The organism is Myxococcus sp. MH1 (assembly GCF_059738865.1).
In genome coordinates, this window is the sequence record NZ_AP026947.1 from 7,683,554 (window position 1) to 7,739,797 (window position 56,244).

The 56,244-nt window shown below is 70.3% G+C and carries 48 protein-coding genes and 1 pseudogene (2 of these 49 only partly in view); 18 read left to right on the top strand and 31 right to left on the bottom strand.

Features of this window, described 5'->3' with window-relative positions:
* Positions 1 to 356 precede the first annotated feature (356 nt).
* The 3 genes from AC6JA9_RS30075 to AC6JA9_RS30085 all read right to left on the bottom strand — a co-directional run bounded on the left by AC6JA9_RS30075 (position 357) and on the right by AC6JA9_RS30085 (position 4,664).
* Entirely contained in the window at positions 357 to 1,250 is an 894-nt protein-coding gene (locus AC6JA9_RS30075; RefSeq protein WP_483578372.1) for a hypothetical protein, read from the bottom strand.
* 156 nt (positions 1,251 to 1,406) lie between these two features.
* The gene (locus tag AC6JA9_RS30080; RefSeq protein ID WP_046715176.1) at positions 1,407 to 1,664 is read right to left on the bottom strand and encodes a hypothetical protein; all 258 of its coding nucleotides are present in this window, start codon (positions 1,662 to 1,664) and stop codon (positions 1,407 to 1,409) included.
* 162 nt (positions 1,665 to 1,826) lie between these two features.
* The gene (locus AC6JA9_RS30085) at positions 1,827 to 4,664 is read right to left on the bottom strand and encodes a fused MFS/spermidine synthase (protein WP_223783987.1); all 2,838 of its coding nucleotides are present in this window, start codon (positions 4,662 to 4,664) and stop codon (positions 1,827 to 1,829) included.
* Between the two features lie 189 nt (positions 4,665 to 4,853).
* Between AC6JA9_RS30085 and AC6JA9_RS30090 the strand changes: the two genes are divergently transcribed.
* The 3 genes from AC6JA9_RS30090 to mrpC all read left to right on the top strand — a co-directional run bounded on the left by AC6JA9_RS30090 (position 4,854) and on the right by mrpC (position 8,190).
* Positions 4,854 to 5,717, top strand: coding sequence for a sensor histidine kinase (locus tag AC6JA9_RS30090; protein WP_483578373.1), 864 nt, complete (start codon positions 4,854 to 4,856; stop codon positions 5,715 to 5,717).
* 10 nt (positions 5,718 to 5,727) lie between these two features.
* Positions 5,728 to 7,179: a sigma-54-dependent transcriptional regulator gene (locus AC6JA9_RS30095; protein ID WP_223745514.1), complete on the top strand. Its 1,452-nt coding sequence runs from the start codon at positions 5,728 to 5,730 to the stop codon at positions 7,177 to 7,179.
* A gap of 264 nt (positions 7,180 to 7,443) precedes the next feature.
* On the top strand, positions 7,444 to 8,190 hold the full coding sequence (mrpC, locus tag AC6JA9_RS30100) for a Crp/Fnr family transcriptional regulator MrpC (protein WP_015351149.1): 747 nt from the start codon (positions 7,444 to 7,446) through the stop codon (positions 8,188 to 8,190).
* Between the two features lie 713 nt (positions 8,191 to 8,903).
* Here mrpC and AC6JA9_RS30105 read toward each other — a convergent pair.
* Together AC6JA9_RS30105 and AC6JA9_RS30110 are read right to left on the bottom strand one after the other, a co-directional pair.
* Positions 8,904 to 10,478, bottom strand: a complete 1,575-nt coding sequence (locus AC6JA9_RS30105; protein ID WP_483578374.1) for an aromatic amino acid hydroxylase — start codon at positions 10,476 to 10,478, stop codon at positions 8,904 to 8,906.
* A 107-nt stretch (positions 10,479 to 10,585) separates the two neighbouring features.
* Complete coding sequence (locus AC6JA9_RS30110; RefSeq protein WP_483578375.1) at positions 10,586 to 11,494, bottom strand: LysR family transcriptional regulator; 909 nt, start codon at positions 11,492 to 11,494, stop codon at positions 10,586 to 10,588.
* Between the two features lie 135 nt (positions 11,495 to 11,629).
* Between AC6JA9_RS30110 and AC6JA9_RS30115 the strand changes: the two genes are divergently transcribed.
* Positions 11,630 to 13,564 carry a sulfatase-like hydrolase/transferase gene (locus tag AC6JA9_RS30115; protein WP_483578376.1) on the top strand — a complete coding sequence of 645 codons (1,935 nt, stop codon included), beginning with the start codon at positions 11,630 to 11,632 and terminating at the stop codon, positions 13,562 to 13,564.
* A gap of 16 nt (positions 13,565 to 13,580) precedes the next feature.
* On the opposite strand, the gene AC6JA9_RS30120 is transcribed toward AC6JA9_RS30115, so the two are convergent.
* The 3 genes from AC6JA9_RS30120 to AC6JA9_RS30130 all read right to left on the bottom strand — a co-directional run bounded on the left by AC6JA9_RS30120 (position 13,581) and on the right by AC6JA9_RS30130 (position 16,219).
* Positions 13,581 to 14,198, bottom strand: a complete 618-nt coding sequence (locus AC6JA9_RS30120; RefSeq protein ID WP_497958219.1) for a hypothetical protein — start codon at positions 14,196 to 14,198, stop codon at positions 13,581 to 13,583.
* Entirely contained in the window at positions 14,198 to 14,971 is a 774-nt protein-coding gene (locus AC6JA9_RS30125) for a metallophosphoesterase family protein (protein ID WP_426745600.1), read from the bottom strand. The genes AC6JA9_RS30120 and AC6JA9_RS30125 overlap by 1 nt, the downstream gene beginning before the upstream one ends.
* Before the next feature lie 153 nt (positions 14,972 to 15,124).
* Positions 15,125 to 16,219: a vWA domain-containing protein gene (locus AC6JA9_RS30130; protein ID WP_497958220.1), complete on the bottom strand. Its 1,095-nt coding sequence runs from the start codon at positions 16,217 to 16,219 to the stop codon at positions 15,125 to 15,127.
* A gap of 186 nt (positions 16,220 to 16,405) precedes the next feature.
* Here AC6JA9_RS30130 and dgcN point away from each other — a divergent pair, with 186 nt between their 5' ends.
* From dgcN to AC6JA9_RS30150, 4 genes are all read left to right on the top strand, one after another.
* Complete coding sequence (gene dgcN, locus AC6JA9_RS30135) at positions 16,406 to 17,422, top strand: N-acetyltransferase DgcN (protein ID WP_497958221.1); 1,017 nt, start codon at positions 16,406 to 16,408, stop codon at positions 17,420 to 17,422.
* Positions 17,423 to 17,428: 6 nt separating this feature from the next.
* A complete protein-coding gene (dgcA, locus tag AC6JA9_RS30140; protein ID WP_223783982.1) occupies positions 17,429 to 18,415 on the top strand; it encodes an N-acetyl-D-Glu racemase DgcA in 987 nt (328 codons plus the stop codon).
* A gap of 91 nt (positions 18,416 to 18,506) precedes the next feature.
* Complete coding sequence (locus AC6JA9_RS30145; protein WP_497958222.1) at positions 18,507 to 20,354, top strand: MutS-related protein; 1,848 nt, start codon at positions 18,507 to 18,509, stop codon at positions 20,352 to 20,354.
* A gap of 221 nt (positions 20,355 to 20,575) precedes the next feature.
* Positions 20,576 to 21,112, top strand: coding sequence for a hypothetical protein (locus AC6JA9_RS30150; protein ID WP_141323680.1), 537 nt, complete (start codon positions 20,576 to 20,578; stop codon positions 21,110 to 21,112).
* Between the two features lie 71 nt (positions 21,113 to 21,183).
* Here AC6JA9_RS30150 and AC6JA9_RS30155 read toward each other — a convergent pair whose 3' ends face one another.
* A complete protein-coding gene (locus AC6JA9_RS30155; RefSeq protein ID WP_141323678.1) occupies positions 21,184 to 22,356 on the bottom strand; it encodes a thiolase family protein in 1,173 nt (390 codons plus the stop codon).
* Between the two features lie 77 nt (positions 22,357 to 22,433).
* Positions 22,434 to 24,824: a 3-hydroxyacyl-CoA dehydrogenase/enoyl-CoA hydratase family protein gene (locus AC6JA9_RS30160; RefSeq protein ID WP_248545974.1), complete on the bottom strand. Its 2,391-nt coding sequence runs from the start codon at positions 24,822 to 24,824 to the stop codon at positions 22,434 to 22,436.
* Between the two features lie 132 nt (positions 24,825 to 24,956).
* Here AC6JA9_RS30160 and AC6JA9_RS30165 point away from each other — a divergent pair, with 132 nt between their 5' ends.
* Positions 24,957 to 26,711: a M1 family metallopeptidase gene (locus AC6JA9_RS30165; RefSeq protein WP_223745502.1), complete on the top strand. Its 1,755-nt coding sequence runs from the start codon at positions 24,957 to 24,959 to the stop codon at positions 26,709 to 26,711.
* Between the two features lie 27 nt (positions 26,712 to 26,738).
* Here AC6JA9_RS30165 and AC6JA9_RS30170 read toward each other — a convergent pair whose 3' ends face one another.
* The 14 genes and pseudogenes from AC6JA9_RS30170 to AC6JA9_RS30235 form a co-directional block, all read right to left on the bottom strand.
* Positions 26,739 to 27,620, bottom strand: coding sequence for a DNA-methyltransferase (locus tag AC6JA9_RS30170; protein WP_497960779.1), 882 nt, complete (start codon positions 27,618 to 27,620; stop codon positions 26,739 to 26,741).
* A 219-nt stretch (positions 27,621 to 27,839) separates the two neighbouring features.
* The gene (gene rpmE, locus AC6JA9_RS30175) at positions 27,840 to 28,109 is read right to left on the bottom strand and encodes a 50S ribosomal protein L31 (protein WP_141323673.1); all 270 of its coding nucleotides are present in this window, start codon (positions 28,107 to 28,109) and stop codon (positions 27,840 to 27,842) included.
* Positions 28,110 to 28,218: 109 nt separating this feature from the next.
* On the bottom strand, positions 28,219 to 29,163 hold the full coding sequence (locus tag AC6JA9_RS30180) for a bifunctional UDP-sugar hydrolase/5'-nucleotidase (RefSeq protein WP_497958223.1): 945 nt from the start codon (positions 29,161 to 29,163) through the stop codon (positions 28,219 to 28,221).
* 66 nt (positions 29,164 to 29,229) lie between these two features.
* On the bottom strand, positions 29,230 to 29,361 hold the full coding sequence (locus AC6JA9_RS30185) for a hypothetical protein (RefSeq protein WP_255316141.1): 132 nt from the start codon (positions 29,359 to 29,361) through the stop codon (positions 29,230 to 29,232).
* A complete protein-coding gene (locus AC6JA9_RS30190) occupies positions 29,358 to 30,206 on the bottom strand; it encodes a tetratricopeptide repeat protein (protein WP_223745499.1) in 849 nt (282 codons plus the stop codon). The genes AC6JA9_RS30185 and AC6JA9_RS30190 overlap by 4 nt, the downstream gene beginning before the upstream one ends.
* A gap of 59 nt (positions 30,207 to 30,265) precedes the next feature.
* Positions 30,266 to 31,465 carry a CheR family methyltransferase gene (locus tag AC6JA9_RS30195; RefSeq protein WP_497960781.1) on the bottom strand — a complete coding sequence of 400 codons (1,200 nt, stop codon included), beginning with the start codon at positions 31,463 to 31,465 and terminating at the stop codon, positions 30,266 to 30,268.
* A gap of 67 nt (positions 31,466 to 31,532) precedes the next feature.
* A complete protein-coding gene (gene cheB / locus AC6JA9_RS30200) occupies positions 31,533 to 32,588 on the bottom strand; it encodes a chemotaxis-specific protein-glutamate methyltransferase CheB (RefSeq protein WP_141332148.1) in 1,056 nt (351 codons plus the stop codon).
* A 79-nt stretch (positions 32,589 to 32,667) separates the two neighbouring features.
* Complete coding sequence (locus tag AC6JA9_RS30205) at positions 32,668 to 34,350, bottom strand: hybrid sensor histidine kinase/response regulator (RefSeq protein WP_223745858.1); 1,683 nt, start codon at positions 34,348 to 34,350, stop codon at positions 32,668 to 32,670.
* 1,071 nt (positions 34,351 to 35,421) lie between these two features.
* Positions 35,422 to 35,640, bottom strand: a pseudogene (locus tag AC6JA9_RS30210) (Hpt domain-containing protein); the annotation flags it as partial.
* Positions 35,637 to 37,457: a methyl-accepting chemotaxis protein gene (locus tag AC6JA9_RS30215; RefSeq protein ID WP_497958224.1), complete on the bottom strand. Its 1,821-nt coding sequence runs from the start codon at positions 37,455 to 37,457 to the stop codon at positions 35,637 to 35,639. The gene AC6JA9_RS30215 and the pseudogene AC6JA9_RS30210, both read right to left, overlap by 4 nt.
* Positions 37,454 to 39,244 carry a methyl-accepting chemotaxis protein gene (locus AC6JA9_RS30220; protein WP_223745497.1) on the bottom strand — a complete coding sequence of 597 codons (1,791 nt, stop codon included), beginning with the start codon at positions 39,242 to 39,244 and terminating at the stop codon, positions 37,454 to 37,456. The genes AC6JA9_RS30215 and AC6JA9_RS30220 overlap by 4 nt, the downstream gene beginning before the upstream one ends.
* On the bottom strand, positions 39,241 to 39,612 hold the full coding sequence (locus AC6JA9_RS30225) for a protein CrdC (protein ID WP_497958225.1): 372 nt from the start codon (positions 39,610 to 39,612) through the stop codon (positions 39,241 to 39,243). The genes AC6JA9_RS30220 and AC6JA9_RS30225 overlap by 4 nt, the downstream gene beginning before the upstream one ends.
* A 3-nt stretch (positions 39,613 to 39,615) precedes the next feature.
* Positions 39,616 to 40,050, bottom strand: coding sequence for a chemotaxis protein CheW (locus AC6JA9_RS30230; RefSeq protein ID WP_046715198.1), 435 nt, complete (start codon positions 40,048 to 40,050; stop codon positions 39,616 to 39,618).
* Between the two features lie 27 nt (positions 40,051 to 40,077).
* Positions 40,078 to 40,830 carry an OmpA family protein gene (locus AC6JA9_RS30235; protein ID WP_141332153.1) on the bottom strand — a complete coding sequence of 251 codons (753 nt, stop codon included), beginning with the start codon at positions 40,828 to 40,830 and terminating at the stop codon, positions 40,078 to 40,080.
* A gap of 219 nt (positions 40,831 to 41,049) precedes the next feature.
* Between AC6JA9_RS30235 and AC6JA9_RS30240 the strand changes: the two genes are divergently transcribed.
* Positions 41,050 to 42,543 carry a sigma-54-dependent transcriptional regulator gene (locus tag AC6JA9_RS30240; protein WP_497958226.1) on the top strand — a complete coding sequence of 498 codons (1,494 nt, stop codon included), beginning with the start codon at positions 41,050 to 41,052 and terminating at the stop codon, positions 42,541 to 42,543.
* 65 nt (positions 42,544 to 42,608) lie between these two features.
* Here AC6JA9_RS30240 and AC6JA9_RS30245 read toward each other — a convergent pair whose 3' ends face one another.
* Positions 42,609 to 43,700, bottom strand: a complete 1,092-nt coding sequence (locus AC6JA9_RS30245; RefSeq protein WP_223745494.1) for a response regulator transcription factor — start codon at positions 43,698 to 43,700, stop codon at positions 42,609 to 42,611.
* A 240-nt stretch (positions 43,701 to 43,940) separates the two neighbouring features.
* Here AC6JA9_RS30245 and AC6JA9_RS30250 point away from each other — a divergent pair, with 240 nt between their 5' ends.
* The gene (locus AC6JA9_RS30250) at positions 43,941 to 44,558 is read left to right on the top strand and encodes a DUF6289 family protein (RefSeq protein WP_223745493.1); all 618 of its coding nucleotides are present in this window, start codon (positions 43,941 to 43,943) and stop codon (positions 44,556 to 44,558) included.
* Positions 44,559 to 44,562: 4 nt separating this feature from the next.
* Here the strand turns inward: AC6JA9_RS30250 and AC6JA9_RS30255 are convergent, their stop codons facing one another.
* From AC6JA9_RS30255 to AC6JA9_RS30265, 3 genes are all read right to left on the bottom strand, one after another.
* A complete protein-coding gene (locus AC6JA9_RS30255) occupies positions 44,563 to 45,957 on the bottom strand; it encodes a hypothetical protein (protein WP_426745591.1) in 1,395 nt (464 codons plus the stop codon).
* A gap of 222 nt (positions 45,958 to 46,179) precedes the next feature.
* Positions 46,180 to 46,488: an AzlD domain-containing protein gene (locus AC6JA9_RS30260; protein ID WP_141330903.1), complete on the bottom strand. Its 309-nt coding sequence runs from the start codon at positions 46,486 to 46,488 to the stop codon at positions 46,180 to 46,182.
* Entirely contained in the window at positions 46,485 to 47,177 is a 693-nt protein-coding gene (locus AC6JA9_RS30265; protein ID WP_223745490.1) for an AzlC family ABC transporter permease, read from the bottom strand. The genes AC6JA9_RS30260 and AC6JA9_RS30265 overlap by 4 nt, the downstream gene beginning before the upstream one ends.
* 47 nt (positions 47,178 to 47,224) lie before the next feature.
* On the opposite strand from AC6JA9_RS30265, the gene AC6JA9_RS30270 reads away from it, so the two are divergent.
* Both AC6JA9_RS30270 and AC6JA9_RS30275 read left to right on the top strand, forming a co-directional pair.
* A complete protein-coding gene (locus tag AC6JA9_RS30270; RefSeq protein WP_223782011.1) occupies positions 47,225 to 47,797 on the top strand; it encodes a helix-turn-helix domain-containing protein in 573 nt (190 codons plus the stop codon).
* A 77-nt stretch (positions 47,798 to 47,874) separates the two neighbouring features.
* Positions 47,875 to 49,389, top strand: coding sequence for an Hsp70 family protein (locus AC6JA9_RS30275; protein WP_497958227.1), 1,515 nt, complete (start codon positions 47,875 to 47,877; stop codon positions 49,387 to 49,389).
* 57 nt (positions 49,390 to 49,446) lie between these two features.
* On the opposite strand, the gene AC6JA9_RS30280 is transcribed toward AC6JA9_RS30275, so the two are convergent.
* The gene (locus tag AC6JA9_RS30280; protein WP_497958228.1) at positions 49,447 to 50,835 is read right to left on the bottom strand and encodes a neprosin family prolyl endopeptidase; all 1,389 of its coding nucleotides are present in this window, start codon (positions 50,833 to 50,835) and stop codon (positions 49,447 to 49,449) included.
* A 251-nt stretch (positions 50,836 to 51,086) separates the two neighbouring features.
* On the opposite strand from AC6JA9_RS30280, the gene AC6JA9_RS30285 reads away from it, so the two are divergent.
* Positions 51,087 to 51,629 carry a hypothetical protein gene (locus tag AC6JA9_RS30285; RefSeq protein ID WP_267700124.1) on the top strand — a complete coding sequence of 181 codons (543 nt, stop codon included), beginning with the start codon at positions 51,087 to 51,089 and terminating at the stop codon, positions 51,627 to 51,629.
* A gap of 57 nt (positions 51,630 to 51,686) precedes the next feature.
* Here the strand turns inward: AC6JA9_RS30285 and AC6JA9_RS30290 are convergent, their stop codons facing one another.
* Entirely contained in the window at positions 51,687 to 52,508 is an 822-nt protein-coding gene (locus AC6JA9_RS30290) for an alpha/beta fold hydrolase (protein WP_497958229.1), read from the bottom strand.
* 181 nt (positions 52,509 to 52,689) lie between these two features.
* Positions 52,690 to 53,364, bottom strand: coding sequence for an SOS response-associated peptidase (locus tag AC6JA9_RS30295; protein WP_074955898.1), 675 nt, complete (start codon positions 53,362 to 53,364; stop codon positions 52,690 to 52,692).
* 177 nt (positions 53,365 to 53,541) lie between these two features.
* Here AC6JA9_RS30295 and AC6JA9_RS30300 point away from each other — a divergent pair, with 177 nt between their 5' ends.
* Entirely contained in the window at positions 53,542 to 54,261 is a 720-nt protein-coding gene (locus tag AC6JA9_RS30300; RefSeq protein ID WP_497958230.1) for a hypothetical protein, read from the top strand.
* A 108-nt stretch (positions 54,262 to 54,369) separates the two neighbouring features.
* Positions 54,370 to 55,905, top strand: a complete 1,536-nt coding sequence (locus AC6JA9_RS30305) for an MBL fold metallo-hydrolase (protein WP_497958231.1) — start codon at positions 54,370 to 54,372, stop codon at positions 55,903 to 55,905.
* Positions 55,906 to 55,956: 51 nt separating this feature from the next.
* On the top strand, positions 55,957 to 56,244 hold the 5' portion of the coding sequence (locus AC6JA9_RS30310; RefSeq protein WP_426745587.1) for a hypothetical protein. It continues 39 nt past the right edge of the window; 288 of the gene's 327 nt are visible here — the first part of the coding sequence; its start codon is at positions 55,957 to 55,959; its stop codon lies off the right edge, out of view.
* On the top strand, positions 56,219 to 56,244 hold the 5' portion of the coding sequence (locus tag AC6JA9_RS30315; protein ID WP_497958232.1) for a hypothetical protein. 175 nt of this gene lie beyond the right edge of the window; 26 of the gene's 201 nt are visible here — the first part of the coding sequence; it begins with the start codon at positions 56,219 to 56,221; the stop codon falls past the right edge of the window. Before AC6JA9_RS30310 ends, AC6JA9_RS30315 begins: the two co-directional genes overlap by 65 nt.

Sequence of the window (56,244 nt, forward strand, 5' to 3'; positions counted from 1 at the left end):
TAAGGCCTCACGTCGCGTGAGGGTCAACCCCGGGCGTGCACGAAGCACACGGCTGCTCCTCCGCAAGCCACCGAGGCGGAGCGCGGCCCCGGGTCAGTCGAGGACGCGTCCATGAGCGGGCGGAAGACATCCGCATCAGCGCGTGCCCTCCGTCGCGCACCGAGGTGGCTCTCTCAGCGGTCCTGCTGGCGCGGGCGTCGCAGCCCTCGCCACGGGGACTCACAAGCCCCTGCTTCAGTCGCCGCGCGCCTCGCTCACCAGAATCTTCGCCAGAGGTCGAGAGGCAGTGATGCGCCCTCCACCGCGCCCCTCACGGCCGTCCCACCTCCCGCCGCGGGGACTCGCAAGCTCCTGCCTCAATCGCCGCGCGCCACGCTCGCGGGAGCGTCCATCGGCGGGCGGAAGACGTAGAGCATCAGCGGCGAGCCCTCCGTCACGCGCACCGAGGCGCCCCGACGCAGCACCCACAACTGCCCCACCTTCACGGGCTTCTCCTCGTCCGCGGTGAGGACACCCGAGCCCTCCGCCACGTAGACGATGACCGGCTCCGCCCGTGTCGCCTCCAGCGAATGCGCCCCCCGCGCGAGCACCACGCTGGACATCCGCCCCTCCAACGCGGGCAGCTTCACGATGGCCTCCTCCCCGCCCGCCTCGGCCAGTTCCGCGAGCGCCTGCAATGGAGTGAACGTGAAGGGCTCCGGCCCCCGCTGCATCCGCGCGTCCTCCGCGTCGATGTAGAGATTCCCATCGAAGCGCGGCGCGGCGAACACCAGGTTGCCCAGCATCTGGTCCTCCGCGCGGTTGAACCACGCGTGTCCGGTGAAAGGCTCGGAGGCAATCAAGTCCCCGGGCGGATGCGTCCCGCGTCGCTCCGTCAGCGCACCATCCTGCCCCCAGATCTGCTGCACCTCCGCCTGACCCGCGACGATGACCGTGGCCTCATGCGTGCGACGGTGGATGTGCAGCGGGCACGCCTGCCCTCGCCCCATGACGTGCAGGTGCACCGTCGCGCCGTCGGCGAAGAAGAACGTGTCCGAGATGTCCGCCGCGTCGGGGTTCTTCTTCGCCAGCGACTCGAAGACGGCGGGCACGTCGAAGACCTCGACCTCCGGGTCCTCGGGCACCGTCATCGCGCGCTTCACCGCGAACAGCACCGCCACCAGGAACACCGTCAGCACCAGCGACAGCGTCCGGTACAACACCACCCGACGTCGCAGCGTGGCGGACTCAACCGAGATGGGCTCGCTCAAGGAGGGCATCCTGGACGTCAGCGTCGTCAGGCCCCTCGCACCGCAGCCGAGCCTGAAGCGCACAAAGAAACATGGCGGGGCCCTCCGTGAGGAGGACACCCGCCACATGATTCGGAGGAAGCGCCGCGAGGCAACTCCTCACGAGACCCGAGGGACTCAGTAGGCGTTGTTCTTGCCGAAGTCCTTCATCGTCTTCTTGTTCAGCGCGACGTTGGACGACTGACCGTCGTTGTCCACGTCGGAGTTGCCGGCGAGGGCGGCCGCGGAGGCGCCGAACAGCTTGCGGATGTTGTCACCGAACAGCGTCACAACGCCGATGGCGGCGATCGCGATGAGGGCAACGATGATGATGTACTCGGTCATGCCCTGACCACGAGCCTTGCGGAGCTGGTTCTTCTTCGAGATCGCCTTCATGGAAGTCTCCTGGGGTTCAGACGGGAAAGACACCCTGTTACTCGGGGTTGAAACGCACCCTAAAGGAGATCCCACCTGCACCTCCATCCGTCATCGGGAGGATGGGGACAATCTCCTGTGATTCCGGGCGAATAGCTCACTTCTTGAGAATTGGAGGCCCGCTCAGGGGCCGACCGGGGCCGCAACGGGCGGAGAATCCCGGGTGCACGCGGAGGCAGGGAGAGCATCGCACAGGTTCCGCACCGCCCGTGACAGCTCCTCGTCCTGGGGGTGCTCGGCGGCGGCCTGCCGTCCCAGGGCGAGCGCCTCCCGGGCATCCACCGGCGTCCAGACCGTGCGCGTGGCCCAGGCCTGCTCGGCCACGAGCTTCAGGTACGCGGCGATCAGCTCCGGCTCACGCCCACCTTTTCGCACCTCGGGCTCCAGGAGGGAGGCGGCCAGCGACAAGTCCTTCTGCGCCAGGGCGGCGCGGGCCAGGGCCACGGCGGCCCCGCGGCTGTCGGGCGCCACCTGTCGCCACAGCGAGGCCACGCCCCGGACCAGGGGGTCATTCGCGGCGTGGTAGCGCTCCATGTTCCGGTAGAGCCGCTCCGCCTGCTCGGAGGTGGGCGGGTGCTGGCGCAGGTAGTCCTCGATGAACAGCCGTGAGCTTCCGTCCGGGGAGCGCCGCTCGTCCTTCACGCGCACATCCAGGTTCGCCACGAAGAAGGCGATGGGCGAGGCGTACTCGAGCAGGTTGTGGTCGTCCGTGTTGATGGGCCCCGGGCCCGCGAAGGCGAGCTGCCCCTCCTCGCTGTGCACCTGCTTGGACAGCAGCGAGAACACGTCCGTGAGCCCCACCCGCTCCAGGTCCTTGCGCACCTCGGGCAGCGCCATGCGCCGGGCCAGCCGCTCGACGTCGAGGGCCAGCGGCTTGCGGCTCGCGACCATGACCAGGTCCTGCGGCCCCAGCCACGTGGTGGCGTGCGGGAAGGTGTCGCGCATGGTGCGGACCACCAGCCGGATGAGCTCGTCGTTGCTCTCGTAGGTGTGGATCCACTGCACCAGCACGCCGTCGTCGGTGAGGTGCCGGTCCACCGTCTGGAAGAAGTCCCGCGTGAACAGGCCCGACACACCCGCCACCCACGGGTTGGAGGGCACGCTCACGACCAGGTCGTACTTGCGGTCCGCCAGCGCCATGAACGTCTTGGCGTCGTCGATGTGCACGCGCGTGCGCGGGTCATCCACCGCGTTGCGGTTGTCATCCTTGAACAGGCGCGCGGCGTCGATGACCGCCGGGGCGATCTCCACCATGTCCAGCCGCTCCACCGGATGCGCCAGCACGCTGCCCGCCGTAATCGCCGCGCCCGCGCCCACCAGGAGCACGTTCTTCGGCTCGCGCGCGTGGAGCAGCGCGCCCAGGTGGCCGGCCATCACCTGCGTCTCCACGTCGCTGCCGTTGGAGGCGTCAATCTTGCCGTTGAGCTTCATGAAGCGCAGGTGGTCCTTCGGGTAGTCGGCCACCAGCACCGTCGCGAAGGTGTCGTCCCGGTAGAACACGGGCTGGAAGTTCTTCTCCGTGTCCGCCACCAGCTTCGCGTAGCTGTCCGGCGGCTTCTGGTGCGAGCGGATGGAGGCGATGCCCGACAGCCGCACGGACCAGCCGCTCATGCTGCCCAGCACCACCACGGCCAACAGCGCCGCCGCGCCCACCGGCCACAGCGCGCGCACGGGGCTCTGCGGACGGCCCGACAGCGCGTGGAAGGCCAGCGCCGCGGCGGCGAGGTTCGCCACCACGCCCGCCACGAAGTTGCCCTCCATGCCCCACCACGGCATCAGCACCAGCCCGCCCAGTGCCGAGCCGGTGATGGTGCCCACCGTGTTCCACAGGTACACGCTCCCCAGCTCGCGCCCCACCTCGGACACCTTCGCCGTCGCCACACGCGCCGCCGCCGGGAAGGCCGCGCCCATGAAGAACGTGGGCACCAGGAGCACGAGGCAGCAGAAGCCGAACGTGAGCAACTGGAACAAGGGCCAGGTGTCCACCGAGCGCGTCATCATCCACTGCGCCGAGCGGAACAGGTGCGGCAGCCGCACGTACAGGGGCAGCGCGACGCAGAGGCTCGCCACCAGCGCGACCTGCGTGAAGCCGTACACGCGCAGCGAGTCCACCTTCTGTGCCCGCGTCATCAGCCAGAAGCTGCCCAGGCCGATGCCCAGGATGAACGCCGTCAGGATGAGCGTGAACGCGTACGTGGACGCGCCCAGGACGATGGACAAGAGGCGGATCCACGTCACCTGGTAGAGCATGGACGTGAAGCCCGACAGCAGCACGCCCACCAGCGCCGCGCGCACCGCCACGCGGGGATAGGCCACGTCCTGGGCCCCTTCAGCCACCGGCGCCGCCTGTCCGGGCGCGAGCGCCGGAGGGTGCCTGCGCGCGAGCAGCAGCGCCGCCACCGCCAACAGGATGTTCAGCCCTGCCGCCAGCTTGGCGGAGGCCGACAGCCCCAGCACCGGCACCAGCCTGGTGCCCGCGATGAACACGCCCAGCGCCGCGCCCAGGCTGTTGACCGCGTACAGCCGCGCCAGCTCCCGCTGCACCCCCGACAGACTGTCCGCGAAATGACGAACCAGCGCCGGCAGCGTGCCGCCCATCAGCAGCGTGGGCACCACCAGGGACAGCGCGGCCACCAGCAGCCGGGGCCCCACCCGCCACCCGTCCGGCACGCTGGGCGCCACCGCCAGCCACAGGGCCCCCAGGGCGTCGAGGACGTAGGGGAAGGCCAGCGCGTACAGCGCCACGCCCAGCTCCAGCACGCCGTAGAGGGCCAGCGGGCTCTTCACCCGGTCCGCTGTCCGCCCGAAGACAGATGCACCCAGCGCCAGGCCGCCCATGAAGGTGGCGAGCACCACGGCATGCGCCTGACCACTGTTGCCCAGGACGTTCCCGAGATACTTGGACCAGACCAGCTCGTAGACCAGCGCGGTGCCTCCCGACAGGAAGAGGAGGGCCGACACAAGGTTCTTCGGGAAACGCGCGATGAGGGACATAAGGGGACAGCGCGGAACCTTACTCGTTATGTTCGGGACCCACCAATGAACGCCCACCTCCTGCAAGCCGCATTGCTCGCCTGGTCTCCAGGCCTGCGGGTGACCCGCGCGCAGGGAGACTGCGCCGCCATACTCCACCACCCCGCCGAGTCACTCGTGGACCGCCCGCTCCACGTGGCCCTGGGCATCTCCCAGGAGCGCGCCCGCGAGTTGGACCGCGTCGCGCGTGAGGACCGCCGCGCCGTGGAGTTCGTCTCCGCGCACCTGGGCGGCGAGGACGCCACGCCCTTGAGGCTCACGCTGGGTCAGGAGGACGGCGAGGCCTGCGCGTGCGTCCAGGACCTCAACGTGCTGCTGGAGGGCGCGCCGCCGGTGCAGATCTCCCGGCTGTCCTCGTCGCTCAGCCATGAGATCCGCAACCCCCTGTCCTCGGTGAAGATGGCGGTGCAGACGCTCGCGCGGAACACCGCGCTGTCGGACCGGGACAAGCGGCGGCTGACCATCGCCAACCGGGAGATCCGCACCATGGAGCGCATGCTGTGGCTCCTGTCCGAGTACGGCCGCGACACCACGCCCAACCTGGACGCGCACGCGCTGCGCTCGGTGCTCCAGGAGGCCCAGGGCATGGTCGCGCTGGAATTGGCCGAGCGGCGCATCGAGGTGCGCGTGGACGAGGAGGCGGAGCTGCCGCGCGTGCGCGTGGACCCCAACCGGCTGCGGCCCGTGCTGGCGCAGGTGCTGCTCAACGTGGCCATGGGCCGCCCCGAGGACAGCCCGGTGGAGGTCGCCCTGAAGCGGGGCGGACCGGGCCGCGTGCTCATGGTGCTCAAGGACCCCGCCGCCGCCCTGCCTCCCGAGGAGAGCGGCACCCTGTTCGAGCCCTTCGGCTCGCGGCTGGCCCGAGGGGCGGGCCTGTCGCTGGCGGCCCTGCGCCGGGTGATGATGGGGCAAGGGGGAGACGTGGCCGCCGAGGGCAGCGCGGAGCCCGGCATGGTGTTCACGCTGACGTTCGCCACCTGAGAGGGACGCCATGGAGACCCTCCTCATCGTCGACGACGACGTGTCGCTCCTCGAGACCTTGAAGATGCACTTCGAGGAGATCGAGCACGACAACCAGCCGCGCTACCAGGTGGCCACCGCCACCAGCGCCGCGGCGGGCCTGCGCGCGGCCCAGGAGACCATGCCCAGCGTGGTCATCCTCGACATGATGCTCCCGGACCGCACGGGCCTGGAGATCATCGAGGAGATGAAGGGGCTGTGCGGCGATGCCCGCATCATCCTCGTCACCGCGTACCACGACATGGAGACGACCATCCGGGCCATGAAGGCCGGAGCGTTCGACTACATCCACAAGCCCTTCCCGGACCCGGCCGCGCTGGACCTCGTCGTCGAGCGCGCGCTGGAGTACCGCCAGCTGTCGCGCCGCGCGGACGAGGTCAACCGCGAGAACGCCGCGGTGCGCCTGGGCGACATCGTGGGCACCAGTCCCCTGATGCAGCAGCTGGTGAAGGAGATTGGCAAGGTGACGGGCAGCCACGCCACCGTGCTGATTACGGGCGAGAGCGGCACCGGCAAGGAGCTCATCGCCCGCGTCATCCACAACTACTCGTACGACGAGCCCCGGCCCTTCATCGGCATCAACTGCTCGGCCATTGTCGACACGCTCCTGGAGAGCGAGCTGTTCGGCCACGAGAAGGGCGCCTTCACCGGCGCCACCGCGGGCAAGCCCGGCAAGTTCGAGCTGGCCGAGGACGGCACCGTCTTCCTCGACGAGATTGGCGACATGTCGCTGATGCTCCAGGCGAAGCTGTTGCGCGTGCTGCAGGAGCGCGAGTTCGAGCGCGTGGGCGGCGTCAAGCGCATCAAGCTGCGCGCCCGCGTCATCGCCGCGACGCACCGCACGCTCGCCGAGGAGGTGGAGGCCACGCGCTTCCGCGAGGACCTCTACCAGCGCCTCAAGGTGATCACCCTCCTGATTCCCCCGCTGCGCGAGCGGCGCGAGGACATCCCGCTGCTCGTCAAGCACCTGCTCGAGCGCATCAACGAGAAGGTCCACAAGCGCGTCACGCGCGTGCCCACCGAGGTGATGGAGCGCCTCACCCGGCTGCCGTGGCGGGGCAACGTGCGCGAGCTGGAGAACGTGCTCACCCGCGCTGTCGTCCTCGCGCCAGGGGATGTGCTCCGCGGGGATGATCTCCCGTCACTCGACACCCAGCCCTCACCGGACAACGGACGGCCCCCGAGCAACAGCCTCATGTTCACCGCGCCCGCGGTGGACGACGCCAGCCAGATTCCGACGCTCGACGAAGCGGAGCGGATGCTGATCGCCCGTGCGATGGCCGTCACCAAGGGGCACAAGGGTCGCACCTGCCAGATTCTTGGAATCAGTCGCCCGACCCTCGAGCGCAAACTGCAGAAGTACAATCTTTCACAGGGACAGAACCCTTCAGGGCCGGGGTTCCCCGTGAAAGACGACCCGTGAACACTGTCCGGGCCGCGACAGAGGCCCTGGTGGATTTAACGTTTCGTTCAACTTGATCAGACTGTTTGAACGTTCTGTTTCAGGTTTTGGACACAGAAGGGTGGGTGCTACGGACCTCTAGCGCTAAGTACCCGGCATTCTTGGATGTGTTCCCCCTGGAGCACTTCATTCCCCGCTGGCACGTCTCTTGGAACTGGAAAGCCCCGTTGCCGCCGAAGCAGGCGGCCGCTTCTACCCCCGACTGCCTTCCACGGAGTGAATGCCATGCACGGTTTCAATCGCCCCCTCGGCCCTATCGGTTCCAACGTCGTGGCGCCGCTCCAGGCGACCAGCTCCGGGATGATGGTCACCGCGAACAAGCTCGTTCCGGGGCAGGAGGCCATCGACTTCAAGGGGTACTTCAAGGTCGAGTCCTTCCCGCACAACTCGACCATCTACCGCCCCGGCGACAACACGGACCGCGTCTATCTGCTCAAGTCCGGCCGCGTGCGCCTGATGCGCATCGGGAAGAACGGCACCCGCTCGGTGGTGTCCATCCTGCGCCCGGGCGACCTGTTCGGCGAGCTGTTCCGCCCCGAGGGGACGCCCATCGAGGAGATGGCCATCGCGGCGGGTGAGGCCGAGGTGTGGAGCATCGAGGGTCGTGACTTCCGCGCGCAGCTCGAGGCGCGTCCGGCCCTGGCGGTGGACGTGGTGCGCGCCTACGCCGAGCGCGTGCGTGCCCTGCGCAAGCGCGTGCTGGGCCTGACCTTCAAGGAGGTCCCGGCGCGTCTGGCGGACACCCTGCTGACGCTGGTGGAGGCGCACGGTGAGCGCTGCCCCCACGGCGGTGAGACGGACCTGCGCGGAATCACGCAGCAGGACCTGGCGGACCTGGTGGGCGCCTCGCGCTCGTTCGTGTCCACGCTCATCAACGAGATGAAGCGCGAGGGCGTACTGGGCAACGTCGGCCGCATCCTCTGCGTGCGCGACCAGAAGGCCCTGCGCAAGATCGCCTCGAAGGAGAAGTGAGCCACGGCCCGCGCTCGCGGGTGTGACGAAGCAGCGTTCAACGACGGGCCTGACCATGCGCTTCGCGTGTGGCCGGGCCCGCGTCGTTTTCTGGGGTGCCCTGGTTGATGCGCTCCGCGCGCTCGCCTGGCGTGGCCCTGCTCTCCGGTGCGGGCGACTTCATGCGCTCCCGGATGCGCGGATGATCAACTCGTTCAATCCGGAGGCCGGGTTGATCGAAAGTGGACGTCCGTGGCCATCAGACAAGCCGCGATGTGGGCGTGATTTCCACTGTCGTGGAACCCACGAAGCCCGCTCCGGTGCGGGGCTGAGGGAACGAACTCGACGAAACGCCCGGTGCCCACCGAACGCCGACGAGTGAACCTCTCCGTTCAACTCGTTCAATCCGTCCCGCGCCGCGCGAGATAGCGAACGCTCGACGGGATGAGCGCGGCCAGAAACTTGCCGCTCGCGCGAGTCGAGCCGTCTGTCCGCGCGGACCCACGGAACCGTCCGCCGACAGGGGACCTGCGGCGTGGGACTCGCGCCTGCCACGAGAGGCCACGTCACGCGAACCCCACGCGCGTGCTGGGGGTCCGTCGGGACCGCCTCTGCACCCGCGGCCCCGTCACGACTCAGACGCGGGCCTTCAGCTCCTCGACCTCGGCGCGCAGGAGCCATTCAGCCTGGAGGTTCCATCGAGACCGCCAGAACACCCGCGGCCCCGTTACGACTCAGGCGCGGGCCTTCAGCTCCTCGACCTCGGCGCGCAGGAGCCAGTCATCCTGGAAGTCCGTCGCGGCGGCGGCGATCTGCGCCAGACGCTCCGGCTTCGCGCGCCCCGACTCACGCAAGCCTCGCACCTCGCGGTAGAGCGCCGCGAGTGACGGATGCAGCGCCAGCGACTTGCGCTCGCGCGCCTTCGACTCGCCGTCGCCCTCCGCGAACGCCTCCAGCTCACCGAACCACCGGTCCCACGTCGCCGGGTCCGCGGGCCCACCCGCCACCGAGGGCAGGTGCGTGCTCACGAAGAGCTTCGTCACCGCGGGCACCTCCAACACCCGACCCGCGAGCCGCGCGCGCAGCGCCAGCACCTCGCCCCCACCGGCGGCGAAGCCCTCCAGCTCCAACCCGCTCGACAGCGACAGCTTGAACGGCCCGCGCTCCGGCAACCCGCCCGCGCCGAACGCCACCAGCGCCGAGCCATTCCACGGCCGCGTCCCGTCCGCCGCCTTGCCACCGCGCGAGACGATGATGGGCCCCTCCATCCGCACCAGCGCGGACGTGAGCCCGGGCGCCACCGGCCCCGGCGCGAGCACCGACTCCATCACCCGCCCCGTCACCTCGCGCCCGTCCGCCAGCACCAGGTGATTCACCGTGCGAGCCTCGCGCGCCACCTCCAGCCCGAAGTCCCCACCGCGCTTGAACGCCAGCGTCGACTCGAACTCCGCGAGCACCTCGAACAGGTGCGCGAAGTCGCGCGCCACGAAGAGCTGCGGCTGCATCCGCGTGATGTCGTATTCCGTGTCCGCGCACGCCACCGTGAGCGGCAGCTTGCGCACCGCCGGCGTCAGGCAATGCTCCGCCTCGCCGATGCTCGACAGGATGCCCGCGCCGTAGATTCGCGGCCGCTCCAGGTCCCCCACCAGGCCGTACTCCGCGGTCCACCAGTACAGCCGGCTGGCACGCGTGCTCTCGCTCACGTAGCGCCGGCTCGCGCTCGCCGCCGCCAGCCGCGCCTCCGCGTGCGCCACCTCGTCCTCGCTCGCGTCCGGGTCCTCCTTCACCACCGACAGGTTCCGGATGGCCTCGAACACCGCCTGGTCCTCCAGGCTCGCGATGGACTTGAACCCCACCAGGCCGCAGGCCTTGAGGTACTCCGAGTAGCGCCGGTTCGCGATGATGGGCGCATGCCCCGCGCTCTCGTGCACGATGTCCGGCGCGGGCGTGTAGCCGATGTGCTCGTGCGTGCGGATGTCCGACGCGATGGCCAGCACACCCATCGACTGGAGCTCCGTGAACACCGCCGGCGGGATGAACCCGCGCACGCCCACGCACGCCCAGCCCAGCCGCGACAGCCGCTCGTTCATCTCGTCGAGACTGGGAATCGCCTCCAGGTTGATGCCCGTCGCCGACAGGCCCTCCAGGTACACCGGATGCGCCCGCTCGGAGAGATGTCCGCGCAGCTTGCCCAGGATGTGCCGCCACACCGCGTGGTCCCTCGGCGTGTACGCGTCGTAGTCCTGGCTCACCACGTAGCGCCGCAGATGCGCGGGCAGGCGGGATATCGTCAGTTCCGTTGGCGTCATATCCGAGTACTCCTGGTGAAAACTTCCAATCAGGAGAGGATACTGACGGCAGTCGGCTCCGGAAAACCGACAGAATCCGACGCCTTCGTCGTTTTATCGACGAGAACTCACACGCGCTGACGCAGTCCGTCGAGGACGCTGGCGGCCCCGGGACTGAGGGAGCCGGAGGGCCAGAGGGCCACGACCTCCACGGCCTGGGGCTCCTCCTCCTTCAGGGGCCAGGCGTGGATGTCCTCTGGGAACGGGTGCATGGGGCGCAGGTCGGGGGTGATCGCGCAGGCGCGAAACGCGCGCAGCAGCTCGTAGAGGAGCAGGAAGCTCTCGACACGGGCGACCTCCTGCACCGCGACACCGTGCTCCGCGAAGCGCGCGCTGTTCGCGCCACCGTAGGGGTCGTCGCGCAGCCAGTCGACGAAGGGCTGGCCCGCCAGGTCCCTCACATGCAGCGTGCGCCGAGCCGTGGATGCTGTCGCGAGCGAACTCCCGGGGCCCGCGAGCACGACGAAGGGCATGCGCAGCAGCGACTCCGACTCCACGCCCTCGTGCGACGGCAGGGGCGTGAAGTCCAGGGCCAGGTCCAGCTGGCGCGTCTGCACCTGGCGCGTCAGCTCGTGCGGCCCGCCGAAGCTGAGCACCAGCTTGAGCCCCGTGGCCGCCGCGTTCTGGGCGACCTTGCCGAGCAGCGAGAGGGACAGCGTGGGATTGAGCCCCAGGCGCACCACGGGCTCGGCGCTGGCGAGGTCCTTCAGGCGCTTCATGTCGAGCTGGTGCAGGGGCGTCTGGGTGCCGGCGAAGAGCCGTTCCCCCCGCGCGGTGAGCTGGAGTCGACGCCCGGGGCCGCGCTCGAGCAGCGTGGCGCCGTCCGCCAGCGCCATCTCCAGCGCGCGGATGTGCTCGCTCACCACGGAGCGCGCCACGCCCAGGTGCTCGGCGGCGGACTCGATGCTGCCCGCCTCCACGGCGGCGGTGAAGGACTCCAGCCAGACGAGATGTCGCACCAGCTTGCGTGGCGGCATGCTCCCCATCCTGGCACCCCTCCCACACGCGGCACGAGGACTCTGGAGACGCCGGGCGCGCTTCCACTGCGAGGAAGCAGTCGGGCGCGCGTCGCTGCTTGAACATGCGCCGGGGGCGGGCTAGCAGAAGGCGCGATGTCCCGGACGCCTTCCGACACCCTCCCCGCCCAGGGGCTCCGCCAGCGTCTGGCCGGCGCCACGCCCCTGCTGGGCCCCGCGCTGCTGTGGTGCACGCTGCACGGGTTGCTCGCGCTGGCGTTCTTCGGTGCCCCCCTGCTTGCCTCCGTGGAGCGGCTGGCCGCCTCGCTGCGCCCCGTGCTGCTGGCGGGCGGCGTCATCCAGGCCCTGTTCCTGGGGCTGCTCACCTTCGTCGCCACGCTGCCGCTGATGCTGCTCGGGCGGCGCTACGCGGTGGCCCTGCCCATCGCCGTGGCGCTCGGCGTGGCGATGCTGGGCGTGGACGCGCTCGTGCTGTCCTCGCTGGGCTTCCACATCAACGGCCTGGTGCTCGCGGTGGCCATGCAGCCTCGCGCGCTCGCGGAGACGGGGCTCGCGCCGCACGAACTCGCGCTCCTCGCGGTCGGCACCCTGGCCGTGCTGTCGCTCGATGTCTGGGTGGGCGTCCAGTTCCTGCGCCGCGTCCATCGGCCCCGGCACGTGGCGAGGCTGGTCGCCGTCCTCGTGCTGACCACCGCGGTGGAGCGCCTGACGAGCGCGTGGCTCGTGTTCGCCCATGGTGGCGCGGTGCTGCACGCGGCCACCACCCTGCCCCTCCAGCCGCCCGTGCGGATGAACACGCTGCTGATGCGGCTGACGAGCCGGCCTCCCGCGTCGGGCCTGCGCCTGGGCGTGAGCCCCGAGGCCGGCGCGCCCGCGTCGACCATCGACCCCGCCGCCGTGCGCTTCACGCGCAAGCCCGACATCCTGCTCATCCTCGTCGAGAGCCTGCGCGACGACTTCTTCCGTCCGGACGTCATGCCCCACCTGTGGAAGCGCGCGGAGCACGGCACGCGCTTCCTGCACCACCACAGCGCGGCGAGCTCCACGGACTACTCGGTCTTCAGCCTCTTCTTCGGCCTGGAGGCCCAGCGCCGTGACGCGGTGGTGGGCGCGGGCCGCGCGCCCCTGCTCTTCCCCGCGCTGCGGGAGAACGGCTATCGCCAGGCCTTCTTCGCCGCGTCCTCGGTGGACTGGATGGGGCTGAAGGACACGGTGTTCCGCGACGTGCAGGGCGGCCTGCGCACGGACTACGAGGGCAAGAGCCACCTGCGCGACGCGGCCATGGTGAAGGACGCGCTGGACCTGGCGCGCTCCACGCCCGTGGACACGCCGCTGTTCACCTTCGTGTTCTTCGCGGGCACGCACTTCGACTACGACTACCCGCCGCGCTCGGCGGTGTTCTCGCCCGCGTGGGACGGCAAGGGCGGTCTCGCCACCGCGCGCGTGCCCGCCGAGCACCTCAAGGCCCGCGCGTGGAACTCCGCCTACGAGGTGGACACGAAGGTGGAGGAGCTGTTGTCCCAGTGGGAGGCCGTGCGCGGCACGCGCCCCCTGGTCGTCTTCACCGGAGACCATGGCGAGGAGTTCCGCGAGCACGGCCGCGTGGGCCACGCCAGCGACGTCACCGAGCTGCAACTGCATGTGCCCATGCTCGTCTTCGATGAGCGCCTGCCGCCCGGAAAGGTCGAAGCCGTCACCGGCCACATCGACCTGGTGCCCACGCTGTTCGACCTGCTGGGGGACACGCACGCGCCGGAGCAACTGGGCGATGGGATTCCGATGAGCCGTCCGGACCCTCGGCGCTACCTGCTCACCACCATCGGCTGGGAGCCTCGCTACGCGCTCATCGGACGTGAGCTGAAGGTGCGCTTCGGCGCGGGCCTGCCCGGCACCGAGCTGAGTGACTTGTGGGATCGCCCGCTGCCAGATGCGCAGGAGCGCTTCGCGGCCGAGGCGCCGCGAATCCTCCGCAGGCTGCGCGGCGGTGGCGCGCAGAGCGAAGCTTCCGAGCCCACGCCCCGGCCCGTCCCCACGGGGGCTCCCGCAACCGCGACCCAGCCGCCACGCTGAGGCACGCGTCCGTGACTCAGAAGCGGACGCGGGCGCCGAGCGCGAGCGAGAACAGGCCCAGCTTCACGGTGTCCGGGTTCCGGAGGAACTGGACGATGCGGTAGTCCGTGGCGACCAGCTCGTAGTACCCCTCGAGCCGCTCGAACCCGAGCACCTTCGCCGGCCGCCCCACGCCCCCTCCCAGCAGGAACGCCGGACGCAGCGCCGTCTTGAACCAGTAGTAGCCCGACTCGTACCGGTCCGGCAGCGTCAGGTAGAAGTCATCGCCGAACGTGTAGCTGAACGCCGCGCCCAGGGTGAGCGGACGGAGGTCCCACTCCCCATGGCGCACCCGGAACGGATGCCACTGCGCCTTGAGCGTCAGCGTGACGAAGTCCGAGCCCGCCACCGCCTGCGGCGCCCAGCCCACGAGCACCTCCAGGTCCACCTGCTCGTCCAGGAACGCCCACCCGGGCCCCGCCGCGAGCATCCCGATGGAGCCCGCGAACTGCACGGCCGCATGGTCCGGCACGTACCACGGCGCCCCCTTCGACTCGGAGACGTCCTCGAGCAGCTCCTGCTCCTCCGCGCGCGCCGAGGACGCCGCCAGGAGCAGCGACGCCAGCAGTCCTCCCGCGAGCCCGGAGCGCGACATCAGAAGAAGACCTGTTCGACATCCACCGACGGCCCCTCGACGGAGACCAGCAGGTAGCTGCGGATGTCGAGCGCGTCGGTGACGAAGTAGCGCACGCCCTGTCGCTCATCGCTCTGGAAGCGGTGGGCGTGGCCGTGGAAGGACACCGTCACGCCCCGCTCCGACTGGAGCTCCTCCAGGGGCCCGGTCAGCACCGGGTCGAAGTCCGGATGCCCGGGCGCCACATGCGAGAAGGTGAAGAGGTGGCCGTCCGGCGGAGCATCGGCGAGCGCCTGCCCGAGCCTGGCCAGGTCAGGCACGTCGCCGGGGAAGTCGTACTCGCGGGAGTTCGAGTCGAAGAGGACGAACCGGCTGCCGCCATGTTCGAAGGACAGGAACGTCGGACCGAAGCGGGCCAGGAACAGCTCCGTCCCCTTACCCACCATGTCGTGGTTGCCGATGACCGCCATCGTGGGGACCGACGCGTCGCTGAGCAGCTTCGACACCCACTTGTACTCGTCCGCCGAGCCGAACTCCGTCAGGTCCCCCATCTGCACGGCGAAGTCCACGTCCCGCCGCGCCAGGTCCCGCACCGCTGCTTCCGAGGAGCCCTGGAAGATGCCGATGTCCCCAATCACCGCGAAGCGGAAGGGCCCCGAGCTCATCCGCTGCTGGAGCCGCTCCACGGCCCGCGCATTCGAGTCCCGCTCGCCCCCGCGAACCTCGTACGGGTGCATCTCGAACGCGCCACAGCCCGAGAGGAGCAGCAGCAGCGATGGGAGCCAGGGTCTCACGACCCTCGGAACTAACGACCCGATGCCACCTCTTCAACCCTTGGATTCGCCCGGGCCGCCCCCAAGACACAATGGCTCATGTCGACCATCACCTGACCGACAGTCACCGACCTCGCAACACGCACTCCGGGCCGTTGCCCCTGTCGTCGGGACTCAGGCCGCGAGCGCCTTGGCGCCGTCCCAGTCCTCCACCTCGTAGAGGAAGCGCGAGCCCTTCACGAGCTTGCGGTTGGCGGAGGTGCTCTGCACGAAGACGACGTACTTCTCCAGGCTCGCGGGGCGGATGCGCACCGTCTCTCCCGGCGGCAGGCCCAGCATCTCCCGCGCCCGCTCTCCGCTGAAGAAGTCCCCCGTCTTGCGGTCCATGAGGACGACCTCCTTGTGGCCCTGGATGGTCTCCGTCTTGGTGAACTCGTAGAAGCCCCGGCCCGTCTTGAAGCCCAGGCCGTTCTCCTGGACGAAGGTCTTGATGGGCATGTCCGCGTCCACCTCCAGCGACTGGAAGCGGCCGGGAGGCACGGCGCGCAGGTCGGCCTCGCCGTAGACGGACGTGGGCGCGCGCCCGAGCATGGTGCTGAACAGGCCGCTCAGGCTCCGGCTCATGCGACCCTCGCGGGAGACCTCCGCCTCGTAGGCCTGGAGCTGGGCGTCCGACGCCTGCTTGTAGCAGACGGCCAGCAGCATGTCGGTGACGTGGGAGAACTGGTCCAGGCTCAGGTGGAAGCCGCCCGACTTCTGGGCAAGCTCCCGGTAGAACGGCGTCGCGTGGCGGCGCGCCAGGGCCTGGACCCCGTACACGGGGATGCCCAGCCTACCCAGCGCGTCCACCTCCTTGCGCCAGTCCAGCCGCTTCGGATTGTCCGAGGGCGCGTGCGGCACGTCATCACCAATCAACACGAAGGCGTGCTTGTAGCCCGCGGTCCATGAGAGGGATTGCGCCTCGTGCAGCACCAGCTCGTAGCACTCCGGCGCGTCGCCGCCGCCCGTCTGCCCCACCTTGTCCACGAACCGCACCACCGCGTTCACGTCGTCCGTGAGGTCCAGAATCTTCGTCACGTACGTCGAGCGCGCGTCGCAGTAGTCGCCGTGCGCGATGACGCCGATGCGGATGCCCGGAATCTCCTTCATCAGCCGGGACACCGTGCCGTGCAGCTTCTTTCGGACCTGCGCGAGACAGGGATACATGCTGCCGGTGGTATCGAAGCTGAAGACAATCTCGACGCGATTATCGACGACGGACTTGCTCATTTCTTGGCTCCCCTCGTGTGCCGTGACGAGAGGAAGAATACGGGGTGGGTCTGACATTTTTCGGGGCGCCGGGAGGGCCTACGTGAGGGGTGGTTTCGAGGCGCTTTCCGACAGTCCTTGCGGGCTTCGAGGGGCCGTGCTGAAAAGCGCGCCACAGCCCCTGCCTGGGGCCCGGGGAGGACCTTGGTGGAGATCCAGAAGCCCTACCTGTTGTTCCTGGGGGATGTCCCCGACCAGCTCGCGGCGAAGACGGCGCATGGCATCGTCGACTGGCGGCCGGACTGGTGCGTGGGGCAGCTGCGGCTGCCGGGCTGCAAGGCGGACTGTGGCCTCGAGGACCTGGACATCGCGCAGGCGAAGGCGAAGGGCGCCCGGACGCTCATCGTCGGCGTGGCCAACGCGGGCGGCGTGCTGCCGGGGCACTGGGTGAGCAAGCTGGTCGAGGCGCTGGACGCGGGGATGGACGTCGCCACGGGGCTGCACAAGAGGCTGTCCTCGTTCCCCGCCATCGCCGAGGCGGCCCGACGCAACGGCCGCGCGCTGCACGACGTGCGCATCCCCGACCAGGACTTCGCCACGGGCAAGGGCACCAAGCGTCAGGGATTGCGCCTGTTGACGGTGGGCACGGACTGCTCGGTGGGAAAGAAATACACCGTGCTCGCGCTGGAGAAGGAGATGCGGGCGCGTGGCCTGAAGGCGGACTTCCGGGCCACGGGACAGACGGGCATCTTCATCTCGGGTCGGGGCGTGGCCATCGACGCGGTGGTGTCCGACTTCGTCGCGGGCGCGGCCGAGTGGCTGTCCCCCGCCAACGACGCGGACCATTGGGATTTGGTGGAGGGGCAGGGTTCGCTGTTCCATCCCTCGTTCGCGGGCGTGACGCTGGGGCTGCTGCATGGCGCGCAGCCGGATGCCTTCATCGTCTGTCACGAGCCCACGCGCACCAAGATGCGTGGCGTCCAGCACGCGCTGCCCTCGATTCAAGCCGTCATCGAGCGCACCGTGCTCGAGGGACAGCTCACCAACCCCGCCATCCAGTGCACGGGGCTGGCCATCAACACCGAGCACCTGGACGAAGCCAAGGCCCTGGCGCTGCTGGAGCGCACCGGGCGCGAGCACGGGCTGCCCTGCGTGGACCCCATCCGCACCGGTGTCGGGCCGCTCGTCGACGAGCTCTCTCGCCGCTTCCCCGTCCGGAGCTGAAGGCCCATGCGCAAGCTCACCGTCCGACACGAGAGCTGGCCCATCGCCGGCAGCTTCACCATCTCCCGGGGCTCGAAGACGAGCGCCGAGGTGGTGGTCGTCACGCTGGAGGAAGGCGGCGCCGTGGGGCGCGGCGAGTGTGTGCCCTATGCCCGCTATGGCGAAACGGTGCCGGGTGTCCTGAAGGCGCTGGAGGCCGCGCGGGCGCGCATCGAGGGAGGGCTGTCCCGGGAGGAGGTTTCCGAGGTGCTCGAGCCCAAGGCCGCGCGCAACGCGCTGGACTGCGCCCTGTGGGACTTGGAGGCGAAGCGGACCGGCAGGCCCGTCTGGGCGCTGCTGGGGATGCCCGAGCCCCGGCCGCTCGTCACCGCGTACACGCTGAGCCTGGACACGGCGGATGCCATGGGCCGGGCCGCGGTGAAGTCCGCGCACCGACCGCTGCTCAAGGTGAAGCTGGGACGCGGGAGCACCGAGGACCTGGAGCGTCTGAGGGCCATCCGCGAGGGAGCCCCGACCAGCCGGCTCATCGTGGACGCCAACGAAGGCTGGAGCCCCGCGGAGCTGCCCGGCCTGCTGGATGCGTGCGCGAAGCTGGGGGTGGTGATGGTGGAGCAGCCCCTGCCCGCCTCGGACGACGAGGCCCTGCGGGGACTGGGGCGCCCGGTGGCCGTGTGCGCCGACGAGTCCGCGCATGACCGGCACGGGCTGGCGGCGCTCGTGGGCAAGTACGACGCGCTCAACATCAAGCTCGACAAGACGGGAGGGCTCACCGAGGCCCTGGCCCTGGCCCGGGACGCGCGAGGGCACGGGCTGCAGCTCATGGTGGGTTGCATGGTGGCCACGTCCCTCTCCATGGCCCCCGCGGCCCTGGTGGCCCAGGACGCGGAGGTGGTGGACCTGGACGGTCCCCTGCTGCTGGCGAAGGACCGCGAGCCGGGCCTGCTCTTCGAGGGCAACACCCTGTTCTGGCCGCCCCGGGAGTTGTGGGGCTGAAGGCCCGGGTGGGGCTTCGTCGTCCCGATGGCACCCGACGACAAGGGCCTCTTGCCCTGGGCGGGCCGGAAGCACAGCATGCGCGGCCACCGTGTCCGTGAACGCCACCCGCCCGAGTCCCCACCACACGTATACCGAGCGCCGCGCCGCCGCCCAGGCGGAGCTGTCCGTCCTGGACCGCATCAGCGCCCGCTACGCCAACCTGCGCACCGTGGCCGTCCTCGCCGCGGCCATCATCTCGGGCCTCATCCTCACCGGACGCCTGCCCAAGACGTGGTGGTGGGGCGCGCTCGGCTTCGTCGTCGTCTTCATCATCCTCGCCGTCATGCACCACCAGGTGTTCCGTCGCGAGGAGCGCCAGCGGCTCTATGTGACGCTCAACGAGCGGGGCCTGGCGCGCCTGGGGCACGGCTGGCACGAGTTCACCGAGCAGGGCGAGCGCTTCGCCTCCCCCTCCCACCTCTACACGCCGGACCTGGACGTCTTCGGCCAGGGCAGCCTGTTCCAGCTCCTCAACGAGACGGCCACCCGCGCCGGTGAGGAGCGGCTCGCCGCGTGGCTGTCGTCCCCTGCCTCACGGGAGGTCGTCGAGGCCCGACAGGGCGCCGCCCAGGAGCTGGCCCCGCGCGTGGACTTCCGCCAGGACCTCTGCGTGGACGCGCGCACGGTGGCCAAGGAGAAGGCGGACCCCGCGCTCTTCATCCAATGGGCGGAAGCCGGCTCCTCGCTCGACTCCATCCGCTGGTCCCGTCCGCTGGCGGTGGTGCTGCCCTTCGTGACGCTCGCGCTCTTCGTCCTGGGCGAGGTGGGCGTGATTCCCGGCGCATCCGTCTGGGCGGGCCTCATCGCACAGCTCGCGCTGGCCGCCGCCACCCGCAAGACGCTCAAGCGGATGGACGACAACGTGGAGAAGGGCGAGCGGGGCTTCGCGCGGTATGCCCCCCTCTTCGAGCGCATCGAGAGCCAGCGCTTCGAGCATCCCCTGCTGCGCCAGCTCCAGACGGGCCTCCAACAGCAGGGCGAGCCGCCGGTGTCCTCGCACTTCCGTCGCTTCAGCCAGCTCTTCTCGCTCATCGAGTTCAAGCGGCACCAGTTCCACTCCATCGTGCACTGGCTCACCCTCTGGGACATCCACGCGCTGTTCGCGCTGGAGAACTGGCGCGAGAAGCACGGCACCCGCGTGCGGCACTGGTTCGAGGCGCTCGCGGAACTGGAGGCCCTGTCCTGTGTCGCCGGGCTCGCGCATGACCGCCCCGCCTTCGCCTGGCCCACGCTGGTGAAGGAGGGCCCCATCGTCGAGGCGACGAAGCTGGGACACCCGCTGCTGGACGCGCCCGTGCCCAACGACGTGTCCCTCCCCGGCCCCGCGCACGCGTTGATCATCACCGGCTCCAACATGAGCGGGAAGACGACGCTGATGCGCGCTGTGGGCGCCAACGTGGTGCTGGCGCTCGCCGGAGCGCCCGTGTCCGCCGCGTCGTTCCGCCTGTCACCGCTGCATGTGCTCACCAGCATGCGGGTGAAGGACTCGCTGGAGCGCGGCGTCTCGTACTTCTACGCGGAGGTGCAGCGCATCAAGGCCGTGCTGGACGCGGCGCGCGCAGCGAACGGCCAGGCCCTGTTCCTGCTCGACGAAATCCTGCTGGGCACCAACACGCGAGAGCGCCAGCTCGCCTCGCGCGAGGTGCTGCGCCTGCTGCTCGCCACGGGCGCCAGCGGCGCGGTGACGACGCATGACCTGTCGCTCACCTCGCTCGCCGAGGAGACCACGAACGCGAAGGTCCGCAACGTCCACTTCAGGGACCACCTGGAGGAGGGACAGATGGTGTTCGACTACACGCTGCGGGAAGGCGTGGTGGACACCACCAACGCGCTGCGCGTGCTGCGACTCGCCGGTGTCCCCGTGGACGACCCCGAGGCGCCCGAGCGTCGGAAGTAGGCCCGCTCCACCCCGCCGCCCGTTCTCCGGGCGCGCAGCCCCTGCTCGCCATCACCGCCTGCCCTGCGTCCGGCCCCTGTCTTCGAGTCCAATCCCTTCGTGAGGTGCTGAGCACCCGCTGGCGCGAATCATGTCGGACGAGCTCCGCCTCCGCGTGCCCATCGCACGACCGCTCCCGCGCCCGACCATCATCGGCTCACGTGGCGCTCGAGCCACGGTCCATGGAGGAACTGATGATGAACCACGCGCTCCACGCGGTCCTGTCCACCCTGTTCATGGCGACCCTCTTGCTGGCCCCGGCCAGCCGTGCGCAGCCCGTGGCCCTCACCTGCCCGGGCACCTTGAGGGTCAACTACGCGCCCGGGCTCTCGAACACCCCTCGGCTCATCACCGTCGACTCGAAGGCGCTCTACGGCCCCTGCACGGGGCTCCCCCTGGGGCTCGTGTCCGCGAGTCTCGATACGTTCGCGCAGACCCCACTTTCGTGTGGCCTGCTCGAGAACGGAAACCTGTCCCTCACACTGAAGTGGAACGACGGGACCTACAGCACGGGGCAGGGTCGAGCCCTCCTGCGCGCCGCGCCCCTGGGAGAGGTTGTCATCGCAACGGAGTCCACGGTGACCGAGGGCCGCTTCGTGGGCGCCACGGTGGTCGTCACCTCCACCCTGCTCCAGACGGACTTTCTCGCATGCTCGACGCCCCAGGGCGTCACCTCCGTGGCGGGCCCCTCCGTCCTCGTCATCACCCGCCTCTTCTGAGGTCTCCGAACGAAAACGGGCCCCGGGAAGCGCTTCCCCGGGGCCCGTGAACTTTCAGGAGCGTGCGGCGATTACTTCGCCAGCTCGATGAGCGCCGCGGCGCCCATGCCGCCACCGATGCACATGGTGACGACGCCGTAGCGGCCGTTGCGGCGCTTGAGCTCGCGCAGAATCGTCGCGACCAGCCGCGCACCGGACACGCCCAGCGGGTGACCCAGGGCGATGGCGCCCCCGTTCGGGTTCACCTTGTCCTCCGGGATGCCCAGCTCACGGATGCAGTACAGCGCCTGCGGAGCGAAGGCCTCGTTCAGCTCGAAGACGTCGATGTCCTTCACCTCGAGCTTGTTCTTCGCCAGGAGCTTGCGCACCGCGGGCACGGGGCCGATGCCCATGACCTCCGGAGGCACGCCCGCGACGGCGAAGTCCACGAAGTAGCCCAGCGGCTTGACGCCCAGCTCCTTCGCCTTCTCCTCGCTCATCACCACCGCCGCCGCCGCGCCGTCCGTCAGCGGCGACGCGTTGCCGGCCGTCACCACGCCCTTGGCGTTGAACGCCGGGCGCAGCTTGCCCAGGCCCTCGGCCGTCGTCTCCGGACGCAGGATGGTGTCCACCGACACCGTCACCGTCTGCGCGTTGCCCTCCTCGTCGTAGACGGTGGTGGTGACCGGGACGATCTCCTCCTTGAACTTCCCCGTCTCCCGAGCCGTCGCCGCGCGGCGCTGGCTCTCGGCGGCGAACTTGTCGGAGTCCGCACGCGACACGTTGTGCCGCGAGGCGATGTTCTCCGCCGTCACACCCATGGAGCTGTAGATCTCCGGGTGGTTCGCCATGATGTCCGGGTTGGCGCTGACCTTGTTGCCGCCCATGGGCACCATCGTCATGGACTCGGTGCCACCACCGATGCCCACCTGGATGTGGCCCGCCTGGATGGCCGCCGCAATCTGCGCGATGGCCTGCGTCCCGGACGAACAGAAGCGGTTGATGGTCATCGCCGGGACGTCAACCGGCAGACCCGCCAGCAGCGTGGCCTGACGCGCCACGTTCATGCCCTGCTCGGCCTCCGGCATGGCACAGCCCAGGACGACGTCCTCGACGTCCGACGGCTTCAGGCCGGGGACCTGCGCCACGGCCTCCTTGATGGCGACGGCCGCCAGGGTATCCGGCCGCGTGTCCTTGAACTCTCCCTTGTGCGCGCGGGTGAACGGCGTGCGGACCGCGCTGGCAATCACGACTCGACCAGGCATCTTGATGTCTCCTTGCCCGGGTAACACCCGGGCATGCAGCGAAATTTATGTCGTCGCCAATGAGTACCGGCCGGCCGTCAATTCCGCAGCGGCTTGCCCTTTTCGATCATGTGCGTCAGGCGGTCCTGGGTCTTCTCCTCGCCGCACAGGCTCAGGAAGGCCTCGGCCTCCAGTTCGAGCAGCTTCTCCTCGGTGACCAGCGCCGAGGTGCTGGTGTCGCCGCCGGTGAGCACGCGCGCCAGCTTCTGGCCGATCTTGCGGTCGTGCGCGCTGACCTGCCCGTTCATCTCCATGTCGTACAGCATCATGTCGATGGTGGCGTAGCCGCTGGGGCCGCCCAGCCGGAAGCGCGAGGGACGCGGCGCGCGGAAGCCCGCGTCCGCCATGCCCAGCACGCGCGCCTTCGCGTCCGACAGGAGGAAGTCGCGGTTGGCGCTGATGCCGTCCGCCTGCGTGAGGAAGCCCGCCTCGCGCGCCTCCTCGGCGCTGGTGGCGACCTTCGCCGTGCCGATGGACAGGAACACCTTCTTGAGGAAGGGGAACGGATCGAAGTCCTTGTCCGTGGAGTATGCGCCGTAGACGTTGCGCAAGAGCTGCATGTTGCCGCCGCCGCCGGGGATGAGGCCCACGCCCACCTCGACGAGGCCCATGTACAGCTCGGCGCTCGCCTGCACCGCGTTGCCGCCCATGGTCACCTCGGCGCCGCCGCCGAGCGTGAGGTTGAAGGGCGCCGTCACCACCGGCACCGGGCTGTAGCGCATGCGCTGGTTGGCCGCCTGGAACGACGTCACCAGCTTGCGGATGTCCTCGTACTGGCCGCTCTTCGCCGCCCACACCAGCGCGACGATGTTCGCGCCCGCGGAGAAGTTGGCGCCGTCGTTGCCGATGACGAGGCCCTTGAAGTTCTTCTCCGTCTCGTCCAGCGCCGTGTGCATCATCTCGATGATCTGGTCATCGATGGAGTTCATCTTCGTGTGGAACTCCAGCAGCGTGGCGCCGTCGCCCAGGTCCCACAGGGTGGCGGAGTCGTTGCCGGCGACCTTCTTGTTGCCGCGCTTGAGGTACTCCACGCGCTGGGTGCGCGCGTTCTCCGGCACCACCTTCACGGACTTCGTGGGGATGTCCCAGTACGTGTCCTTGCCGCCCTCCACGCCGTAGAAGGACTCGCGGCCCGTGGCCAGCATGTCCTCCACCCACTTCGCCGGCTTGAGGCCCAGCTCCTTCATCCGCGCGACGCCCTTCTTCACGCCGTACGCGTCCCAGACCTCGAAGGGGCCCAGGTCCCACCCGAAGCCCCAGCGCACGCCGCGGTCCACGTTGACCACGTCGTCGGCAATCTCGGGGATGCGGCGGCTGGTGTACGCCAGCACGTCCAGCGTCACCTGCTCGGCGAACTTCGCGGCCTTGTCCGTGCCGTTCATGACGACGGCGACGCGCTCCTTGACGTTCTCCACCTCGCGGGCGGCGCCCAGCGACTCGAAGCGCACCTTGCCCTGCGGGCGGTACTCGAGCGTCTTCAGGTCGAGCGCCAGGATTTCCTTCCCGCCGGAGCTCTTGTCCTTCTTGTAGAAGCCGCCGCCGCTCTTGTCGCCCAGCATCCCCTTCTCCACCATCTTCTGGAGGAAGCCGGGGATGGCGAAGACCTCACGCTCCTCGTCCTGCGTCAGCGTGTCGTAACAGTTCTTCGACACGTGGACGAAGGTGTCCAGACCGACGATGTCCGCGGTGCGGAACACGGCCGACTTGGGGCGCCCCATGGCCGGGCCGAAGATCTTGTCCACCTCCTCGATGGACAGCTCCGCGGGGCCCATGGCCGCGATGGTGCGCATCATCCCGTACACGCCGATGCGGTTCGCGATGAAGTTGGTGGTGTCCTTGCCGTAGACGATGCCCTTGCCGAGCACCTCTTCGCCAAAGCGGTGGATGGCCTTCATCACCGCCGGGTCCGTGTCCTTGCCGGCCACGAGCTCCAGGAGCTTCATGTAGCGGACCGGGTTGAAGAAGTGCGTGACGAGGAAGTTCTTCTTGAAGGCCTCGCCCCGGCCCTCGGTCATCCCGACAATCGACATGCCGGAGGTGTTCGAGGAGATGATGGCGTCCTTGCGGGCGTGCTGCTCCACCTTGGCGAAGAGCGCCTGCTTGACGGCCAGGTCCTCCTTCACCACCTCGATGACCCAGTCGCACTCGGAGATGCGCGACAGGTCGTCCTCGAAGTTGCCCACCTCGATGGCGGTGAACACCTGCTCGGACATGATGGGGCTGGGCTTCTGCTTGCGCATGTTGGCCAGCGCCCCGAGGGCGAACTTGTTGCGGAAGGCCTTGGTCGAGGTGTCCTCGCCCGGTGCGGCCTTCGGCGGAACGATGTCCAGGAGGAGCGCGCGCACGCCCGAGTTGGCCAGATGGGCGGCGATGCCGCTGCCCATCACTCCGGCGCCCAGCACAGCTACCTTGCGGATCCGCGTCGTCATTGGGGAAGGCTCCCTTGCTCTTGTGGGAAGGAGGGGACTGCACAAATGTAGGCGATTGACCCGAAAGTCAATCGGTTCAGCGGGTGGGAGCACTCGCCACCCGGCGCGCCAGGGACTACAAACCGGACCTCCATGGCTCGCCCCGACCCGCACTCGTACAACGACAGCACGCAGCCCGAGACGGAAACCCTGGACTGGAGGGCCCGCGTCGACTTCCGCACGCGAAGGCTGCACGCCGAGGCCACCTTGACGCTGAAGGAAGCGTCCGCCGGTCCCCTCGACCTGGACACCCGGGACCTGGAGATTCTCAGAGTCGTAGACGGCAATGGTCGCCCCTTGCCCTACATGCTCGCGCCGCCCGAGCCGATCCTGGGGAGCAGGCTCCGCGTGGAGCTGCCCCAGGGCGTGCGCCAGCTCACGGTGCACTACCGCACGTCCCCCACCGCGAGCGCGCTGCAGTGGCTGACGCCCTCGCAGACGGCGGGCGGGCAGCACCCGTTCCTCTACAGCCAGTGCCAGGCCATCCACGCGCGCAGCCTGGTGCCGCTGCAGGACACGCCGCGCATCCGCATCCGCTACCGCGCGTCGCTGCGCGTGCCCAAGGCGCTCAAGGCGGTGATGGCCGCCAGCTTCGTCGGCCGCGAGGAGCACGGCGTGGAGGCGGAGGAGCACTACGAGATGCCGCAGCCGGTGCCCCCGTACCTGCTCGCCTTCGCGGTGGGCAGCCTCGCGCCGAAGGAGCTGGGGCCGCGCTCGCGGGTGTGGGCGGAGCCGGAGCTGCTCGAGGACGCGGCGGAGGAGTTCTCCGGCGTGGACGACATGCTGCGCGCCGCCGAGTCGCTCTTCGGGCCGTACGACTGGGAGCGCTTCGACCTGCTCACCATGCCTCCGTCGTTCCCGTACGGCGGCATGGAGAACCCGAGGCTGACGTTCCTCACGCCCACGCTGATTGCCGGCGACAAGAGCCTGGTCAACGTGGTGGCGCATGAGCTCGCGCACTCGTGGACGGGCAACCTCGTGACGAACGCGTCCGCGGAGCACTTCTGGCTCAACGAGGGCTTCACCGTGTTCGCCGAGCGCCGCATCCTGGAGGCGCTGGCGGGCAAGGAGGTGGCCGCGCTGCACGGGGCGCTGGGGCGCCGCGCGCTGGAAGAGGCGATGCACCACTTCCGCGAGCACCCGCACCTGACGGCGCTGCGCACGCACCTGACGGGCGTGGACCCGGACGAGGCCTTCTCCCAGATTCCGTACGAGAAGGGCTACCTGTTCCTGCGCGCGCTGGAGGACGCGGTGGGCCGCGAGACGTTCGACGGCTTCCTGCGCCGCTACCTGGCCACGTACCGCTTCCGCGCGCTCACTACCGAGGAGTTCATCGCCTTCACCGAGCGCGAGCTGCCCGGGGCCCTGGCCAAGGTGGACGCGGACGCGTACCTGCAGCGGCCCGGCATCCCCGGCGGCGCGCCCTCCCCTCGCTCCAGCCGGCTGGAGACGCTCCTGCGCCTGCGTGGCACCGTGCCGTCGAAGGACGCGGTGAAGGACTGGACGCCCGCGGAGTGGCAGCTCTTCCTGGAGTGGCTGCCGTCGGACGCGCCGCGAGACTTGTTCCGCCAGCTGGACGAGCGCTTCGAGCTGACGAAGAGCCGCAACTCGGAGGTGCTGGTGGCGTGGCTGGTGGCGGCCCTGCGCGCGGGCTGGGAGCCGGCGGTGGCGCGCACCGAGGTCTTCCTGGGCGAGGTGGGCCGCATGAAGTACCTCAAGCCCCTGTACGGCGTGCTCAGCGCGTCCCGCGAGCACAAGTCGCTGGCGCGCTCGCTCTTCCAGCAGCACCAGGAGCGCTACCACCCCATCGCCCGGCAGGGCGTGGAGCTCATCCTCTCCCGCGCCTGACGAAGGCGCGGGGAGGAGGACGACGGACTACTTCGCCGACTGCGCCTTCAGGCGCTTCTCGGAGAGGTCCAGGTACTTCTCGTCCATGTCGATGCCCACGTAGCGGCGGCCCAGCTTGAGGGCCGCCACGCCCGTGGTGCCGCTGCCGTTGAAGGGGTCGAGAATCAGCGCGTCCTCGGGGGTGCTCGCCTCGATGATGCGCTCCAGCAGGGCCACCGGCTTCTGCGTGGGGTGGCTGCCGTGGGACTTCTCCTCACCGCCGCGCGGGACGGTGAGCGTCCACAGCCGGCCCTCGCCGTCGTCCGTGACTTCCGCGTCGCCGGAGGGAGGCAGCACCCACGCGTCGCGCATCTGCTTGCCGCCGTTGTCCGACTTCATCTTCTTGTAGTTGAAGACGTGCTGCAGCTTGCCGCCCGACTTCGGCGAGGCCCAGATGAGCAGCTCCGTCGAGTGGGTGAAGTAGCGGCAGGCCAGGTTCGGGCTGGCGTTGGGCTTGAACCAGGTGACGGTGTTGAGCAGCTTGTAGCCGAGCTTCTGCATGGCGAAGCCGGCGTTGAAGATGACGTGCTGGGTGCCGCTGACCCAGAGCGTGCCGGTGGGCTTGAGCAGCCGCTGGCAGGCCTCGAGCCACGCCGTGGTGAAGGCGTGGTCCTCCTCCACCCCGCGCGACACGTCCCAGTTGCCCTTCTTCACCGCGACGCGCTTGCCACCCTTGCAGGTGGTGCCGCCGTTGGAGAGGAAGTACGGCGGGTCGGCGAAGATCATGTCGAACGTCTGGGGCTCGAACCGGTTCAGGAGCTCCAGGCTGTCCCCGTGCAGGAGCGTCCAGGCGTCGCCCTTCGCGTGCACGCTCTCGTTGAGGGAGCGCCGGACAATCTTCAGGTCAGGGGCAGCAGCTTCAGCCAACATCACGCCTCCGTCGGACTCTTCGTCGTGGGACGCGGCGGAATGTGCGGTGACTTGAGTGCTACGTCTAATTTCTGGCCTGTAGCACCCTGAAATTTGACCCGGGGGGCTTGCCGTGGAAACGACTCGAGCAGGGCGGGAGCGCCTCCAGTGAGGCCCTCCGACACCCTGCTCGACGGTGCTGCGAATGGCTGTCACGCGGCGAGCGCGCGACGGCTCGAATCAGGCCTTGGCCTTCTTGCCCTTGGCGGCCGGGACGGCGATGGCGCCCTCGGCGGCGGCGGTCTCCGTGGGGTTCGCCGCGTACTTCTTGCGGAAGCGGTCGATACGGCCGGCCGTGTCCACGAGCTTGTACTTGCCCGTGAAGAAGGGGTGGCAGTTCGAGCAGATTTCCACCGAGAACGAGCCGCGGGTGGAGTGGGTCTCGACGATGTTGCCGCACGCGCAGGTGATGCGGGACGGCGGATAGACGGGATGCACTTCCGGCTTCATGACGCTCTCCAGGGTGCCTTGCCCCCAGCCGCCCACGGCAGGGAGGTCCGGCACTGTAATGGCCGGCGCTTATAACGGCGCGCCGACCGGGGCACAAGACCAGCGCGGCTCAGTGGGCCGCCGAGCCCGGGGGCTCGACACGTTCCACCGCCTTCTGGACGACCGGGTCCGCCGGTACGTCGCTGCCGAGCTGGATGTACGACAATAGATGCGTCCGGGCCGAGGGCGTTGCGCCGCCCGCCAACGTCTTCTCCAGGGACTGGCGCCGGGTCTCCAGGCTGGCGCTCGAGGCCTCGAGCGCCCGCTTCTGCGCCTCGTCCTTCATCTGTCCCAGCCGCTCCTTCGCCCGGGCGAGGTTCGTCTCGACGATGCGCAGGCTGTCGCGGGTGCGCTCGCGCTCGGAGACGTCCACGAAGCGACCGGGGCCGTCGATGGACAGCTCCAGCTTCGCGACCTGGCGGCCCCGCTCCCCCGGAGGCACCACGGTGGTCAGCCCCACGCGCTGGGCGATGCCGGAGCCCCGCCCCTCGTGCGACTGCATCACGAAGTCCACGCCCTCCAGCTCACCGGCGAGTTGGAGCAGGTCGTTGTAGGGCACGGCGGCCAGCAGGATGACCAGGTCCACCTTCTGCTCGCGCAGGCGCTTCACCTCGGCGGTGACGGCGGGGAGCACGGGCAGCCCCTGGCGCTGGACCGAGGCGGCCTTGCCCTGGGCGAAGGGCTCCATGGGCTCCGGGCGCTCGGTGGCGGGCGAGGCGCCCACGAGGCCCACCTTGAGGCCGCCCACCTGCGTCACCATCGACGCGGGGAACAGCAGCTTGCCCTGCGCGTCCGCGAGGTTCGCGGACAAAAGCTTCAGCTTCGACTTGCGCGACTGCTTGAGCAGGAAGTCCACGCCCAGCGACAAATCGCGCGTGCCCACGGCCATGGCGGTGGTGCCCTGCGCGTTCATCTGCGCGAACACCAGCTCGGCGCGCGCGCGGGCATCCGGGGCCTCACCGCTGTCCCGGCTCTTGAAGAGCGCGTTGCCCGCGTCCAACACGAGGACCGGCACGCCCTTCGCGCGCTCCTTCTCTATCGTGACTTTTCTTCTGGCCAGACCGCCAGACGGGTTGTGTCGTCAACCACAGGGGGCGACTTCGCCCCCGTTGTCTCCGGTGAAGAGGAGCACGAGCTGCTTGGGCGCGGCCCCCGCGACGAGCGGGAACAGCAGCGCGGCCAGCAGGGCGAGCCCGGGCAGGCGGAGGCTCACTTCTTGCCCCCCTTCTTCGCGGGCGCCTTCGCCTTGTCCAGCTCGGCGATGCGCTCCTTGGCCGTCTTGGCGGCGGCGGACTTGGGGTAGCTCTTCACCAGCTCCTCGAGCGCCAGGCGCGACTCGTCCTTCATCTTGAGCTGGGCGAAGCACTCCGAGGAGCGCAGGTACGCATCCGGCGCGGAGGGCGTCTTCGGGTGGTCCTGCACCACCTTGCCGTACTCGAAGAGGGCCTCGCGGCACTTGGACTCGGAGAAGTACGTCTCGCCCAGGCCGTAGTGGGCCTCGCCCACGAGCGCGTCCTTGGCCCACTTCTTCATCAGCTCGTTGAAGAGCTGGCGCGCCACGAGCAGCTCGCCGGCCTTGGCGCGCTCCTGCGCGAGCGCGAGGAAGTCCTTGGGGTTGGTGGGGCGCTGGAGCTCCTCGGCCTTCTTCTTGGCCTCGGCCTCCTTCACGGCGGCGGCGCCCTGCATGGCGAGCAGCTTCTGGTCCTGGGCGCCGAGCGCCGTCTCCAGCTCGGTGATTTTATGGAGGTAGGTCTCCACCTGGCCGCGCAGCTGGGACAGGTCCTCCATCGTCTTCTGGAGCTGGATGCCGATGTCCGCGTCCTTGCGGCGCGCGGCGGTGTCCAGGCCGTCCAGGGCCTTGGTGACCTCGGCGACCTTCTCGTCGATCTTCGGCAGGACGATGGCGAGCTGCGCGCGCGCCTCCTTCAACTCCGTCTGCATCTGCGCGGAGTCGGTGCCGAGCCGGTCGACCTTCGCCTCGAGGGCGCGGCCGCGGTCCGCGGGATAGAAACAGCCAGGGAGCGCTACCAGCAGCGCGAACAGGACGAGCCTTCGCATGGGGCCGGCATCTTAGGGCCAAATCGGCGCGTCGTCCGGACTTCTCGCCGAGGGGGCGGCTAGCGGGGCCCGCCCAGGGGCTCCAGGCGGCCGGCCGCGTGCGCGCACGCCACCCGCAGGCGGCTGGGGTTGAGGAAGAAGGGCACCGGCCGGGCGCGGCCCTCCTCCAGGGCGACCAGGGCGCGGCGGTACTCGGAGGCCGCCTCGAGGGGGCGGCGGCACTGCTCCAAGAGCAGGGCCAGCAGGTAGCGGGCGGCCGCATGGTCGGGGTCCAGTTGGAGGCACTGGCGCAGGTCCCGCTCCGCCACCGCGTCCGACACGCCCGACGCGGCGCCGTCCAGCACGCACGCGAAGAGCAGGTCCGCCTCGGCGAAGGCGGGCGCCAGCGCAGGGGCCTCGAGCGGGGTCGCCGAGGAGGACGGCGCCGTGCCCCGGGAGGGCCCCTTGGAAGGTCCCGTCGGGACGGAGGCGGGCGGGCCTCGCGTCGGCTCCACGAGCGCCAGGCGCTCGGCGTCGCTCCGGACGTGGAAGAACGCCGACTCCGTGCGGACCACGCGCAGGGTGGGCGGCACCTGGAGCAGCGGCTCCGAGGACGACAGCACCAGCGTGCCCCCGGGCGCGAGGCTCTCCGCCAGCGTGGCGACGGTCCGGTGGAAGGACTCCACCGTGAAGTAGATGAGGACGTTGCGGCAGAAGATGACGTCGAAGCCGCGCTCGGCCGGGGCCCGGGGATAGGGCACGTCCATCAGGTTGTGGACCTGGAAGCTGGCCCGCTCGCGAAGCCCGCCCACCAGCGCCAGGCGCGAGCCCGTCGACACGAAGTAGCGCTCCCGGAGCGCGGGCGGCACCCGACGCAGCTGCTCCGCGGAGAAGGAGAGCCCGCGCGCGCGCCGCAGCGCCGCCTCCGAGATGTCCGTGCCCAACACGGTGCTCCCGGGGCTCGCGCCCGCCTCGGCCAGCAGGACGAGCAGCGTGGCCACCTCCTCGCCCGTCGAGCACCCCGCGCTCCACACCCGCAGGGGCCCTCCCCTCGCCCGCTCCACCAGCGGCCCGAGCACGTGCTCGCGGAAGTCGGTGAGCTGCACCTCGTCCCGGAAGAGGTCCGTCTTGTTCACCACCACCGCGGAGATGAGCCCCTCCAGCTCCGCGGCGCCCGTGGGCGACTTGAGGAACGCCAGGTACTGGTGCGGCGTCAGCCCGCGACACCGCTCCGCCAGCCGGTCATCCAGCCGACGAATCTGGGGCCCGCTCAAGGCCATGCCCGTACGCGCCGTGAGGAAGGCGCGCACGAAAGCCCATGGCGCGCTCGGAGCACGCACCGCCAGCTCAGCGCCCCACGGCCAACGACTCACCCCGCGCCAGCCGCGACAGCGTCGCCGCGACCTCGTCGCCGTGGATGAGGTGGTCCACCGCCTTGCGCTCCACCGCCGCGCCCGGCATGCCGAACACCACGCAGGACTCCTCGTTCTGCGCCAGCGTCAGCCCTCCGGCCTGACGGATGGCCAGGAGCCCCTCCGCGCCGTCCGCGCCCATGCCCGTCAGCACCAGGCCCACCGCGCGCCGGCCGTAGGTCCGGGCCGCGCTCTCCAGCAGCGTCGTCCCGGAGGGCATGTGCCCGTCGCGCTCCACGCCCGCCTTGAGCGCCACCCGTCCCCGGAAGGGAATCATGGTGTGCTGCCCCGGCGGCGCGATGAGCACGTGGCCCGGCATCAACGGCTCGCCGTCCTGCGCCAGCCGCACCTTGAGCCGGCTGGTGTTGCCCAGCCACCCCGCCAGCGACTCGGCGAAGGCGGCGTTGATGTGCTGGACGATGACGATGGGCGCGGGGAAGTCCGCCGGCAGCTCCGACAGCATCCGGCACAGCACCTGCGGCCCGCCCGTGCTCGCGGCCACCACCACCACGCCCATGGACACGGCGGGCAGCACCGACGTCGTCACCCGGGGCGGGGTGATGCCCTTCTGGGGACGACGCAGGTGGCGGATGACGCGCACCGAGGAGAGCAGCTTGATCTCCCGCACCAGGTTCCAGGCCTCGGGGCCGGCGTCGATGGCGGGCTTGATTTGGAGCGCGAGCGCGCCCAGCTCCAGCGCCCGGTACGTCAGCTCCGGCGCCTGCGAGCGCGGGTCCGCCGTCAGCACCAGGATGGGCGTGGGGCACTCGGCCATGATGTGCTCGGTGGCCGTCAACCCATCCATGACGGGCATGTCCACGTCCATGGTGATGACGTGGGGCCGCAGCTCCTTGGTCATCTCCACGGCCTGCTTGCCGTCCGCGCACGAGCCGACCACCTCGATGTCGGGGTCCTTGCTCAACGCCTCGCAGATGAGCTGTCGGCAGATGAGTGAGTCATCGACCACCAGCACCGACACTTTCTTGCCCATGCCCTGTCCATACCCCGTGCGCGAGGCGCCGAGTATAGCCAATGCTCCGTCCTGTCCTCAGGAGGTTGAGCGGGGGCCCTCAGGACAACAGTCGCCCCACCACATCCACCAGGTCCTGGCGCACCAGGTCCCCCTTGGTGACGTAGGCGTCCGCCCCCGCCGCCAGCCCACGCCGCCGGTCCTCCTCTCCACCACGGGTGGTGAGGATGACGACGGGCAGCCTGGGCCGGGCGGAAAGTTCCTTCAGCCGGCGGGTCAGCGCCAGGCCGTCCATGCCCGGCATCTCCAGGTCGGTCACCACCAGGTCCACCGGGGTGCCCTCCAGGACGTCCAGCGCGTCCGCCCCGTCGGCGGCCATGACGGTGTCATATCCCACCGCCTCCAGGAGGTTGGAGATGAGCTCCCGGGTGAGGGGGGAGTCGTCCACGACGAGGATGCGCCGGCGCCGTGACTCCGTCTCCGGGGCCGACGAGCGGGGCAGCTTCAGCGGGGACGTCCCGTGGGCGCTGGCGGTGAGGTAGGCCGCCGACAGCACCATGGCGAGCCGGCCGTCCGCCAGGGAGGTCGCGCCCGTGAGGTGGCCGAAGCGGGCCAGCACGCCGCGCAGGGGGAGGATGGCCTGGACGCGCTCCTCGAGCACGCGGTCCACGACGACGGCGGCGGCGCCGCTCTGGCTGCGGACCACCAGGACGAGCTCCCCCTCCCGGACCTCGCGCTCCGGGGACAGGCCGAGCAGCGAGCCCAGGGACGCCAGCGGCAGCACGCGGCCCTCCACGAGCAGCGCGGGCCGGCCCGCCACCTCGCACAGGTGCAGGGGCTCCACCTTGAGGGCGCGCGAGACGTGGGTGGCGCTCAAGGCGAGCGTCTCCGTGCCCACCTGGACGAAGAGCAGCGGCGCGACGGTGAGGGACACGGGGACGCGCAGCTCGAAGATGGTGCCCCAGCCGGGCGCGGACTCGACGCCCACGTCGCCCCCCAGGCCCTGGATGGAGGCGCGCACGGCGTCCAGGCCCACGCCCCGACCCGACAGGTCCGTGACGACCTCCCGGGAGGTGAAGCCCGGCAGGAAGATGAGCTCGCGGGTGGCGGCGTCGGACAGCGCGTTGGCGGCGCTCTCGTCCAGGACACCCCGGCGCACGGCCACGCGGCGCAGCTCCACGGGGTCCAGCCCCATGCCGTCGTCCTCGACGCGCAGGATGATGCGGCTGCCCTCGCGCGCGGCGCGCAGGGTGAGACAGCCCCGGGGATGCTTGCCGGAGGTGACGCGGTCCACGCGCGTCTCCAGGCCGTGGTCCAGGGCGTTGCGCACCAGGTGCATCAGCGGCTCGCGCAAGGCCTCCACCACCGCCCGGTCCGCGCGGGTGTCCTCGCCGTCGACGACGAGCTCCACCTCCTTGCCCAGCGTGCGCGACAGGTCTCGCACCATGCGCGGATAGGGCTCGAAGAGGACGGACAGGGGGAGCATGCGCAGGCCCTGGACCTCCTCGACGACCATTCCCAGGTCGCGGAGCTCTTCGTTGGAGAGCAGCTTGGACTCGCGATGGAGGTCCGCGGCCAGCTCCTTGGCGGTGCCCAGCCGGGCCACCAGCGCGGCGGCGGCGGGGCCCAGGTCCTCGGCCTCGCGGGCCAGCTTTCCCAGCTCCCGGGCCAGGGCCAGGCGGCGGGCGTTGGCGCGCTCCCGGCGACGGGCGACCTGGGCCAGGTTCGTCACCGCGCTGGTCAACAGGTCCAGGCTGGCCACGTCGATGCGGACCGCGTCCATGCGCGTCTCGGGCTGACGGGGCGACGTCGAGGTCCCCTGCCCTGGCGCGGCCACGCGAGGGCCCGGGGCAGGCGTGGGCGAGGGACTCGCGCCAGTCGCTCCTGTTGAGGGGCGGGCGGGGCTCGTCTCGGGACGTGGCGCGGAGGGCCAACCGCGATTCTGCGCGACGGTCGAGATGCCTCCCGTGGGAGGTGGGGCGCCACCGCGCAGTGGAGGCTCGGAGGGTGCCACCGTGGACACGCGGGTCATCCCCGTCCCTGAGACCCGCCAGAGCGGATTGCCACCGGGAGCCGTGCGCACCCCGCTGCGAGCAGGCCCTTCGGCGACACCGCCCTCCAGCCAGAGGGGCGCATCGGGGACGGCGCCTCCGCTTCGGGACGGGACGTCGGAAACGCGCGCCTCGCCGTGCGAGGTCCCATCGAGAGCATGCGCCTCGCCGCGAGGCGCGACGGTGAAAGCCGGGGCTAGGCTCCGCGCATCGGCATCCCTTCGGGACGCGGCATCGGCGGCAGGAGCATGGCTCCGCGCATCGCCTTCGCTTCGGGATGCGGCATCAGAAGCGTAGCTCCCGCTTCTTTCTCGCCTGTCACTTCGGGTTGCGGCATCGGCCGCAGCGGCCACTTCCTTCCCGCTCCCGTCATTTCGGGACGCGGCGTCGGCAGCAGTTGCCCCACTCCTCCCTCTCCCATCGCTTCGCGAGGAAGAGTCGGCCGCGTGCCCCCAGCTCCGTGAGTCATCGTCACTTCGAGACGAGGAATGAGGACCAGAGGCCTCACCACCGACGTCGCCAGTCGCACCACGCGGCGCCCCGCCCCCCGACGCGGCGGCGACGGTCCGCGCCAACGACTCGGCCCCATCGACCCTCGCGCTCGAGGACTCCCCCGCGCCCTCTCCCGTCGGACCGTCCCGGGTCTCCGCGCGGGTACAGGCCTGGAGCCAGCCCACCAGCCGCACCACCTCGGGCGAGGACGCCGCGCCCGGCTGCGCCCCCGAGAGCAACAGCACCGCGTCGGCGGCGCTCAGGAGCGCATCCGCGGAGTCCGCGGACAAGGCATAGCGCCGGGGCTCCACGCAGCGGACGAGCTCCTCCATCTCGTGCACCAGCACGTTGATGTCGTCGAAGCCCATCATCCGGGCCTCGCCCTTGAGCCCGTGCAGCTCGCGCAGCGCACCCCGTCCCGCATCCGGGCTCGCCCCTGCTTCCAGCTCCATGAGCGCCCGGTTGATGCGCTCCAGGCGCACCGTCACCAGGTCCCGGAACTGCCTGAGCAGGCGCTCGCTCGGGTTCACCCGCCCTCCTCCCCTCGCAGCGTCTCCTGTCCAATCTGGAAGCGCTCCACCACCTCACTCAGGTCCCTCGCCAGCACGAGCAGGTCCGTGTTCGCGGTGCTCACCTGCTTGGTGGCGTTGAGGCTCTGCTGGGTGATGCGGAGGATGTCCGCCATCGTCTCCGCGAGCTGGTCGGTGCCCGTCTGCTGCTGCTGCGTGGCCAGCGAGATGCTCCGCACCGCGTCCGACGTCTTCCCCGCCAGCTTCGTGATCTGCCGCAGCGACTCCGACACCTGCTGCGCCAGCGTGGTCCCGGACTCCACCGCGCGCACGCCGCCCTCCGTCGCGGACACCGCCGCGGCCGAGGCCTCGCGCACCTCCTCGATGAGGCCTTCAATCTCCTTCGTGGACTCGAGCACGTTCTCCGCGAGCCTTCGCATCTCCGCGGCCACCAGCGAGAAGCCCCGCCCCACCTCCGCCGCCTTCGTCCCCTCCAGCTCCGCGTTCAGCGCCAGCAGGTCGGACTTGTCCGCCACGCCGTTGATGAACTCGACAATCTTGCCGATCTGCTGCACGCGCTTGTTCAGCCGCACCACCGAGGAGGCGATGGCGACGTTGTCCTGCTTCATGCGCTCCATCGAGCCCAGGAAGGACTCCGCGCTGCGCTGGCCCTGCTGCGCCGCGCCCAGCGTGCGCTGGGCAATCTGCGCCACCGAGCCCGCGTTCTCGGCGATCTGCCGCGCCGAGCGCGCCAGCTCCTCCGTCGTCGCGCTCGTCTGGTCCAGGGAGCTGGCCTGCTCGGTCGCGCCCACCTCGTAGCGTCCGGAGGTGGTGAGGATCTCCTCCGTCGTCGCCGAAATCTGCGCCCCGGCGCGCTGGAGCTGGGACATCACGTCCGCCAGGTGCGTCCGCATGGTGGTGAAGGCCGCGGACACGTCCCAGATTTCATCCTCCGTCGGCACCACGCGAGGGCTGGCCAGGTCTCCCTCGGCGATGCGCCGCGCCTCGCTCGACAGCTCCCGCAGGGGCCGCCCCAGCAGCGTGCCGCCCAGGTACGCGGTGGTCAGCGCCAGCGCGAAGACGAGCAGCACCAGCGGCCCGCCCGACACGAGCGCCTCCACGCGAAGCCGCGAGGCCAGCTCCGCGCTCGGCGCAGCATGCGCCATGAGCTGCCGCAGCGCACGCTCTCCCAGCGCAGAGGAGAGCTGCACGGACAACACCGCCGGCGTCACCACGGAGATGAAGGCGAACGCCACCAGCCGCGCGCGAATCTCCGCCCGCCTCGGCATCGCCGCGATGAGCTGGCCGTGCGTCATGCCCAGCTCCGCCAGCCACAGCACCACCTTGCGCGAGCGCAGGATGACCAGGCAGTGCACCAGCAGCGCCGTCAGCGGACCGAACAAGAGCCCCAACCCGGCGATGCGCCGCGCCGCGTCCGCGTCCACGCCCGCCGTCCACCACACCGCGAAGCCCAACAGGGGCGTGGTGAACAGCCACAGCCCCAGCGAGCGCAGGAACGCCTCGTCCGGCCAGCGCGTCACCTCCGTCACCGCGGCCTTCAAGACCTCCGGCGTCGGAGCCACCCGCCCGAGCTCCAGCGCCCGCACCGTGCGCAGCCGCGCGAGCGACACCCACGCGCCCAGGATGATGGCCACCGCCCCCATCCCGCACGCCCACCGGACGAACAGGTCCATCCGGCCCGCCATCCCCGGCGCGTCGGAGAGCGTGAGCCACGCGTAGTGCAGCCCGAACACCACGCCGACCAGGTTGGTCAGCGGCACGGGCAGCATCAGATGACGGGTGAAGGACGTCCGCCTGGAGCTCGCGCGCGGGCTCATGCGTCCTCCCCGGCCACCACGTGGAAGCGCTCCACCACGCGCTTCAAATCCCTCGCCAGCGTGGACAGGTCCGCGTTGGCCACCGCCATCTGCTTGGTGGCCGCCGAGTTCTGCTCGGTGACGCGCAGGATGTCCCCCATCGCCGCGGCGAGCTGGTCGGTGCCCGTCTGCTGCTGCTGCGTGGCCAGCGAGATGCTGCGCACCGCGTGGGACGTCTGCCGCGCCAGCTCCAGGATGAGGCTCAGGCTCTCGTCCACCTCGGCCGCCAGCACCGTGCCCGCGTCCATGGCCTTCAGCCCCGCCTCCGTCGCCATCACCGCCGCGTTCGTCGCGTCGCGGATCTCCTCGATGAGGCCCTCAATCTCCTTCGTGGAGCGGATGACGTTCTCCGCGAGCCTGCGCATCTCCGCGGCCACCAGCGAGAAGCCCCGCCCCACCTCGCCTGCCTTCGTCCCCTCCAGCTCCGCGTTGAGCGCCAGCAGGTCGGACTTGTCGGCGATCTCGTTGATGAACTCCACCACCTTGCCAATCTGCTGCACGCGCTTGTTGAGCCGCACCACCGCGTCCGCGATGGCCTGGTTGTCCTGCTTCATGCGCTGCATGGCGCCCAGGAAGGCGGCCGCGCCGCGCTGGCCCGTCTGCGCGGCGGAGAACGTCGACTCGGCGATGGTGGACACCGACTCCGCGTTGCCGGCGATCTGCTGCGCCGAGCGCGCCAGCTCCTCCGTCGTCGCGCTCGTCACGTTGAGCGAGCTGGCCTGCTCGTCGGCGCCCGCCTCCTGCTCACCGGACGTCGCCACCAGCTGCTCGGTGGTGGTGGATATCTGAAGGCCCGCGCGGCGCAGCTGGGTGAGCGCCTGGCCGAGCTGCGCCTGCATCTGCGCGAAGGCCGCCGAGGTGGCCCACACCTCGTCCTCCGCGGGGATGACGCGCGGAGGACGCAGGTCTCCCTGGGCGATGCGGGTGGCCTCCTCGGTGATGGCGCGCAGCGGCCCCGCGATGACGGTGCCGCCCAGGTGCGCCGTCAACAGCACCAGCACCGCCACCAGCCCCGCGACGGCCAACCCCCGCTCGTCGTCCACCCGCCGCACCGCCATGTCCCGCTCCTGGGGCGACTTCGCACGCACCACCTCGTCCATGGCCCGCGAGGTGCCGGTGACGGTGGCGTCGAGGATGAAGAGCGAGGGGGTGAGCACCGCGATGGCGGTGAAGAGCACCATGTGCCGGCGCATGTGCAGCCGCCGGGGGGGCGCCGCCGCCACCACGTCCAGCGGGGACAGCCCCCGGGCCGCCACCAGCTCCACCGCCCGACGACAGCGCCGAATCACCAGCAGGTAGATGAGCAGCGCCGTCAGCGAGCCCAGACACGCGCCCACCAGGACGATTCGCGGCGCGAGCCCCAGCGACGCGTCCGTCCAGGGGATGAAGATGAACGCCACCACCAGCGCGCCCAACAACCAGCTGCGCAGCGCGAAGGAGAAGACCCTGTCGGGGAAGGCCCGGGCCTCCAGCAGCGCCTGGCGCAGGTGCTCGGCGGAGGCGGGCAGCGCCCCCTCCCCCACCGCGTGCAGCACCCGCAGCGAGCGCCGCGCGTTGAGCCGCACCAGCCACAAGGACAGCGCCGTCACCACCACCACCAGCCCCAGGAAGCGCAGCCACGCCTCCCGGGGCAGCGCATCCGTCAGCAACCCGTGCAAGAGCGCCAGGCAGATGCCCACCGTGCTCGCCGGCATCACCGGCCGCGCCACCCAGAGCGCCAGCCCCCGCACGTCCGAAGGCCCCGTCACGCCGCGCCCCCCATCCGCCGCCGGAGCAACCGCTCGAAGTCCGCCAGCCCCAACAAGGGCCAGAGCACCCCGCGCGCCAGCACGAAGCCGCGCAGACACCCACCCGACGCGCTCACCGCCACCGGCGGCGCGGTCAGCAGCGGGTGCGCCTCCGCCTCGATTTCGAGCGCGTCCACGCCCACCGCCCCGCCCGACGTCGCCACCAGCACGCGCGAGGCGCCCGCGGACGCCTGGAAGGCCAGCCGGGCCGAGGCCGCGTCCTCCTCCCCCGGCGAGGTGATGGAGAGCACCTCATGGGCCAGGAACGCGAGCCGATGCGGGCCCGCGTGACACAACAACATGCCCCGCACGGGGCCTGCCGGGGCCATGACTCAGGCGCCCTGGCTGAGGTGGTCGAAGAGCCCTTCGGGGTCGATGACGGCCACATCCCGGGGGCCGCTCTTGGCGGGGCCTCTCAGGTGGACCTGGACGCCCGCGGAGCCCAGGGGCTCGAGCGCTCCCGTCACCGGGGAGACGCCGGCCACCGTGGTCGCCGTCAGGGCGAGGGTGCCGCGCGGCAGCCGCACGAGGACGGCCCGCCGCGAGGACTGGCTGGCGCCGCCCACCAGCAGGCCCATGTCCACCACCGGGATGACCTCTCCCCGGTGGGCGAACACACCCAGCAGGTGGGCTGGAGCCCCCGGTACCCGCGTGAGCTCGGGGAAGGTGACGACCTCCGCCGCGCTGTCCGCGGGTACCGCGTACCAGCTGCTACCGCAGGCGAAGACGAGATAGGACTGACGCGCTTCCGGCTCGTGGACGGCCATGTGGCGCCAAGCCTACCTCAGCCTCCACTAGCGCTGGAACTCGACCCGGCGGTTCTCGCTCCACGCCTCTTCGGAGGAGGCGTTGTTCACCGGGCGCGTCTCACCGTAGCCCACCGTCGTGACGGTGTTGGACTTGATGCCCAGGTCCGTCAGGTAGCGCTTGACGGCCGCCGCGCGGCGGTTGGAGAGCTGGAGGTTGTACTCCTCCGTGCCGCGCTCGTCGGCGTGGCCCGCCAGGGTCAGCTTGCCCGCCTGGCCCGTCTTCAGGCAGTTGGCCAGGTCCGACAGGCGCTGCTGGGCCTCGGAGTCCAGCGAGGACTCGTTGAAGCCGAAGCGGATGGGGCTCCAGTCGCACTTGTCCGCGGAGGCCGTCACGCAGCGGCCGGCGCTGCACTCCTGGCCGTCACCGCAGTCGGAGTTGGACGCGCACGTGTCCGTGGGGACCTGGCAGCGGCCGCCCTGGCACTTGCCACCGGAGGGGCACGAGGAGTCGTCCTTGCACTGGGCCTCGGCGCACTTGCCGGCCTCGCAGATGCGGCCGTCACCGCACTGGTTGTCGACGGTGCACTCGGGCGGCTTGGGCGCGCACTTGTTGCCCTGGCAGGAGAAGCCCTCCTTGCAGTTGGCGTCGGTCGCGCACTCCTGGCACGTGCCCTGGACACAGACCTCGCCCTTCTCGGAGCAGGTCGAGTCGTCCTTGCAGTTGGGGTAGCTGGGGGGGCAGCCGGTCAGCACGGCCATGGCGAGGCCGAGACCCGCCCACAGAGAAATCCGACGCATCATTCCTCCCGAAATCATTGAAACGAAAGAAGCACCCGCAGGGGACGGGTAGTCGGGTCGCGTGTAGTCTCAGTCGCCGGGGTGAGTCAAAGCTTTTGTCCCTTTCGAGACACCCCTCCGCGCCCCGAAACCCTTGAATGTCCAAATATTTTCCGTGAGATTGTCGCTGTTGCCCGGGAGCGGCCGCGTGACGTGGTCCCCGGGCCGGGAGCGCCCCGCATGCCCGCATCCGTGCTCATCGTCGATGACGAGAAGAACATCCTGCTGACCCTGAGCCAGTCGTTGCAGCTTGCGGGATATCAGACACATCTGGCGGCCAGCGGGCAGGTGGCGCTCGACGTGGTGAGCGCGCGGCCGGTGGACGCGGTGTTGATGGACGTGAAGATGCCGGACATGGATGGGCTGACGGCGCTCGCCCGGCTCACGGAGCTGCGGCCCGAGCTGCCCGTCATCATGATGTCGGGGCACGGCACCATCGACACGGCGGTGAAGGCGACGCAGCTGGGGGCGCGCGACTTCCTGGAGAAGCCCATCGCGCGGGAGCGGCTGCTGGTCGCGCTGCGCAACGTGCTCAAGCACCAGGCGGCGATGGAGGAGCTGCGCGAGCTGCGCGAGCAGCTGGGGCGCTACGACATGGTGGGCAGCGGCCCGGCCATGCAGCGCATCTTCTCGCTCATCCAGCGCACGGCGCCGTCCGAGGGGCGGGTGCTCATCACCGGTGAGAACGGCACGGGCAAGGAGCTCATCGCCCGGGCGCTGCACCAGAACTCGCGGCGCAAGGCCTCGCCGTTCGTGAAGCTCAACTGCGCGGCGGTGCCGCACGAGCTCATCGAGAGCGAGCTGTTCGGCCACGAGAAGGGCGCGTTCACGGGGGCGGTGAGCGTGCGCCGCGGCAAGTTCGAGCTGGCGCACGAGGGGACCTTGTTCCTCGACGAGATTGGCGACATGCCGCCGGCCATGCAGGCCAAGCTGCTCAGGGTCCTCCAGGAGGGGGAGCTGGAGCGGGTGGGCGGCGCGGAGACGCTCAAGGTGGACGTGCGCGTCATCGCCGCGACGAACAAGAACCTGGAGCAGGAGATTGGCGCGGGGCGCTTCCGCGAGGATTTGTACTACCGCATCAACGTCGTGCAGATTCACTCGCCGCCCCTGCGTGAGCGGCGCGAGGACCTGCCGGACCTCATCGGCACCTTCCTGCGCGAGGCCTGCGCGAAGAACGGGCGGCGGCCGTTGACGCTGTCCCCGGACGCGCTGGCGGTGATGAGCGCCTACGACTACCCCGGCAACGTGCGCGAGCTGCGCAACCTGGTCGAGCGGCTGGCCATCCTGTGCGAGGGCCCCGTCGTCACGCGCGCGGACGCGCTGGAGCTGCTGCCCCGGGGACGCGGCGTCGTGCCGCCTCCGATGGAGACGGTGGCCGCGCCGGCGCCCACGCTGGACTCGGCCGTGGTGGCCGCGGCGAGCACGCCCGCGCACGCGCTGGTGGCGCCCCCTCCCCCGACGTCGGCACCGGCCACCGTGGTGGGCTTCAAGCCCCGCGCGGACAAGACCTTCCGCGAGCAGGTGGAGGACGCCGAGCGGGAGATCATCCTCTACGTGCTGGCCCATACCCACGACAACGTCACGGAGGCCGCCCGGCTCCTGGACCTGGAGCGGGGCCACTTCTACAAGAAGATGAAGGCCCTGGGCCTCCGGCGCGGCCAATCCGAGACGTAACCCCAAGCGTCGTCACAAATGTTTCAGCGCCACCATGCTGAAACATTTTCAAACACACTGTTGTCTCAAGCCCCTCGCGCGACGCCTTGGGGCCCCGCGGACATGCCCACGAGTTGGGCGATGAACTCGCGGCGGCTGCGGACCCTGGCCTTGGTGAAGATGGCCTTCAGGTGGTCCTGCACCGTCGCCGGGGTGATGGCCAGCGTCCGCGCGATGGTGTCCGTGGTGTGCCCCTGGGCCACCAGGATGGCCACGTCCTGCTCACGGGCCGTCAGCCCCAGGCTCATCAGGGCCATGGGCAACACCTCCGCGGGCGTGGCGGGCGCCACGACGATGGCGACCTGCCCGTCCGGACGCCCCTCCAGCAGGGACGCATGCAGCGTGAGCCACTGCCCCGTGCGCGTCCTCACCCTGGAGCGCGACGGCACGTCCCTGCGCCCCGCCGCGCCCAGGCCCCGGGCATGCTCGGCCACGGTGATGACCCCGGACGGCACCCCCGTCGACGACGGTGACGTCTCCGCGAGCTCCGCCAGCACCGCCTCCGCCCTCGGGTCCGCCGACATCAACTGCCCCCGGGGCCCCAGCACCGCGATGCCCGGCAGCGGCTGCCCCTCCCCCTTCGGCACCGTGCCCTGGTACGAGCGCCACAACATCTGCCCGATGTGCGCGGAGAAGCGCTCCATCATCCCCAGCTCCCGCTCCGTGTAGGGCCCCCGGTCCGTCGCGCGGAGGAACGTCGCCGCGCCCCAACACCCCGAGGGCAAGTCGAAGTTCACCCGAAGCTCGTCCCCGAAGCCGAAGGGCGCGATGAGCTCGCGGTAGCGCGCGCTCTCGTCGAGCTTCTCCCCCGCCGCCCTCCGCAACGAGCCCACCCGCTGCCCGGACGCCCGCAGCCCCGCGAACGTCAAGGGCTCCGGCGCCCACAACTCCAGATACGCCGCCCGCTCGAACCCCCGCGGGTCCAGGTTCTCCATCACCGTCGACGTCACCAGCCCCGTCGCCGGGTCCGTGCCATGCCAACAACTCGCATCCACTCCCAGGGGCTCGCGAAGCAAGACATTCAGCCGCGTGAACAACTCCCCCAAGGGGAGCTCCGCTTCGGACAGCTCACGCAAGGCGCCCAACAACTCTCGCTCCATCCGGGAACGCGTCACCATTCCCTGACAATATCCAGCCCAGACAAGAATTCCCCACTTTTCTGGGATAGACGCGCCCGACGGGGCCAACGCACCCTGTCGGCAATCCCTGTCCCTCGTGGAGGAGCCGTGCGCAATCACCCCCGTGGTCGCGTGACGATTCGCGTTGTCGCCCGGAGTGCGACCTTGGCGCTCTGCGCGTCTGTCCCCGCGGATGTGAGCCCCCTGACAGTCCTGCATCAACAACAACAGCAATACTGCATGAAGCCAGCCATCGGGACTCCCGGCGGCAATGTCAGCGCCGCGCCTTGTCATGCCTCGGGGCTCGACTGGGAATTCGAGCCGGTGCGGGGAACCCAGGCCCACCGGGAGCGCATCCGGAATGGAAGTTTCTGTCTGGGTGCTCGCGGGCGACGTCTGGTCTCCGCGCCCTGTGATGACAGTCTCGAGCAGCAATGGGTCATCACCCCGTTCGAGACACCCGGCGCCCCTCCGCCTCCGGGGTTCCGGGGCATCCAGCTGAAGAGCGCCGCGACGGGGGAATGCGTGGAGGGGGCGCCGGAGCCCGTGGGAGGGGCGCGCATCCGCCTCCACCCGGAATGTCAGCCGCACCCCTCGCAGCAATGGAACGTCCATCGCTCGGTGTTCGAGCGGCTCCTCGTGGAAGCGCCCCCCGAGGCCCCCCGCGCCCCGCGACGAGCACTCCTGGCGTCCGGCCAGAGCGAGCGCCTCCAGTTCTACGCGGACGAGGGCCGCACCCTCCTGGTGGGATGGCGCGGCAGGGATTGCCTCGGTGCCCAGACATCCTGGGGCGTGTCGTCCCCCCATGAGACGCGCGTGACGGCCCCCTGCCCACGCGAGGCAGGGGCCCTGGAGTGACGGCTCAGAGCGGGTCGGCCGTCGCGCAGCTCGGCGACGCGCTCTCCGCCACCTGACGCGTCAAGGACTTGCGGCTCGCGTCGGTGAACGGGGACACGCCCATCACCAGACACGTCCGGTAGAGCAGCGCCTTGCTCGCGGGGAAGGCGTCGATGGCCGTGCTGAAGTCGTTGTTGAAGTACACCGAGGTGAACGCCGAGCCGTAGAACGGGCTGGAGCCCCAGGCGAACTTCTTGCCCGTCACGCCCGTGGCCGCGTTGAGCCCGCTGTACTGCGCGGACTGGAACGGCCACTCGCCCGCGGAGAAGCCGTCGCTCAGCAGCGCCCGCCCCGTGGCGGCCTTCGTCGCGCCGTTGTTGGTGCTGTAGCCGCCGTAGACCAGCCCCGCGTCCTGGCCCAGCTTCAGCTCGACCAGGCCCAGCTCGTACAACACGCCCGTGCCCGAGTGGCGCGCGAGCAGCGCGTGGTACTTGCGCGTGGCGCCGATGGGCTCGTTCCACGTCCAGTTCGCCTGGGTGGTCAGCACACCCGCCACCGGTGCCTGCGTGGTGAAGTGGTTGCGCGTGTCGCCCCACTGCACGTTGCTCAGCGGCGCCTGCGGGTCGGCGTCCGCGAACTCGACGACACCGTAGGGGCCTCGCATGTCGAACGAGAGCTGCCCCGCCGTCGCCTCGCCCAGGTCCAGCCGGATGTCCAGGCGCGGGAAGTCGACGCCCTTCTGGAAGACCCAGCGCAGGGTGAGCGGCACCAGGAACTTCTGGTGGGACGCGGTGGCGGCCGGCGTCGCCGCGGTGACGTCCGCCATGGCCACCCGGGTGCCCCACTTCGGATAGGTCGTCGTGAAGGTGTGGCTGGCGGAGGTGCTCGCCGGGAGGATGGACGAGGGGACACCCCGCACCGCGAAGCCATACCCGAGCGGCGAGTCGTCCTCGCCGTTCAGCCCCGCGATGGTGCCGGACGCGCCGTTGTCGAACTGGCGGTACAGCTCATGGCCCACGAAGTAGCCGAAGCCGCGCTCGCCGCCGCCCGTGCCATCCACCGTCACCGTGCGCCAGTCGGCGCCCGCGGCGACCTGATAGGTCATCTGGACCGCGTACCCGCCATTGCCCGCGGCGGTCTGCCGCTTCAGCGACAACGTCCTCGGGCGCCCCTTCGAGTCCGTCCACGTGTAGCGGTCCACGTCGACGCCCCCCACCACGGCGGACTCGCGAGAGACACCGTCCCCCTGCTCGAAGGCGGGCACCTCGGGCCCCGCGTCCGGGGTGCCCGCGTCCGGCGTCCCCGCGTCACCACCGCCGGCATCCGGGCTGCCCGCATCGTCCTTCGAGTCACTGGAGCCGCAGGCACACAGACACAGCGCCGTCGCCAGGAGCGTCACCTCGAGCCACCGCTGATTCATTCGCATCCATCGCGGTTATCACGCCTCGCGGAGCGTCGACATCCGCCGACCGGGACGTGAAGAAATACACGCAGCGCCCGAAGGAATCCCGCCCTCGACGTTGCGCGCGGCGCCCGTCTTCGAGGGCAGCCTGACGCCCTACCCCAAGACCTACAACCAGAGCACCTGTCCCTGAACCTCACGCGCTTCGAGCACGGCTGACCTCGGCCCTGCTCGAAGTGCTCACGGCACGCCGAGCAGGCGCAGCCCCGCCGCGGTCGCCGCCGCGGCCACCACCACCGCGATGAAGGGCAGCCGCAGACACGCGAGCACCGCGCCGACGAGCACCCCCGTCGGCCGGGCCCACCCGGCGAGGCCTCCCTGTGCCAGCAGCGTCGACGTGGCCACGAGCGCCGCCAGCATCGCGATGGTCGCCAGCGCCATCCGCTCCTGCACCCGCGCCGACAGCTTCAGCCGCTCGCTCAACAGCGGCCCCGCCACGCGAAAGCCATACGTCCCCAGGGCCAGCACCAGAATCGGCAGCAAGGTCATCGCAGCGCCACTCCCACGGCGAGAATCGACAGAATCACCGGCAGCCCCATGGGCAGCCACGGCGTCAGCACCAACGCGATGAGCGCGCCCACCAGCGCCACCTGGCGCGCCTTCGCCGCCCGCTCCCTCGCGCCCGCCTCCGCGTCCTGCTCCCGGGGCGGCAACAGCGAGGGCAACAGCAGCGCGACCATGCACGCGGGGAACGCCGCGTCGAGCCCCAGCGACTCGGAGCTGCCCACCACGCGCCCCGCCCAGCCGCCCAGCACCACGCCCGTGTTCCACCCCACGAACAACATGCCGCCGCACAACCAGTAGGCCGCCCGACGCCGTCCCGGCTCCCGCTGGGACAGGGCGAAGGCCACCGACTCGTCCACCATCAGGTGCGCGCCCAGCAGCCGCGTGGACCACCGCTTCCCCAACAGGTCCGCCACCGCCAACCCGAAGGGCAGATGCCGCGCGTTGAGCAACAGCCCCGCGACCACCGCCGCCGCCGGACTGCCCCCCGCCGCCACCATCCCCACCACCACGAACTGCGCGCCGCCCGCGAACACCACCACCGACATGAACAGCGCCATCCACACCGACATCCCCGCCGCCACCGCCAGCGCCCCGAACGACACCCCCACCACGCCCGACGCCAGCGCCACCGCCCCCACGTCCCGCACCAACACCCGGTCCACGTTCGCCATGCATCTCAATCTGGACAGAAGCCGCCCGTTCGTCAATAAGAACGACCATGCCGGTAAAACGAACACCCAAGCCCCCTCGTCCGCTGGACGCCATCGCCGTTGCCCTGCGCCGGGAGCGTGAGCGCGCGGACATGTCCCTGTCGGAGCTCGCGCGCCGCGCGGACATCTCCAAGTCCACGCTGTCGCAGCTGGAGTCGGGCGCCGGCAACCCGAGCATCGAGACGCTCTGGGCCCTGGCCGTGGCGCTGGGGGTGCCCTTCAGCCGGCTGGTGGACCCGCCCGCTCGTGAGGTGCGCGTCATCCGCGCGGGCGAGGGCGCCGCCATCCGCTCCGAGCAGGCCCACTTCACCGGCATCATGCTGTCCGCCTGCCCGCCCGGCGCACGACGGGACCTCTACGTCATCACCCTGGAGCCCGGCTCCGCCCGCCACGCCCAGGCCCACATCCCCGGCAGCGTCGAGCACCTCATCGTCAGCAAGGGTCGGCTGCGCGCGGGCCCCTCGGACCACCCGGTGGAGCTGGCCCCGGGCGACTACGCCACCTTCCCCGGCGACGTGCCCCACCTCTACGAGGCCCTCGCCCCCCACACCGTCGCCGTCATGGTGATGGAGCACGTGTAGGCGGGTGAACCGCGACTCCGAATCCCTGGAATCTCGGAGCTGAACCGCCGGGCCAGACATGGGAGACTCCGGGGCGCATGAGTACGGCCCCCATCCTCGGAATCGACTTCGGGACCACCAACACGTCGGCGGCCTTCTTCGACAAGGCGGGCAAGCTGCGGCTGGTGCCGGTGACGGACAAGAGCTTCACGCTGCCCTCGGTGGTGTGGTTCCACGCGGCGGACAAGGCCATCGTCGGCCACGCGGCCCGGCGGCAGATCATCGACGACCCGCGGCACACCGTGTTCGGTGCCAAGCGCTTCCTGGGCCGTCGCTACCAGTCCGAGTACGTCACCCAGCACAAGGACAAGTACGCCTTCGAGCTGGTGGAGGCGCCGGACGGGTACACCGCGGTGACGATGTACGGCAAGCAGACGTCGCTGACGGACGTCACCCACCTGGTCATCAAGCAGATCCTCACCCTGGCCACGCACACGGCCGGCGAGCCCTTCAAGGAGTGCGTGCTCACGGTGCCCGCGCACGCGAGCATCCGCCAGCGCGAGGCGGTGCGGCAGGCCGCCGAGATGTGCGGCCTCAACGTGCGCGCCATCATCAACGAGCCGACGGCGGCGGCGCTCTACTACGCCAACCTGCGCAACCCCGAGCAGACGGTGATGGTTTTCGACCTGGGCGGCGGCACGTTCGACGCCACGCTGCTCGCGGTGCAGAACCGGGTGGTGAAGGTGCTCGCGACGGGCGGCGACGCGTTCCTGGGCGGCGCCAACTTCGACGAGCGCATCGTGGAGCTGCTGGTGGCGGACTTCCAGCGCCAGCACGGGTTGGACCTGCGCGGCAACCAGGTGGTGATGCAGCGGCTGGTCTTCGCCGCCGAGTCCGCGAAGATGGCGCTCAGCACGCGCGAGTCCACGGTGCTCCGCGTCCCCTGCATCGCGCAGAAGGACGGCGGGTTCATCGACTTCGACTACACGCTGACGCGCAAGCAGTTGGAGGAGATGGTGTTCCAGCTCATCGAGCGCACCGCGTCCGCGTGCGACGACGTGCTGGAGCGCGCCAGGCTCAAGGCGGAGCACATCGACGAGCTGGTGCTGGTGGGCGGCCAGACGCGCATGCCCGTCATCCGGCAGCGCTTCTCCCACTTCAAGCGGCTGTCCTCCGACAAGGAGGTCAACCCGGAGCTGGGCGTGGCGGTGGGCGCGGCCATCCTCGGGCGCAACCTGGCGCGCGGAATCACGGGCCTGTCGGACGTGGTGCCCATGCCCATCGGCATCATGGTGCCCGGCGGCGCCCAGCACGAGGTCATCCCCGCCAACACCCCCGTGCCCGCGACGAAGTCCGTGACGCTGGAGCTGCCCCTCATCCCCGGCCCCATCTCCGTCGCCCTGTTCGAGTCGCTCGACACCACCACCGTGGACCGAGAGCTGCTCGGCACCGTGCGCATCGACCTGGACTGGCGCACCACGCACAAGGGGCCCACCACCCTGGAGCTGCGCATGGGCCAGGACTTCGTCCTCGCCGCGGCCCTCGTCTCGCCCCAGGGCACCCGCCACCCGCTGCCGATTACCGATTTGCGCGCCCCCAAGCGCGCGTCCTGAGCCAGCCCGGGCGGGGAGCAGCTGACCCCGCCTCCCACCCGGCGCTGACGACGTGGGCTACGTGCAGTTGCCGTTGTAGCCGGGGCCTCCGAAGTAGAAGTACCGGCCCCAGCCGCCCGGGTTGCTGGACTGGCTGATGTCGTAGCAGTTGCTGTCGTTGCGCCACGCGCTCAGCGAGGTGGGCTCACGATAGACATTGCCCGTGTCCACATAGAGGATGTTGCGGGTGTACGCGGCGTGGCTCCAGCCCGCGCCCGGGTACGCGCCGCTGCCCATGTCCGTGGACGTGTGGAGGTTGAGGTTGCGGTTGTCGATGATTTCGCCGCCGAAATCGATGACGTCCGCCCGGTCCGCCAGGCCCGCCGCGTCGAAGCGCGCGCGCGGGTAGTAGCCCACCCACGTGTCCTGGAACTTCAGCCACCAGGCGCCCGTGGTGCCGTCCTTGTACCACATCAACTTGAACTCGTACTGGGCGCCACCGGCGACGCTGTAGTTGTCGAAGCCTCCGCCGATGAAGACGGACGTGTTCGTCTGCACGAACGCACCACAGCTCAGGTTGTAGCAACCCCCGCTGCCGTAGTTGTCCGGCGTGAAGTAGATGAAGAGGCGCGCGCGGTCATCACCGTAGAGGTCGCGATAGCGCTGCCAGCCGACCTCCACCGTCTCCAGCGACGCGCCCGAGCCGCGCACCACCCACATCTGCGACAGGCTGAACTCGCTGCTCAGCTCCGTGTACGGGCTCCACAGGTTGAAGATGGCCTCCGCGCCCATGTTGTTCACCCACTGGGACGTGTGCGCGTACTGGTGCAGGTCCGTGGGGCCCGCGCGCAGGGACGGCGTGGGCGCCTGCTCGGAGCGCCGCTTGCCCGTCTCCACGGAGACGTTGCCCGTCAGGTGGCTGGGAATCTTGCGGCGGAAGTCGTCCAGCGACTCGAAGCGCTTGAGCGTGTCGAGCGTCACCTTGACGATGGGCACGCTGCCTTCCGGGCAGCGCCTGCGCGCGCCCGTGGCGTCCAGCTCGTCCGCGCGGCCCTCCAGCGTCGCGGGCTCGGCGCGCCACTTCGCCGCGAGCGAGTCCCCCGGCGCCACCGGCCGCTCCGGACGCGCGATGGGCTCGGTGCCCGGCGCCAGTTGGATGCGGTGGTTCTCCATGCCCGGCTGACGCAGCGCGGGCTGCGCGTACAGCGGCACGCAGTCGATGGCCTCGCCGCCGCGACTGGTGAAGCGATGCACCACGTCCTTCTCGTCATAGAGCGACTCGGCGTAGGCCTTCATCCGGGCCAGCTCCGCCGTGTCCCGCACGCGCTCAACCAGCGCCGTGCTTCCCGTGGCCTCGGGGGCGGCGACCTCGGGCTCCGCGACACCTCCGCACGCCAGCGCGCCCAGCATCACTCCCGACACCGAGCCCAGACGCCAGCCACGCGACGACCTTCGCTGCTCGTTCATGCAATGCCCCTCTTGGTTGGTGCAATGCCCGGCCTGTTTCGTGGCGAGGCATGGAATGAACGCCTGTCATGGAATCCTTCGTTTGGAGCCTTTCATGTCTCACGAGGGGAGGTGCGGATACGCAGGAGGAGGAACGGCGGGATGGGAAGATTGGCGCGGGACTGGAGTCCGAGCCGGGGCTGAGTGTCGGGGCTTGGACATCCGTCCCGAGGACGTCAGCCGCACGGGGCGTCCCAGCCAGACTCGGGACCATGACCTCTCTCAATCCCTTGCATCGTGTCGTGGTGGCGGTGGTCCTGGCGGTGGCGGCACTCTGGGCCTGTGGTGACGAGCCCAAGGCGGCGTCTCGAATAGAGGCCGCCGCGTCCACGGATGCACCGGCGTGCGCCTTCGTCGACAACACGCCGCCCGACGTCGCCCGGCAGTTGGAGGGCGCGGTGCTGACGCCGCTCGGGGCCGCGCGAAACCACGAGGAGGACGGGAAGAGAATCTCCACCCTCTCCGTCCGCGTGGAGTTTCCCACCGCCTCGCACTCGGCCTCGAACGTGCCTCCCGTCGTGATTCCCGGAGGCGAGGGGACCATCATCTGCACGGGGACCTGCACGGGCGGGAACGGGTGCCCTCCTCCCACGGGTTGCGTCGCCGTTCCGACGGGATGCTCGCAGCTCAACTGCGGCTTCTGCGACGGGGGCTGCTCCAAGACGACGATCTTCATCCCGTCCGATGCCGGCACCTCCGATGCGGGAGCGTCGGACTCGGGCACTCCGGACGCGGGGCCGCCGAACCTCCAGTAGTCGCAGGCTCGCGCCGCGCGTCGACAGGGACGGCGCGGCGCGGGCGGACGCCTCCGCTCAGGCGCCTTCCGCGCGCGAAATGAGCTCCTGGACCATGGGCTCCAGCCAGGCACCGCGCTCGATGATGTTCATGTGCGTGGTGTTGGGCAGCACGGCCAGCTTCGAGCCGGGGATGAGGCGGTACATCTCCGCCGCGTGCTCCAGGCGGGTGAAGTCGTTGTCGCCGAGCGCGAGCAGCACCGGCGCGCGAATGCCGTTGAGCTGCGCCGTGCTCCAGCCCTTCCACTCGGTCAGCAGGGTGTTCAGTCGGGCCAGCACGGACTCGAAGCTGGACGGGTCCGGGTTGTACTTGTCGAAGTTCGCCTTCCACGACACGAAGTCCGCCTCGGTGGGAAGGAGCGGAATCAGCTCGGGCGAGGGCACGTGCGTCGGGTCTCGCTGCATCTTCACCAGCTCGGGCAGCATGCCCTCGAGCGTGTACGTGACGCTCAGGAGCGTGGCGCTGGCCACGACCTCGGGATGGTGGACGCACACGCCCGTGGCGATCATCCCGCCCAGGCTGTGGCCCAGCAGGTGGGCCCGCTTCACGCCGAGGTGCGCGAGCACGCCCACGACGTCCTTCACCATGCGCTCCAGCTGGATGGGGCCCGGCCTGTCTCCCGTGTGGCCATGCCCCTGCATCTCCATGGCGATGACGGGGCGGCTCCGGGCGAAGCGCGGGAGCAGGTCCTTCGTGAAGGCCGTCTCGATGGCCAGCATTCCGCCCGGCAGCAGGACGAGCGGCGTCTTGCCTCCTTCGAGCGAGCCTCCGTGGACCTCGAAATAGACCTTCAGGTCGTCGACGGTGGCGTAGCCACCCTGCTGCGGCTTCGTGTTCATGGCGTGTCCCCGGCAAGAGAGTCCAAGACTCGCGACACACGCGGCCCCGGCCCCCAGGATGAAACGGCGGCTGAGACCTTCCCGACCCCGGTCCTTCATCGCGAATCCTCCGATGTGTTCGACTTCAGGAGGCGAACGAACGGAGCCCGCGCATTTCGACAGGGGATTTATTTTCCCGCGGCTACGCGGCCACCCGCTCCACGCAGGCAGGCACGTCGTTCGTGGGGGAGTTGACCACGCGCGCCACCTCGTAGGCGTCCAGGCCGTCGTCCGCCACGGGCACCAGCAGGGGCAGCAGGACGGAGGACTCCTGGGGCTCGGGGCGCAGCCACACCTCCTGGGCCGGGGGCGGCAGGATGACGGGCATCCGGTCGTGGATGGGCGCCATCAACGCGTTGGGGCTGGTGGTGATGATGGTGCAGGTGCGCAGCACCTCGCCGGTGTCCTGCGCCGTCCACTCCTCCCACAGCCCCGCGAGCGCCAGGGGCTTGCCGTCCGCGCGGTGGAAGTAGAAGGGCGTCTTCGGCTTCGTGGACTGCTTCCACTCGAACCAGCCATCCACCAGCACCAGGCAGCGACGGCGCTTGAGCGCGCTGCGGAAGCTGGGCTTCTCCGCCACCGTCTCCCCGCGCGCGTTGATGAGCTTGTTGCCGATGCTCGCGTCCTTCGCCCACGAGGGGATGAGCCCCCAGCGGAAGGCGTCCAGCATCCGCGCTCCGTCATTGGGCACCACGGGCATCAGCTGCGTGGGCGCCAGGTTGAAGCGGGGGCGGTCCACCGCCATGCGAATGCCGGCGAGGCCCAGCTCCACCACGAGCTGATCAGGAGAGGTCCGAACGGTGACACGGCCGCACATGGGTGGGGAGTATCACCTCGTCCGGAGGCGGACCCAAGCAACTCATGCGTGGCACCGGCGCTCGCTCGCCGTCCGGCGGTGCGCGCGGGGCCCGGGAATGAACGTTCGTCCTCGAGTCACCAGAAGAAGCGCATCGGGGCGACACGGGCCGGGGGGCTTGAACTACATACGCGGGCCATGACCCGCCTGACCCGCCTGTCCGTCTGCGTCGCCGCCTCGCTCGTCGCCTGCACCGAGCGCACCGCCACTCCCGCCGGGCCCCTGGACGCGGGGGCTCCCGCCTCGGCGGTGGCACCCTCCCAGCCTGTCGTCCCCGACTCCCCTCCCGTCGCTCCCGGTACGGCGGGGGGCGCGGTGGACCTGGCCGACGCGGGCACGCATGACGCGGGCCCGGGTGACGCAGGAGAGCTCGCGCGGGCCTCGGGTGGCACGGACTGCTCCGCGGCGAAGCTGAAGGCCTCCACGAAGGCCGCGCCGAAGCCGCCCCTGCCTCCCGCCGTGGAGAGCATGCGCACCCGCATCATCGCCGCCGCGCGGGCGTGTGACTACGCGGAGCTGGGCAGGCTGGTGGACGAGAAGGGCAAGAGCGTGCGCTTCAGCTTCGGCCCCGACGAGGACGCGGTGGCGTTCTGGAAGCAGGAGGAGGCGAAGGGCGAGCCTACCCTCGCGCGCATCGTCCAGGTGCTGGAGCTGCCCTACGCCCAGGAGGGAGACCTCTACTACTGGCCCTCCGTGCACATCACCGGCTTCAAGACGGAGAAGGACGTGAAGATGCTCGCCGGCGTCTACCCGAAGGCCGACCTCGAGAGCATGCGCAAGGAGCTGGGCAGCTACCTGGGCCTGCGCGTCGGCATCGACAAGGACGGGGACTGGCAGCTCGCGGTCGCGGGCGACTGAGCCCGGCGCTCCACCACTCGCCGCTCCGGGCGCGCACTTCGCCGCGCCCGTCCCGCCATTGGCTGCAACGGCACCGGGAGCCCACGGGCGCCTCGGCATCCTGGGGGCATGAGACGAACCACTCCGCTGCTCGTGCTCCTCGGCCTGTTCCTCGCGTCCTCCGCCCTCGCGGCCGAGGACGCCGCGCGTGCCCACCTGCGGGCCTCGCTGGAGGCCATGGGGGGCGAAGCGAAGCTCCAGGCCCTCTCCGCGCTGCGCATCCAGGGCATCGGCCACTGGAACCTGATGGAGCAGTCCGAGCGCCCTGCCCCACCGTGGCTCGTCAGCTACGAGCAGGTCGACGAGGTGCGCGACCTGCGACAGCGTCGGCTGCGGATGAAGACCGAGGGCCGTGGCTCCCCGGGGCTCGAGGACTGGCAGGGCGCGACGATGGTGCTGTCCGACGGTGTGGTGATGATGGAGCGCGGCGGTCAGCGACGTCCCGCGGGAGGGGCCCAGTTGCAGGACCTGAACGAGCGGCTCGACTTCGCGCCCGAGCGCATTCTCTTCACCGCGCTGGCCGCGCCGGAGCTGCGCGCGCTGGCGGACACCCGGCTGCAGGACGTGCCGCACCACGTGGTGGCGTTCCGCCATGGCCACGCGCGGGTGAAGCTGTATCTCAACGCGCGGACGCGGCTGCCCACGATGGTGGAGACGCTGGACGCGCACCCGTCGGACTTCTTCTGGAGTGTCTGGGGTGATGTGACGACGCGGTTGTTCTTCCAGGCGTGGTCCCTGGAGCCGGGCGGGCTGCGCCATCCGCGCCACTGGGAGTGGGAGCGCAAGGGGCAGGCCTACCACAGCTTCACCGTGACGCGGCTGGAGCTGGCTCCGAAGGTCTCCGAGGAGGACTTCGCCATTCCCGAGGACGTGAAGAAGGGCTTCGCGGCGCGGGGGCGGATGACCGCGGATGACCTGCCGCTGGGTCGCCCCGACCGTCCGGCCGTCGAGCTGGCGCCGGGCGTCGTGCATCTGCCTGGCGCGTGGGATGTCACGCTGGTGAAGCAGGACGATGGGCTCGTCATCATCGAGGCGCCCATCTCCTCGGGCTACTCGGCGCGAATCCTGGAGGAGGCCCAGCGTCGCTTCCCGGGCGTCAAGGTGAAGGCGGTGGTGTCCACGAGCGATGCATGGCCTCACGTGGGCGGGGTCCGGGAGTACGCCGCGCGCGGCATCCCGCTTCACGTGCTGGACCTCAACCGGCCGCTCCTGCAGGGGGTGCTCACGGCGCCTCGGACCCTCGCGCCGGACGCGCTCGCCCGTGCGCCTCGGGCCGCCTCGCTGGTCAACGTGGGGCAACGCGTGAAGCTCGGCGCCGGGAGGAACCGGTTGGAGCTGGTCCCCGTGCGCACGGAGACCGGGGAGCGGATGCTCTTCGTCGCGCTTCCCGAGCACCGGCTGCTCTACACCAGCGACCTGGTCCAGCCTCGCCCGGACGGGACTTTCTTCAACGTGCAGCAGGTCTCCGAGACGATGGAGGTCATCGCGCGTGAGCGGCTGGAGGTGGCCCGTGTCTTCGGCATGCACCTGGGCGCCACGGACGTGTCCGCGCTCGCGGCCGCGGTGGAGAAGCAGAACGCCGTGGTCTCCGAGGTGAAGCCCTGAAGTGAGGCGCGTGTGCGAGGATGGCGAAGAACGCACGGGGGCGCATCCGCCATGAACGACACGATGCTGTTCACTCCGCCGTGGATGGGAGTCCTCGAACCCAAGGTCCGGGGCTTCCTCCAGCAGCGCGGTGTCCTCCAGTCGCGCACGGTGCCCATCGACACCGTGTGCGCGGAGCTGGAGGGCCTGGGCTACCAGGTCCACGACTACGCCCAGGCCGTGATGTCGTTCATGGACGGGCTCGACGTGCGCGGGGTCGACCATCGCCACCTGGAGTTCGGCGCGAGCGATGCGGCGGATGGCATCGACGGATGTGGCCACGAGCGACTTCGCCATCCT

What these genes read in the sequence shown, in the direction of transcription:
- AC6JA9_RS30095 (WP_223745514.1), top strand. Translation starts at nt 5,728, where the DNA reads ATGGAGACCCTCCTCATCGTCGACGACGACGTGTCGCTCCTCGAGACC.
- AC6JA9_RS30295 (WP_074955898.1), bottom strand. Translation starts at nt 53,364, where the DNA reads ATGTGCGGCCGTGTCACCGTTCGGACCTCTCCTGATCAGCTCGTGGTG.
- AC6JA9_RS30305 (WP_497958231.1), top strand. Translation starts at nt 54,370, where the DNA reads ATGAGACGAACCACTCCGCTGCTCGTGCTCCTCGGCCTGTTCCTCGCG.
- AC6JA9_RS30280 (WP_497958228.1), bottom strand. Translation starts at nt 50,835, where the DNA reads ATGAACGAGCAGCGAAGGTCGTCGCGTGGCTGGCGTCTGGGCTCGGTG.
- AC6JA9_RS30240 (WP_497958226.1), top strand. Translation starts at nt 41,050, where the DNA reads ATGCCCGCATCCGTGCTCATCGTCGATGACGAGAAGAACATCCTGCTG.
- AC6JA9_RS30205 (WP_223745858.1), bottom strand. Translation starts at nt 34,350, where the DNA reads ATGGACGCGGTCCGCATCGACGTGGCCAGCCTGGACCTGTTGACCAGC.
- AC6JA9_RS30080 (WP_046715176.1), bottom strand. Translation starts at nt 1,664, where the DNA reads ATGAAGGCGATCTCGAAGAAGAACCAGCTCCGCAAGGCTCGTGGTCAG.
- AC6JA9_RS30290 (WP_497958229.1), bottom strand. Translation starts at nt 52,508, where the DNA reads ATGAACACGAAGCCGCAGCAGGGTGGCTACGCCACCGTCGACGACCTG.
- AC6JA9_RS30235 (WP_141332153.1), bottom strand. Translation starts at nt 40,830, where the DNA reads ATGCGTCGGATTTCTCTGTGGGCGGGTCTCGGCCTCGCCATGGCCGTG.
- AC6JA9_RS30285 (WP_267700124.1), top strand. Translation starts at nt 51,087, where the DNA reads ATGACCTCTCTCAATCCCTTGCATCGTGTCGTGGTGGCGGTGGTCCTG.
- AC6JA9_RS30170 (WP_497960779.1), bottom strand. Translation starts at nt 27,620, where the DNA reads ATGTTGGCTGAAGCTGCTGCCCCTGACCTGAAGATTGTCCGGCGCTCC.
- AC6JA9_RS30215 (WP_497958224.1), bottom strand. Translation starts at nt 37,457, where the DNA reads ATGAGCCCGCGCGCGAGCTCCAGGCGGACGTCCTTCACCCGTCATCTG.
- AC6JA9_RS30155 (WP_141323678.1), bottom strand. Translation starts at nt 22,356, where the DNA reads ATGCCTGGTCGAGTCGTGATTGCCAGCGCGGTCCGCACGCCGTTCACC.
- AC6JA9_RS30255 (WP_426745591.1), bottom strand. Translation starts at nt 45,957, where the DNA reads ATGAATCAGCGGTGGCTCGAGGTGACGCTCCTGGCGACGGCGCTGTGT.
- AC6JA9_RS30190 (WP_223745499.1), bottom strand. Translation starts at nt 30,206, where the DNA reads ATGCGAAGGCTCGTCCTGTTCGCGCTGCTGGTAGCGCTCCCTGGCTGT.
- mrpC (WP_015351149.1), top strand. Translation starts at nt 7,444, where the DNA reads ATGCACGGTTTCAATCGCCCCCTCGGCCCTATCGGTTCCAACGTCGTG.
- AC6JA9_RS30105 (WP_483578374.1), bottom strand. Translation starts at nt 10,478, where the DNA reads ATGACGCCAACGGAACTGACGATATCCCGCCTGCCCGCGCATCTGCGG.
- AC6JA9_RS30225 (WP_497958225.1), bottom strand. Translation starts at nt 39,612, where the DNA reads ATGGCCCCGGCAGGCCCCGTGCGGGGCATGTTGTTGTGTCACGCGGGC.
- AC6JA9_RS30115 (WP_483578376.1), top strand. Translation starts at nt 11,630, where the DNA reads ATGTCCCGGACGCCTTCCGACACCCTCCCCGCCCAGGGGCTCCGCCAG.
- AC6JA9_RS30265 (WP_223745490.1), bottom strand. Translation starts at nt 47,177, where the DNA reads ATGGCGAACGTGGACCGGGTGTTGGTGCGGGACGTGGGGGCGGTGGCG.
- AC6JA9_RS30300 (WP_497958230.1), top strand. Translation starts at nt 53,542, where the DNA reads ATGACCCGCCTGACCCGCCTGTCCGTCTGCGTCGCCGCCTCGCTCGTC.
- AC6JA9_RS30165 (WP_223745502.1), top strand. Translation starts at nt 24,957, where the DNA reads ATGGCTCGCCCCGACCCGCACTCGTACAACGACAGCACGCAGCCCGAG.
- AC6JA9_RS30250 (WP_223745493.1), top strand. Translation starts at nt 43,941, where the DNA reads ATGAAGCCAGCCATCGGGACTCCCGGCGGCAATGTCAGCGCCGCGCCT.
- AC6JA9_RS30260 (WP_141330903.1), bottom strand. Translation starts at nt 46,488, where the DNA reads ATGACCTTGCTGCCGATTCTGGTGCTGGCCCTGGGGACGTATGGCTTT.
- AC6JA9_RS30160 (WP_248545974.1), bottom strand. Translation starts at nt 24,824, where the DNA reads ATGACGACGCGGATCCGCAAGGTAGCTGTGCTGGGCGCCGGAGTGATG.
- AC6JA9_RS30130 (WP_497958220.1), bottom strand. Translation starts at nt 16,219, where the DNA reads ATGAGCAAGTCCGTCGTCGATAATCGCGTCGAGATTGTCTTCAGCTTC.
- AC6JA9_RS30230 (WP_046715198.1), bottom strand. Translation starts at nt 40,050, where the DNA reads ATGGCCGTCCACGAGCCGGAAGCGCGTCAGTCCTATCTCGTCTTCGCC.
- AC6JA9_RS30195 (WP_497960781.1), bottom strand. Translation starts at nt 31,465, where the DNA reads ATGGCCTTGAGCGGGCCCCAGATTCGTCGGCTGGATGACCGGCTGGCG.
- AC6JA9_RS30270 (WP_223782011.1), top strand. Translation starts at nt 47,225, where the DNA reads ATGCCGGTAAAACGAACACCCAAGCCCCCTCGTCCGCTGGACGCCATC.
- rpmE (WP_141323673.1), bottom strand. Translation starts at nt 28,109, where the DNA reads ATGAAGCCGGAAGTGCATCCCGTCTATCCGCCGTCCCGCATCACCTGC.
- AC6JA9_RS30275 (WP_497958227.1), top strand. Translation starts at nt 47,875, where the DNA reads ATGAGTACGGCCCCCATCCTCGGAATCGACTTCGGGACCACCAACACG.
- AC6JA9_RS30120 (WP_497958219.1), bottom strand. Translation starts at nt 14,198, where the DNA reads ATGTCGCGCTCCGGGCTCGCGGGAGGACTGCTGGCGTCGCTGCTCCTG.
- AC6JA9_RS30150 (WP_141323680.1), top strand. Translation starts at nt 20,576, where the DNA reads ATGGAGGAACTGATGATGAACCACGCGCTCCACGCGGTCCTGTCCACC.
- AC6JA9_RS30245 (WP_223745494.1), bottom strand. Translation starts at nt 43,700, where the DNA reads ATGGTGACGCGTTCCCGGATGGAGCGAGAGTTGTTGGGCGCCTTGCGT.
- dgcA (WP_223783982.1), top strand. Translation starts at nt 17,429, where the DNA reads ATGCGCAAGCTCACCGTCCGACACGAGAGCTGGCCCATCGCCGGCAGC.
- AC6JA9_RS30110 (WP_483578375.1), bottom strand. Translation starts at nt 11,494, where the DNA reads ATGCCGCCACGCAAGCTGGTGCGACATCTCGTCTGGCTGGAGTCCTTC.
- cheB (WP_141332148.1), bottom strand. Translation starts at nt 32,588, where the DNA reads ATGGGCAAGAAAGTGTCGGTGCTGGTGGTCGATGACTCACTCATCTGC.